The 57671-nt window shown below is 55.6% G+C and carries 52 protein-coding genes, 2 tRNA genes and 1 pseudogene (1 of these 55 running past the window's edge); 37 read left to right on the top strand and 18 right to left on the bottom strand.

Annotated features, from left to right (window positions below; translation table 11 throughout):
* Positions 1–697 precede the first annotated feature (697 nt).
* From GOW40_RS10710 to GOW40_RS10655, 12 genes are all read left to right on the top strand, one after another.
* Positions 698–1231: an extensin family protein gene (locus GOW40_RS10710; RefSeq protein WP_171130312.1), complete on the top strand. Its 534-nt coding sequence runs from the start codon at positions 698–700 to the stop codon at positions 1229–1231.
* Positions 1232–1315: 84 nt separating this feature from the next.
* Positions 1316–1756: an Arm DNA-binding domain-containing protein gene (locus GOW40_RS10705; RefSeq protein WP_371731836.1), complete on the top strand. Its 441-nt coding sequence runs from the start codon at positions 1316–1318 to the stop codon at positions 1754–1756.
* A gap of 31 nt (positions 1757–1787) precedes the next feature.
* Positions 1788–2081, top strand: coding sequence for a hypothetical protein (locus tag GOW40_RS10700; protein ID WP_171230959.1), 294 nt, complete (start codon positions 1788–1790; stop codon positions 2079–2081).
* Positions 2078–2437, top strand: a complete 360-nt coding sequence (locus tag GOW40_RS10695) for a hypothetical protein (RefSeq protein ID WP_171130307.1) — start codon at positions 2078–2080, stop codon at positions 2435–2437. Before GOW40_RS10700 ends, GOW40_RS10695 begins: the two co-directional genes overlap by 4 nt.
* Complete coding sequence (locus GOW40_RS10690) at positions 2427–2873, top strand: DUF5681 domain-containing protein (protein ID WP_171136411.1); 447 nt, start codon at positions 2427–2429, stop codon at positions 2871–2873. The genes GOW40_RS10695 and GOW40_RS10690 overlap by 11 nt, the downstream gene beginning before the upstream one ends.
* Positions 2870–3184, top strand: a complete 315-nt coding sequence (locus tag GOW40_RS10685) for a hypothetical protein (protein WP_171130303.1) — start codon at positions 2870–2872, stop codon at positions 3182–3184. The genes GOW40_RS10690 and GOW40_RS10685 overlap by 4 nt, the downstream gene beginning before the upstream one ends.
* A 289-nt stretch (positions 3185–3473) precedes the next feature.
* Complete coding sequence (locus GOW40_RS10680) at positions 3474–4820, top strand: substrate-binding protein (protein ID WP_171130301.1); 1347 nt, start codon at positions 3474–3476, stop codon at positions 4818–4820.
* Between the two features lie 106 nt (positions 4821–4926).
* Entirely contained in the window at positions 4927–5958 is a 1032-nt protein-coding gene (locus tag GOW40_RS10675; protein WP_171130299.1) for a branched-chain amino acid ABC transporter permease, read from the top strand.
* Positions 5959–5961: 3 nt separating this feature from the next.
* The gene (locus GOW40_RS10670; protein WP_171130297.1) at positions 5962–7167 is read left to right on the top strand and encodes a branched-chain amino acid ABC transporter permease; all 1206 of its coding nucleotides are present in this window, start codon (positions 5962–5964) and stop codon (positions 7165–7167) included.
* Between the two features lie 10 nt (positions 7168–7177).
* The gene (locus tag GOW40_RS10665; RefSeq protein WP_171130295.1) at positions 7178–7933 is read left to right on the top strand and encodes an ABC transporter ATP-binding protein; all 756 of its coding nucleotides are present in this window, start codon (positions 7178–7180) and stop codon (positions 7931–7933) included.
* 9 nt (positions 7934–7942) lie between these two features.
* Positions 7943–8698, top strand: coding sequence for an ABC transporter ATP-binding protein (locus GOW40_RS10660; protein WP_171130293.1), 756 nt, complete (start codon positions 7943–7945; stop codon positions 8696–8698).
* 107 nt (positions 8699–8805) lie between these two features.
* A complete protein-coding gene (locus tag GOW40_RS10655) occupies positions 8806–9198 on the top strand; it encodes an adenylate/guanylate cyclase domain-containing protein (RefSeq protein WP_171136412.1) in 393 nt (130 codons plus the stop codon).
* Between the two features lie 319 nt (positions 9199–9517).
* Here the strand turns inward: GOW40_RS10655 and GOW40_RS10650 are convergent.
* Positions 9518–10272, bottom strand: a protein-coding gene (locus GOW40_RS10650) for an IS5 family transposase (RefSeq protein ID WP_254444394.1) whose coding sequence is annotated in 2 segments (ribosomal slippage) — positions 9518–9954 and positions 9954–10272 — 756 coding nt in all. Because the reading frame shifts where the segments join, the coding sequence is not laid out codon by codon here.
* A gap of 714 nt (positions 10273–10986) precedes the next feature.
* Here GOW40_RS10650 and GOW40_RS10645 point away from each other — a divergent pair.
* Positions 10987–13059, top strand: a complete 2073-nt coding sequence (locus GOW40_RS10645; RefSeq protein WP_171136413.1) for an acyltransferase family protein — start codon at positions 10987–10989, stop codon at positions 13057–13059.
* 264 nt (positions 13060–13323) lie between these two features.
* Here GOW40_RS10645 and GOW40_RS10640 read toward each other — a convergent pair whose 3' ends face one another.
* The gene (locus GOW40_RS10640) at positions 13324–15306 is read right to left on the bottom strand and encodes a S9 family peptidase (RefSeq protein WP_171230957.1); all 1983 of its coding nucleotides are present in this window, start codon (positions 15304–15306) and stop codon (positions 13324–13326) included.
* A 351-nt stretch (positions 15307–15657) separates the two neighbouring features.
* Between GOW40_RS10640 and GOW40_RS22180 the strand changes: the two are divergent.
* The 8 genes and pseudogenes from GOW40_RS22180 (at position 15658) to GOW40_RS10595 (ending at position 26481) form a co-directional block, all read left to right on the top strand.
* Positions 15658–16131: pseudogene (locus GOW40_RS22180) on the top strand (DUF3291 domain-containing protein).
* A 255-nt stretch (positions 16132–16386) separates the two neighbouring features.
* Positions 16387–17592, top strand: a complete 1206-nt coding sequence (locus tag GOW40_RS10625; RefSeq protein ID WP_171130283.1) for an MFS transporter — start codon at positions 16387–16389, stop codon at positions 17590–17592.
* A 668-nt stretch (positions 17593–18260) separates the two neighbouring features.
* The gene (locus GOW40_RS10620; protein ID WP_171130281.1) at positions 18261–19739 is read left to right on the top strand and encodes a hypothetical protein; all 1479 of its coding nucleotides are present in this window, start codon (positions 18261–18263) and stop codon (positions 19737–19739) included.
* A gap of 259 nt (positions 19740–19998) precedes the next feature.
* Complete coding sequence (locus GOW40_RS10615; RefSeq protein ID WP_171130279.1) at positions 19999–20829, top strand: phosphatase PAP2 family protein; 831 nt, start codon at positions 19999–20001, stop codon at positions 20827–20829.
* A complete protein-coding gene (locus GOW40_RS10610) occupies positions 20823–22763 on the top strand; it encodes a hypothetical protein (RefSeq protein ID WP_171130277.1) in 1941 nt (646 codons plus the stop codon). The genes GOW40_RS10615 and GOW40_RS10610 overlap by 7 nt, the downstream gene beginning before the upstream one ends.
* A gap of 193 nt (positions 22764–22956) precedes the next feature.
* Complete coding sequence (locus GOW40_RS10605) at positions 22957–23841, top strand: LnmK family bifunctional acyltransferase/decarboxylase (protein ID WP_371731834.1); 885 nt, start codon at positions 22957–22959, stop codon at positions 23839–23841.
* A 136-nt stretch (positions 23842–23977) separates the two neighbouring features.
* Positions 23978–25255 (top strand): DMT family transporter, encoded by a 1278-nt coding sequence (locus GOW40_RS10600; RefSeq protein ID WP_171130273.1) that lies wholly within the window; start codon positions 23978–23980, stop codon positions 25253–25255.
* A 227-nt stretch (positions 25256–25482) separates the two neighbouring features.
* The gene (locus GOW40_RS10595; RefSeq protein ID WP_171130271.1) at positions 25483–26481 is read left to right on the top strand and encodes an aldo/keto reductase; all 999 of its coding nucleotides are present in this window, start codon (positions 25483–25485) and stop codon (positions 26479–26481) included.
* Positions 26482–26857: 376 nt separating this feature from the next.
* Here GOW40_RS10595 and GOW40_RS10590 read toward each other — a convergent pair whose 3' ends face one another.
* The 10 genes from GOW40_RS10590 to GOW40_RS10545 form a co-directional block, all read right to left on the bottom strand.
* Positions 26858–27592 (bottom strand): peptidoglycan-binding protein, encoded by a 735-nt coding sequence (locus tag GOW40_RS10590; RefSeq protein ID WP_171230956.1) that lies wholly within the window; start codon positions 27590–27592, stop codon positions 26858–26860.
* Between the two features lie 46 nt (positions 27593–27638).
* Positions 27639–28787 carry a caspase family protein gene (locus GOW40_RS10585; RefSeq protein WP_171230955.1) on the bottom strand — a complete coding sequence of 383 codons (1149 nt, stop codon included), beginning with the start codon at positions 28785–28787 and terminating at the stop codon, positions 27639–27641.
* A gap of 1092 nt (positions 28788–29879) precedes the next feature.
* On the bottom strand, positions 29880–30116 hold the full coding sequence (locus GOW40_RS10580) for a hypothetical protein (protein WP_171130267.1): 237 nt from the start codon (positions 30114–30116) through the stop codon (positions 29880–29882).
* A gap of 26 nt (positions 30117–30142) precedes the next feature.
* The gene (locus GOW40_RS10575; protein WP_171130505.1) at positions 30143–30421 is read right to left on the bottom strand and encodes a helix-turn-helix transcriptional regulator; all 279 of its coding nucleotides are present in this window, start codon (positions 30419–30421) and stop codon (positions 30143–30145) included.
* Between the two features lie 334 nt (positions 30422–30755).
* Positions 30756–30830 (bottom strand) — tRNA-Glu (locus GOW40_RS10570).
* Positions 30831–30886: 56 nt separating this feature from the next.
* Positions 30887–30961: transfer RNA gene (locus tag GOW40_RS10565), tRNA-Glu, on the bottom strand.
* 110 nt (positions 30962–31071) lie between these two features.
* Positions 31072–32814: a single-stranded-DNA-specific exonuclease RecJ gene (gene recJ / locus GOW40_RS10560; RefSeq protein ID WP_171136415.1), complete on the bottom strand. Its 1743-nt coding sequence runs from the start codon at positions 32812–32814 to the stop codon at positions 31072–31074.
* Between the two features lie 92 nt (positions 32815–32906).
* The gene (gene glpX / locus GOW40_RS10555) at positions 32907–33890 is read right to left on the bottom strand and encodes a class II fructose-bisphosphatase (protein ID WP_171130262.1); all 984 of its coding nucleotides are present in this window, start codon (positions 33888–33890) and stop codon (positions 32907–32909) included.
* Between the two features lie 71 nt (positions 33891–33961).
* Positions 33962–35248, bottom strand: a complete 1287-nt coding sequence (locus tag GOW40_RS10550; protein ID WP_171130260.1) for a homoserine dehydrogenase — start codon at positions 35246–35248, stop codon at positions 33962–33964.
* A 125-nt stretch (positions 35249–35373) separates the two neighbouring features.
* Positions 35374–35622, bottom strand: a complete 249-nt coding sequence (locus GOW40_RS10545) for a hypothetical protein (RefSeq protein WP_171099969.1) — start codon at positions 35620–35622, stop codon at positions 35374–35376.
* A gap of 100 nt (positions 35623–35722) precedes the next feature.
* Here GOW40_RS10545 and GOW40_RS10540 point away from each other — a divergent pair, with 100 nt between their 5' ends.
* Complete coding sequence (locus GOW40_RS10540) at positions 35723–36310, top strand: TetR/AcrR family transcriptional regulator (protein ID WP_171130258.1); 588 nt, start codon at positions 35723–35725, stop codon at positions 36308–36310.
* A gap of 9 nt (positions 36311–36319) precedes the next feature.
* On the opposite strand, the gene GOW40_RS10535 is transcribed toward GOW40_RS10540, so the two are convergent.
* Positions 36320–37231, bottom strand: a complete 912-nt coding sequence (locus GOW40_RS10535; RefSeq protein WP_171130256.1) for a pirin family protein — start codon at positions 37229–37231, stop codon at positions 36320–36322.
* A 148-nt stretch (positions 37232–37379) separates the two neighbouring features.
* Between GOW40_RS10535 and GOW40_RS10530 the strand changes: the two genes are divergently transcribed.
* The gene (locus GOW40_RS10530; RefSeq protein WP_171130255.1) at positions 37380–37850 is read left to right on the top strand and encodes a hypothetical protein; all 471 of its coding nucleotides are present in this window, start codon (positions 37380–37382) and stop codon (positions 37848–37850) included.
* A gap of 18 nt (positions 37851–37868) precedes the next feature.
* On the opposite strand, the gene GOW40_RS10525 is transcribed toward GOW40_RS10530, so the two are convergent.
* From GOW40_RS10525 to GOW40_RS10515, 3 genes are all read right to left on the bottom strand, one after another.
* Complete coding sequence (locus GOW40_RS10525) at positions 37869–38483, bottom strand: TadE/TadG family type IV pilus assembly protein (RefSeq protein WP_171099961.1); 615 nt, start codon at positions 38481–38483, stop codon at positions 37869–37871.
* Positions 38470–38967 (bottom strand): TadE/TadG family type IV pilus assembly protein, encoded by a 498-nt coding sequence (locus tag GOW40_RS10520; RefSeq protein ID WP_254430663.1) that lies wholly within the window; start codon positions 38965–38967, stop codon positions 38470–38472. The genes GOW40_RS10525 and GOW40_RS10520 overlap by 14 nt, the downstream gene beginning before the upstream one ends.
* Positions 38968–39035: 68 nt before the next feature.
* On the bottom strand, positions 39036–40859 hold the full coding sequence (locus GOW40_RS10515) for a pilus assembly protein TadG-related protein (RefSeq protein ID WP_171130253.1): 1824 nt from the start codon (positions 40857–40859) through the stop codon (positions 39036–39038).
* Positions 40860–41196: 337 nt separating this feature from the next.
* On the opposite strand from GOW40_RS10515, the gene GOW40_RS10510 reads away from it, so the two are divergent.
* From GOW40_RS10510 to rpoD, 8 genes are all read left to right on the top strand, one after another.
* Entirely contained in the window at positions 41197–42627 is a 1431-nt protein-coding gene (locus GOW40_RS10510; RefSeq protein WP_171230954.1) for a Glu/Leu/Phe/Val dehydrogenase, read from the top strand.
* Positions 42628–42883: 256 nt separating this feature from the next.
* Positions 42884–44137, top strand: a complete 1254-nt coding sequence (locus GOW40_RS10505) for a sarcosine oxidase subunit beta family protein (protein ID WP_171130251.1) — start codon at positions 42884–42886, stop codon at positions 44135–44137.
* Between the two features lie 55 nt (positions 44138–44192).
* Positions 44193–44456, top strand: a complete 264-nt coding sequence (locus tag GOW40_RS10500) for a sarcosine oxidase subunit delta (RefSeq protein ID WP_171130249.1) — start codon at positions 44193–44195, stop codon at positions 44454–44456.
* Positions 44453–47386, top strand: a complete 2934-nt coding sequence (locus GOW40_RS10495; protein WP_171130247.1) for a sarcosine oxidase subunit alpha family protein — start codon at positions 44453–44455, stop codon at positions 47384–47386. The genes GOW40_RS10500 and GOW40_RS10495 overlap by 4 nt, the downstream gene beginning before the upstream one ends.
* Complete coding sequence (locus GOW40_RS10490; RefSeq protein WP_171130245.1) at positions 47379–47924, top strand: sarcosine oxidase subunit gamma; 546 nt, start codon at positions 47379–47381, stop codon at positions 47922–47924. The genes GOW40_RS10495 and GOW40_RS10490 overlap by 8 nt, the downstream gene beginning before the upstream one ends.
* Before the next feature lie 35 nt (positions 47925–47959).
* The gene (locus GOW40_RS10485; protein ID WP_171099944.1) at positions 47960–48256 is read left to right on the top strand and encodes a hypothetical protein; all 297 of its coding nucleotides are present in this window, start codon (positions 47960–47962) and stop codon (positions 48254–48256) included.
* An 80-nt stretch (positions 48257–48336) separates the two neighbouring features.
* On the top strand, positions 48337–50283 hold the full coding sequence (gene dnaG / locus GOW40_RS10480) for a DNA primase (RefSeq protein ID WP_171130243.1): 1947 nt from the start codon (positions 48337–48339) through the stop codon (positions 50281–50283).
* A gap of 114 nt (positions 50284–50397) precedes the next feature.
* Positions 50398–52386, top strand: coding sequence for an RNA polymerase sigma factor RpoD (rpoD, locus tag GOW40_RS10475; protein ID WP_171130241.1), 1989 nt, complete (start codon positions 50398–50400; stop codon positions 52384–52386).
* A 195-nt stretch (positions 52387–52581) separates the two neighbouring features.
* Here the strand turns inward: rpoD and GOW40_RS10470 are convergent, their stop codons facing one another.
* A complete protein-coding gene (locus tag GOW40_RS10470; protein WP_171130238.1) occupies positions 52582–53604 on the bottom strand; it encodes an AraC family transcriptional regulator in 1023 nt (340 codons plus the stop codon).
* A gap of 336 nt (positions 53605–53940) precedes the next feature.
* On the opposite strand from GOW40_RS10470, the gene GOW40_RS10465 reads away from it, so the two are divergent.
* The 6 genes from GOW40_RS10465 (at position 53941) to ribD (ending at position 57526) form a co-directional block, all read left to right on the top strand.
* Entirely contained in the window at positions 53941–54378 is a 438-nt protein-coding gene (locus GOW40_RS10465; protein WP_171130236.1) for a thiol-disulfide oxidoreductase DCC family protein, read from the top strand.
* Positions 54368–54928, top strand: a complete 561-nt coding sequence (locus GOW40_RS10460; RefSeq protein ID WP_171130234.1) for a DUF4166 domain-containing protein — start codon at positions 54368–54370, stop codon at positions 54926–54928. Before GOW40_RS10465 ends, GOW40_RS10460 begins: the two co-directional genes overlap by 11 nt.
* Before the next feature lie 79 nt (positions 54929–55007).
* Complete coding sequence (locus GOW40_RS10455) at positions 55008–55406, top strand: hypothetical protein (protein ID WP_171130232.1); 399 nt, start codon at positions 55008–55010, stop codon at positions 55404–55406.
* Positions 55407–55423: 17 nt separating this feature from the next.
* The gene (locus GOW40_RS10450) at positions 55424–55837 is read left to right on the top strand and encodes a secondary thiamine-phosphate synthase enzyme YjbQ (RefSeq protein ID WP_171099931.1); all 414 of its coding nucleotides are present in this window, start codon (positions 55424–55426) and stop codon (positions 55835–55837) included.
* Positions 55838–55958: 121 nt separating this feature from the next.
* Positions 55959–56429, top strand: a complete 471-nt coding sequence (gene nrdR / locus GOW40_RS10445; RefSeq protein WP_171099929.1) for a transcriptional regulator NrdR — start codon at positions 55959–55961, stop codon at positions 56427–56429.
* The gene (gene ribD, locus GOW40_RS10440) at positions 56426–57526 is read left to right on the top strand and encodes a bifunctional diaminohydroxyphosphoribosylaminopyrimidine deaminase/5-amino-6-(5-phosphoribosylamino)uracil reductase RibD (RefSeq protein ID WP_371731833.1); all 1101 of its coding nucleotides are present in this window, start codon (positions 56426–56428) and stop codon (positions 57524–57526) included. Before nrdR ends, ribD begins: the two co-directional genes overlap by 4 nt.
* 3 nt (positions 57527–57529) lie before the next feature.
* Here the strand turns inward: ribD and GOW40_RS10435 are convergent, their stop codons facing one another.
* A protein-coding gene (locus tag GOW40_RS10435) for a capsular polysaccharide biosynthesis protein (RefSeq protein ID WP_171130230.1) crosses the window boundary here: on the bottom strand, positions 57530–57671 show its 3' portion. 1865 nt of this gene lie beyond the right edge of the window; 142 of the gene's 2007 nt are visible here — the last part of the coding sequence; its start codon lies off the right edge, out of view — the gene reads right to left on this strand; it ends in the stop codon at positions 57530–57532.

Below are 57671 nucleotides of genomic sequence, written 5' to 3'. Positions count from 1 at the left end.
TTACTGCCGGAATCCTTTTCGCCGCGACTAGCATCAATGACCCGTTTCGTTGCCGCGCAGCAGGGCACTCACCGCGATCAACCGACGTGAATACTGGCACTTTTCCAAGCAGAATGAGTCCCTGGCTGGTCCGTTCCGGGTGTTACTTGGCGGCACTCGTTTTGTCAGATTGCCGGTGCAGGGAAATGTCTAAAAAAGTAACAATCGGTGAGCTTCTTGGTGTTTTCGTTTGTGTATGGAAAAACCGATAGTGAGAAAAAACGCGCCCTTTGTTGCGAGGGGATAAACAATTGTCGCACCGGTGGGGGAAAATACTCGGCAGCGTGCCGAGCCGTGGTATGTTCGGGGGGCGGTGGACGCAGGGGAAGGCTTTGATCAATCCGGTGGCGCATGGATCCGCGATAGATTTGTGATTTGAATAGCCTGAGGGCGAGGTGCCCGCTTTGTCCGAGAACGGAGAGAATGGTTGACGCGTTTATTGGTTCTTTTGTTTGTTCTCTGCGCCAACACGGCAAACGCAACCCCAGGATGTGAAGAAGACGTCTTGAGCCAGGCACGCACTCCCTTTGAATTGCCAGCAGATCTTGGGGAAATCCCAGAAGAAGAAGTGGTTGCCCCAAGGAAAGAGCTCACAACCTCTCCAAGGCCACGGCTACGTCCGTGCAGATTTCGTAAATTTGAGGTCGAAATCGAAAGGATGAATGATCGTGGTGCGATCTGCGGAGATTGGACCATAATTGGCGAAACCCGAAAGCCGTTTAAAGGCAGATACCCAGGCTGCGGCATCGTTGAACCTGTGCGTATCCGCGCGGTATCTGGGATACTACTCAGCCAGTTTGCGACATTGGATTGCCCGACCGCGATCACGCTCAAGGCATGGCTTGAGAACACCGCCAAACCGGCCTTTGCAGATCAAGGCGGTGGCCTGAAGGGGCTGCGGCTGGCTGGTCACTATGCGTGCAAGACACAGAACAACCAGCCACGCGCGCGGCTTTCAGCCCATGCGCAGGGTCGGGCCATCGATATCTCATCCTTCATCTTGATGGATGGCACTATCATTACGGTTCAGGACGGATGGGCGGATGAGGACACCAAGGACGTGATGAAAGAGCTGCACGCAGGCGCCTGCGGTGTGTTCGGCACGGTGCTTGGCCCTGATGCCGACCGGTTTCATGCCGGTCATTTTCATTTCGACACAACGCGCCGCAGAAATGGATCTTACTGTCGATAGGGTGCGGAAATGGTAGCCCGTAGGGCTGCCATCCCTGATTGACTTGCGTTGCCACCTGTTGAAATTCTCTTTTTAAATACAGGCATGTTTGTGTTGTGCGTTGCCATGCGTGGACGTACAATGACAAAAAGAATGTTGGGTATAATGGTAGGCAAGCGAAAGGGTCAGCATCCCCAGAACGCATTGAAGGCTCCGTTTGTTCGGTCAGCCAAGGGGCCTGCGCTTTATGCTGATGGTAACGGCTTGTACCTCAAAGTTGACGCAAGCGGTGCACGGCGCTGGATTCAACGTCTGATGATCCGGGGTAAGCGGCGCGAGATTGCAATAGGATCAGTATCCCTTGTTTCTCTATCCAGTGCGCGCGAGGCGGCGCTAGATAACAGGCGTACCGCTAGGGCAGGGGGCGACCCAACGGCTGAGAAAAGACGCGCCGAAGAAATCCCGACTTTCGAGAAAGCCGCAAGGGAAGCGCACGAGGCCAACAAGAAGTCATGGCGCAACGCCACCCTATCCCTCAGAGATTGACGAAACCCATGTGGGCCGCGCCTGTCACTTTGTGGGGGAATATCTTCGCCACCATGCCTATCGTGCCTATGGCGCTGCCAAGATTCCTCCCGAAGTCGAAGGTGCTCAGTCGATTGCAAGTTTGATCCGCTCAGAGGGCCTTAAAACCTTAAAGGCGCGCGATATCTATAATCGCCGCCGCTCCGGTCTGACTAAATCTCAGCAAGTAAAGGCCGCTCTATCAGTTCTGATTGAAGCTGATTGGTTGCGCGAAATCCGCGCCGCGACTGGTGGCAGCCCGAGTGTTGATTACGCCGTTAATCCAAAGCTGGAGGTTGGTAAATGAGCAGGTGGTTAGACATAGTCCGCAAGGCCCGGGAATACCCCGACCACCATACCGGCACCCAGCAAGAACCATTAAAAAGGGGTGGAAAGAAAAGGGATCAGGGCTTTTTGCTGGTTTCTAATGGGTGCCGGGTAGAGAGCGAAGAAAAAGACAGAGCGCCACATCCCCCACAACAGCCCCCAAATCAAGGGCCGGTGCCCAACAAGGCCGGCGTCGGTGGCAGGCCCGTCACGTGGACCGGCAAAGTCGTGAATCTGGACGAATGGCGGAACATGACCGACTGGGAACGGTACGGCCCCAGAGGCAAGCATTGGAATGGCAAAACTCAGAAATGGGAGAAAGCAAATGAGCAGTGATGAGAACCGTAACAGCGGTGAAAATACGGATGACAGAAACCCGGACGGCACTTTTGCTGCGGGCAACCCAGGCAAGCCGAAAGGGTCGCGCAACAAGGCCACGCAGGCGGTTGAAAAAATGCTGCACGGCCAACTTGAGGCCCTGACCGAAAGCGCAATCAACAGAGCGCTGGAGGGTGACACCACCGCACTGCGTCTCTGTCTTGAGCGGATAGCCCCTGCCAGAAAGGATGCACCGGTCAGTTTTGACCTGCCATCCATCAAATCTGCAGAGGACGCCTCTGAGGCCGCACAGGCGGTGCTGCAGGCCGTCTCAGATGGTGAGATTACACCACTGGAGGGTGCGACCGTCATGGGGCTCGTTGAGCAGTACAGGCGGGTACTGGAAACAACCGAACTTGAACGCCGGATCACGGCATTGGAGGCGAAGAAATGAATGTAAAACGCAGAGTAAAAAGCTTGGAACAGAAGGCAGGGAAGCAAATTGTTGTCGCGGTCATTAAAGGTGAATACTTCGACGCAGAGGGGAAACAGATACCCACTGAAAAAGGCCCGCCGAAGAACTTCAGTGAAATCCTGGACAGCGCAAACATTGGTAGCTCGGTGTCAGATGAACGCGTCCCTATGAAGCGAGAAAAGGATGAAGATTATTTTGACTTTCAGGCTCGCATGGAGGCAACGGGGCGTGAGGTTGGGCGACGGGCAGGCGCGGATATAACGCTGATGTTTGGTATCGATTGGCTATGAAAACCAAGGAGCTAATAGAGGGCAAAGCATGCACGACGATTCACAGCAGAAGCGTGACGAACAGACTTTTCATTTAACTGATTAAAACAAAGACATTTTTTATCCTCAAGTGTAATTTTTTTACAGTATTTGTCGCAATCGGTAAATAGCTTTACAAGATTATGTTGTAAATCCAGTAATTTGTTGCGTAATTTTCTAACAGCCTTCCATTGTTGGTTTGCACGCCTGTGCACTTTCGTCTGCTGGAAGAGGAGCCAGTAGACGTAAGATAGGGAAATGGGAGGAATTAATGACCAATAAATCTATCACACGCCGCGGCGTATTGAAGTCTGGTGCCGTTACAGGTGCTGGTCTTTTCTTGCCTACGATCTTCACGGCTTCGTCGGCTGCTGCTTACACCAACGAACCAACCGGCGGTTCCGTAACGCTGGGTTTCAATGTTCCCCAGACAGGGCCGTATGCAGAAGAGGGTAACGACGAGCTTCTGGCGCAACAACTTGCGGTCGAACATCTCAACGGTGAAGGAGATGGTGGTTGCCTGAACACTTTCACTTCGAAGGTGCTTAAGGGCAACGGTATCCTTGGCAAAAAGGTTGAATTCGTCACCGGCGACACACAGACCAAATCAGACGCCGCACGTGCATCTGCAAAGTCGATGATCGAAAAAGACGGCGCGATCATGATCAACGGCGGTTCGTCATCGGGTGTGGCCGTTGCGGTGCAGGGCCTGTGTCAAGAAGCAGGCGTTATATTCATGGCGGGTCTAACCCACGCCAACGATACGACCGGTAAGGACAAGAAAGCAAACGGGTTCCGTCATTTCTTTAACGCGTATATGTCCGGCGCTGCACTCGCACCCGTGCTTGCGGCTGAAATGGGCAACGAACGCCGGGCTTATCATCTGACTGCGGACTACAACTGGGGTTGGACCCAGGAAGAGTCGATTGTTGCCTCGACCGAAGCTTTGGGATGGGAGACGGTCAATACTGTAAAAACACCACTTGCGTCGACGGACTTCTCCTCCTACATCACGCCGGTTCTGAACTCGGGCGCAGATGTGTTGGTTTTGAACCATTACGGCGGCAACATGGTTAACTCGCTGACTAACGCGATCCAGTTCGGCCTGCTCGATAAAGTCGCTAATGGCAAGGACTTCAAGATCGTCGTACCGTTGTACTCCGAACTGATGGCAGCTGGTGCTGGCGAGAACATCAAAGGCGTGCTGGGTTCGATGAACTGGAACTGGCAGCTTCAGGATGAGGGCACAAAGGCCTTTGTGAAGTCCTTTGGTGAAAAGTACGGCAAGCCGCCGTCCAACTCAGCACAGACTTGCTATGCACAAGTCCTGCTTTATGCGGATGCCTGTGAGCGTGCTGGTACATTCAATCCGTGCGGAGTTGTTGAAGCTCTGGAAGACTTCGAGTTCGACGGTTTGGGCAACGGTCCGACTTGGTATCGTGGCGCAGACCATCAGTGCTTCAAAGACGTGTTGGTTGTTCGTGGCAACGAGAATCCGACAAATGCTTATGACACTCTGGAAATCGTCGAGATCACGCCACGTGCTCAGGTCGAATACGACCCTGAGCATCCGATGTTCAAAGGTGGTTCGCTGGGTGAGTGTAATCCAGGCGCATGAGTCCTTTTGCCTATGTCTGGCCGCTGAAACGGCGGCCAGACATAGGCAACTGGTTTGATCCCGTTACACAACCAAATTCACTCTGACCAACCCTGAGGTGGGGCCAATGGACGCCATCCTATTGCAAATTTTGAACGGTCTGGACAAAGGGTCGGCTTATGCGTTGATTGCGCTGGGACTGACGCTTATTTTTGGGACGTTGGGTGTTGTGAACTTTGCCCACGGGGCACTGTTCATGATCGGTGCATTTTGTGCCGTTACCCTGCAAAAGCTCATGAACCTAAGCTTTGAGACCATCGACGAGAGCCAAACCGACTTTCTGGGCAACCCACTGAAGGTTGAAACACCTTACGTCGAAGCTTGGTTCGGCCCAGAGACTGGGGCGACGATCATCGATTGGTCTGTTCCGCTGGCTATCTTGTTTGCGATCCCGATCATGTTAGCAGTGGGCTATGTGATGGAAAGGGGCTTGATTAAGCACTTTTACAAGCGCCCTCACGCTGACCAGATCCTTGTAACCTTTGGTCTTGCGATCGTGTTACAGGAAATCGTGAAATATTTCTTCGGCGCCAATCCAATCCAAACTCCGGCGCCTGACGCGTTGAGCGGATCGATTGACCTTGGCACAATGATTGGGTTTGATCCCAATGCCATAATCTACCCAATTTGGCGTCTGGTTTACTTCGGATTTGCTGTCGCCATTATAGGTGCTGTCTTCTCATTCTTGCAATTTACCACATTTGGCATGGTAGTGCGCGCAGGAATGGCGGACCGCGAGACCGTAGGTTTGCTGGGTATCAATATCGACCGGCGCTTTACGATCATGTTCGGCATTGCCGCCGCAGTGGCCGGATTGGCCGGTGTAATGTATGGGCCGCTAAACCCGCCAAATTATCACATGGGGATGGACTTTCTGGTCCTTAGTTTCGTCGTTGTTGTTGTTGGCGGCATGGGCTCGCTACCTGGAGCCGTGCTGGCTGGTTTTCTGCTCGGTATTCTGGAGAGCTTTGCCTCAACGACCTGGGCCACCACGACCATCCCAGGGATCAACCAAATCATCATCTACCTTGTTGCCATCATTGTGCTTCTGACACGCCCCCGCGGGTTGATGGGACGCAAAGGCGTGATGGAGGAATAATCGATGTTTGGACTGAATAAAAAAGACACGAGCCTGCTGATCATCGTCGGCCTTCTCACTCTGTTGGCCCCGTTCATCCTGAACCCGTTCCCAGAAGGCAGCGCCATGGCGCAGTTCAACGCGGGTTATCCGGATTTGATGCAACGGTTCGTGATCTTTGGCATCTTTGCCATCGGGTTTAACATCCTGTTCGGCCTAACCGGGTACCTGTCCTTCGGTCACGCAGCCTTTTTGGGTGTCGGATCATATTCAGCCGTTTGGATGTTTAAATTGCTGAGTTACAACATTATTCCGGCTATCGCACTCAGCGTTGTGGTCGCTGGGGTATTCTCGCTGCTGATTGGGTATGTCAGTCTGCGCCGGTCCGGGATCTACTTTTCGATCCTGACCCTGGCCTTTGCGCAGATGAGTTTTGCACTGGCCTACTCTGTCTTGTCGAACCCTAAGTTCAACCTAACCAACGGGGAAACCGGACTGCAGGTTTACGCAGACGATCCGCAAATCCTGCAGGGTGCCAACTCACCGGATCTGCCACATCTATTCGGGCTGCCGATGCGCGCTACTTATACGATGGATGTTGGAGCTTGGAGCTTTGATTTTAACGCGGGATATTATTTTTGTGCGATAGTCATGATGGTAGTGTTCTACTTGTCTATCCGCATCTTCCGCTCGCCTTTCGGCATGATGCTACGGGCTGTCAAATCTAACCAGCAGCGAATGAACTACACCGGCCTGAATTCAAAGCCTTACACACTGGCGGCGTTTGTTATCTCTGGTATGTATGCCGGTCTGGCTGGTGGTCTTATGGCTGCAATGGACCCATTGGCAGGCGCAGAGCGTATGCAGTGGACCGCGTCAGGCGAGGTCGTTCTGATGACTATCCTTGGCGGTACCGGAACATTGATAGGCCCAGTTCTGGGCGCAGGCTTCATCAAATACTTCGAGAATATCTTCTCTAAGATCAACGACAGTGTGTTGCACAGTTGGTTTGCTTTCCTGCCTGATGGGTTGGAGGACGCGGTTGTTTTCGTGATCCATCCGTTCATTGGAAAAGGTTGGCATCTAACGCTTGGCATACTTTTCATGCTTGTCGTTATCTACCTGCCGGGGGGGCTGGTCGAAGGTGGCCAGCGTTTGCTCAACCGGATCAAACGCAAGAAACCAAAAACCGATGATGCAACGTCTGGCAAAACAGAACCGGCGGAATAAGGGGCGAGCCATGGCAATTCTAAAAGTCAAAGACGTGAGCAAGCGTTTCGGCGGCCTCAAGGCGCTGACGAACGTAAACCTAGATGTAGAAGAAAACTCGGTTCATGCGATCATTGGGCCCAATGGTGCTGGTAAGTCGACCCTGCTGAATTGTCTGGTGGGCAAGCTTATGCCGGACACAGGAGCCGTATTATTCGACAACGCCTCGGTTTTGGGACTCGAACCTTTTCAGATTAATCAGATGGGCATTAGCCGTGTTTTCCAGACACCAGAGATTTTTGGTGAACTGACGGTGATTGAGAACATGTTGATCCCTATTTTTGCAATGAGGGATGGAGTTTTCCGGATGCATGCGTATGAGACCATCGCCAACGAAAAAGCGATTGTTGAACAGGCTGAAGCGATGCTGGAAGAGATGAACATGGCTGACAAGCGCGAAATGCATGCAGCCTCGCTTTCACGTGGCGATAAGCGCCGACTCGAGATTGGCATGTGCCTAAGTCAGAATCCGCGGCTACTGCTGTTAGACGAACCTACCGCGGGTATGGCGAGGGCGGATACAAACAACACAATCGACTTACTGAAACAGATTAAGGATGAGCGCGACATCACCATCGCAATCATCGAGCATGATATGCACGTCGTATTCAGCCTTGCCGAACGCATCACCGTTCTGGCGCAGGGAACACCCCTGGTTGAAGATACTCCTGAAAACATCCGCGGAAACCCTAAGGTTCGCGAGGCCTATCTAGGCGAGGCTGCGTAAGGAAAACCTATGAACGAGAAACCTGATTTTTCGAAAAATGCCAATATGGCCAGCACTGCACCTGCGTTTCTCTCCGTTTGGGATATGCACTCGTACTACGGCGAAAGCTATATTGTTCAAGGCATCAGTTTCAACGTGCACGAAGGCGAAATTCTTGCGCTTCTTGGGCGTAATGGTGCGGGAAAAACCTCAACACTTCGTTCGATCGCGAGAGTTGGAGAGCCTGAAGTAAGACATGGCGAAATCTGGCTGGACCATAAGCCACTACACAAAATGACTAGCTACGAGGCGGCGGCAGCTGGTCTTGGTCTGGTACCAGAAGACAGGCGAATAATTCCAGGCCTGACAGTCGAAGAAAACCTGCAGCTTGCTCAGATTGCACCCCCAATCGGATGGTCACTAGAACGGCTTTACGAGTTGTTTCCGCGTTTGGGAGAGCGAAGAAAACAAGAGGGAATTACACTGTCAGGAGGCGAACAACAAATGTTGTCAATCGCCAGAGCCCTGGCGAGGGACATCAAGGTCTTGCTCTTGGATGAACCATATGAGGGATTGGCCCCCGTCATTGTCGATGAGATCGAAAAAACCCTTTCTCACGTTAAGCAACAAGGTATGACAACGATAATTGTCGAACAGAATGCCGTACGTGCCTTAGAGTTGGCGGACCGTGCGATCATACTGGATACCGGAACCATTGTTTTTGATGGTACAGCGAAAGAGGTGCTTGAAGACACCAAGCTTCGTGAGGAATATCTGGCGATCTAGCTCGGATATTCCGCGCTGATCAGACTAGTAGAGAGGGTTTAATGCTTGTCCACAGCGGTGGTTTGCTTCGGCTGTAAGTCTGCTGAACAACATGAAACGACAAACTAATGCGCAGCGCCGCAGTGGCGTTGAACGCAGCGTTCCCGGATCAGCCAGACTACAGGCTACGCATCGCGTTAAACAGTGGCGACGCCTTCGGAGGAACGCTGGGAGCCCGCGGCTCGATGAAGTACAACGTAATAGGAGACACCATTAACGTCGCCGCCCGCTTGGAAAGTTACAATAAATCCCTAACACCGGATGCCGATGGTTTCCCGGGGATCTGCATGACGCTGGAAGCGGCATGCCTTATCGACCCAGAACGTGATTGGCTGGTTTTAACCGAATACCTGCACGACAATGGACGGACAAATATTGATGTCATCGAGGTGCCGTTTTCAGGAATAAATAGCGGCAATGCAGCGTCGTTGGAGTCGGGCAGCCAGCCGGTCGAGCCGTAGGTCAGATTTCGCAAACTTTGCTTTCTACTCGTCACTGACATTGGATCAAAGGCTGGTAGATCGAATGTGCATGAGACTTCTTGAATGCCTGCTTTTTTCGAGATCGACACTGTAACATCGCGGATGCAGAGAAGGTCTGCTTTCCGTCCAGATTGATGGATGATGCGCAGAGAACCAGCGTCCAGTTTAGCCGGGATAGAATGCGCGATTGCAATGTGTAAAACGGTCCTCGATTTGAGTAGGCGTAGTCGCAAACAAAGATGTTCTCTCAAGCAGCTAATTTGAATTTGAGCGTATCGAACCAGCCTAGGGTCAGGACTCATAACCAGAAGATGACGGTAGCAGCGATGCAGATTGCCGACAGGAACAGCTCACCGCATCGATCATAGCGGGTCGCGATACGACGCCAGTCTTTCAACCGTGCGAACAGGTTCTCAACGCGGTGCCGTTTGCGATACATGCAAGGGTCATGGCTGGCAGGGTCCCTTCGTCCTCGACGCGCTGGAATGCACGCAGCGATGCCGCGTTCGGCCAGTGCCTCTCGGAACCAGTCTGCGTCATACCCTTTGTCCCCCAACAGAATCTTGGCGGGTGGCAAGCTGCCGAGCAAGGCCAGCGCACCTTTGGCATCGCTCATTTGTCCAGCTGAGAGAAAGAACGTCAGAGGTCGCCCGCGCCCGTCGCAGACCGTGTGCAGCTTGCTGTTCAAACCACCTTTGGTTCGACCGATGGCTCGTGTTCGAGCCCCCCTTTTGAAAGGCTTGCCGCTGTTCGGTGCGCTTTCAGGTGGGTGCTGTCGATCATGATGGTTTTGCCGTCCGGTCCCGGTTGCGCCAGTTCCCGGAAGATACGAGCGAATACACCAAGGCGGGACCACCTGACAAACCGATTGTATAGTGTCTTGTGCGGCCCATACTCAGCCGGTGCATCCCGCCATCGCAGCCCATTGCGGATGACATGAATGATACCACTGAGAACCTTGCGGTCGTCGGAACGCGCTACCCCGCGCGGTTTGGGGAACAGGTGCTGGATGCGTTTCAGGTGCTGTAGGTCGAGCCAGAACAAGTGCGACATGGACAATCCTCCTATCGCCCTTGAATCATGATGGCGTCACCGATGGAACCGGCTCATACAATGTCCGCTCAGAACAGCGAACCGGTCATCCGACAAAAAGCCTCAGATGACGGCTCCGAGCCCAAAGCTGGCCTTTATTGCGTTAGCTTTCGCAGCCGGTTTGCGCCAATAGCTGAATTTGCATGGGGGCCCAAAATTATCGGTGGTCAGACTGCTCAAAAGCTTATCAGGCGCTGACGTTCATAATTTGCAGTCTAGTAATCCGATTACTCTTGCGAAAAGCAGTTTGCCGTTGTGATCTAGTGTTTTACCTTTCCGGTCCCATGCAATCCACTAGTAAGGCACTCACTTTTCTGGCTCGTCGGTGGCGAGTGACGCCGAGCCAGCTTAGTCTTCTCGGCTTCAGTCGCTCTCTGAGTGGGGCCTCTCGCGCGCTAAACTATCCTCATTTCGGCCTTGCGAGGTTTCAGACACCACTTGAGGGTTCCCGATGGAATATTGCATCGGCGATTCAACCAAGTCTGTCGAACGTTTGTTTCGAACAAAAAACGAACAGTGCGATTGGTTCGCCTCTACACCCGAAAACATCTCAATGTGACAGTGGTTGAGGTGGCTTTGACTCATGTGATAAGCGACACGACACAGTCAAAGCAAACACTACAGCGCCTTTCGGTAGGCTTGCAGTTCAATCAACCTCTCTCGAAGGATTGACTAATGCGTGTATCGGCTAGCGCGAACGGTTTTCGACCCGAAATTCAGGGACTTCGAGCAATTGCAATGCTATTTGTCGTCGGGTTTCACGTTTGGCCTTCCGCAATCCCCGGAGGCTATGTTGGCGTCGATGTTTTTTTTGTAATTTCGGGGTTCCTGATTACTGGACTGTTACTTAGAGAGTATCAAGAGACTGCCAGGATCGATCTGCGTACGTTCTGGGTTCGCCGCATTAGGCGTCTTCTACCCGCAGCGTTACTCGTGCTTTTTACCTGTGTTGCCCTAACCTTTCTTATTCTGCCAAAGGGACTGTGGAAACAGACTTTGACAGAAGCTGCTGCAAGCGGGCTTTATGTTCAGAATTGGTTGCTTGCCTGGGAATCCGCTAGCTACTTCGCGGTCGAATACGACCCAACTATGGTCCAACATTTCTGGTCCCTCTCCGTCGAAGAACAGTTTTATATAATATGGCCTCTGGCTCTGGTTTTTGCCTTAGTGAAATCCAGCCGGAATACTCGAGAGCACGGTGACGGGCGTGCTGGGTCCTCAACAAAAAGAGTATTCCTGACCCTTGTGCTTTCCTTATTCTTCATTTCGCTCTTCTATTCGGCCTATGTGACGTCGACATCGCCCGGTATAGCATACTTCTCAACCGCAACCCGGGCGTGGGAGTTTGCGCTTGGTGCTCTCCTACATGCTTTACCTAGATCGCCCCGAAATGTTTTTCGGGCAGAGTGGCTGTTTGCTGGCGTAGCGTGGATTGGTGTTGCTGGGATCGTCGTCGCGGCAGTGACATTCTCAGACACCACCGCTTTTCCTGGCGTTGCGGCTCTTCTGCCGACGATTGGTACTGCAATTGTGATTTGGGCTGGTAGACAGGATGAGGTCTATTCTTGGTCTCGGTTGAGCGAGGTACGAGTTGTTAGGCTGCTCGGTGATTTGTCTTATTCAGGGTATTTATGGCACTGGCCACTAATAATCGCTTTCCCATTGGTGTTTGGCCGCGATCATACAGGATGGGATGGCATCCTGCTTGTAATCGCTACGTTACTTTTGGCATGGCTGACGAAAAAGTATGTTGAAGATCCGATCCGCTACAAAACACCGAAATCCGGCAGCATCCGGACGGTTTTCGGGTTTGCGGTCTCCGGGATGGTCGTGCTCACAGTCGCGAGCGCTGTAGGGCACCAGATCGTTCAAAGGGATCACGAATTACGTTTTGATGGGGGTTTTTCATATTTGTCTGTAGCAGATATCAAAGCTGAGTTGAGGACCACGCTCGAGTCTAAAAGCTGGCCGGAGGGAAATCAGCCTCCCGGAAAAGAAGCCCTCCCTAAAGAGTGGATGGTAGACAAATGCCTTAGCATCAGTCGGAGTGGAGAGCAGTTTTGTCGATACGGAACACCCGACGCATCGCGAAAACTAGTACTCCTAGGCGATTCTTGGGCCATTCACTTGTTGCCCGGCGTACGTCAGGCGTTTGGTGAGGATTGGGATATTCACGTCGTAACCGTAGGCCAGTGCCCGATAGCAGACGTGGCAGTTCACAAATGGAGTGATAGCTATGAATACTCAGCTTGTGCGCGACATAGAAGTTCTATTCCCACGATCCTTGAACAGATTAGTCCGGATCTAGTTATCGCATCGGATTCGACGATAAGTGCGCTTGACCGGTTGAATTCCAGCGCGACTGGTGATGCCGCCTTCGACGAAGTAGTCACCGGGGTTCAGAAGTCTTATCGGGTCCTCAGTCGAGGTAAATGGCCCATCGTTATTGTGGAATCCCCACCCAGGGCAAACTGCCTTGTGACGGGGCCTACTGGTCCGGCGGACTGTGTGACGTCGAAAGCTACCCTTTTCGAGCATCGGCTGGCAAAAAAGAAGGCGGTTGTGGCAGCTGATGCGGGTTTACCGTTCCTAGACTTAACGTTTTGGGTCTGCAGTTCTGATTTGATCTGCCCTCAGCAGATAGGAGGTTTCTTAGTTAAAGCAGACACTGGACACTTCTCTGAGACGTTTTCCCGAAAACTCGGATCCCTATTGCGCAATCAAATTGAAGCAATAGTGGATATGTAGGCAGATTTGGTCGCTGTCGGTTGTTTTTCCGGGTTTTCAATTCCTGCGACGTATATGCTTGGACAGTCCTCGCCTATGAACTCATACAGCGTGATTGGTGTCACACAAACTGAGTGTAGCGACTGAAGTTGCCGATTGGTGGCTTTGTCACGCGAACTTTGAGTTCGGTCTGGTCAAGACGCTGCCCCATCAGCGAATGACTGTAAATCGGGTGTGACGACAGCATTCCGACCGCATATCCAAGGTCTGGAATGAGCCGATGCCTTAGTCCAACACTTCGACCGCAATCTCGATATAGTCAAATCCGCCGGAACGACCACCAAGATGTTCTGTCAGAAACTCTTCAACACGACGGGCATGACGGATTGAATTTTGCCAGCGGTCAATCCCATGGCCCTCGTCTTCGAAAATCAACTCTTCCGGTTCCAAACCTGCTTCGCGGGCTTTGCGCAGAAATTCTTCAGATTGTTCAAATCCGACGATCCGGTCTCGTTTGCCTGCGACGATCATCACCGGAATTTGTAAGCCATCGATGCGGTTAGACGGTGAAAAAGCACGCATGTCTTCAACATCGTCAGGGTTATTCAAGCTACCGAAGTAACGCTCAAGGTAGGACGTGTTCAGGCCCCAAGCGAAGGGATTATTTCGCATCTGGTATTCAACGTCCAAGACTGCGTGTTCGATGATGGCCGCGGCAAATGGGCCGTCAGGATCGGTTGCTGCCATAGCCGAAGCGTAGCCGCCATAGGAACTACCATTAATCGCAACCGCTTCGGGGTCGGCAATGCCATTTTCAACCGCCCATGCGACGGCATCGTAGAGGTCCGTTTGCATCGCGCGACCGAACTGTCCAAATGCGGCGGATTGAAATGCACGGCCATAACCCGTTGAACCGCGGAAATTTACTGAAAGCACGGCATATCCGCGATTCACAAGGAACTGTCGAAAATTGTTGTACTCCCACTCGACATGGCTAGCCGGACCGCCATGCACTTCAAGCACCATTGGTACTGGGTCGTCGACGCCCAATGGCCGAACCAACAATGCTGGGATCTCCAAACCGTCGCGAGCTGGAATGAACACTTCTTCTGTTGGCGCAATCTTGTCGAGGTGATCGCGCCGGAAAATATAGTCGCCCAAATCTGAGGTTTGTTCCGCTTCAAGATCGATAAGAATGTTCTGATAGTTCTTAGCTTCCGGCGACAAGAAGGCCAAAAGGTGCGGGCTGCCGCCCGAATTTACGATGCCGTCAATCATCACTTCGTTGCCAAATAAATCAAGAATGCGGCGCAGGGTCTTTCCTCGTTCCGAAAGTGGAATAGGGGGCATGCCCTTTCTGTGAGGCAACGCCAAGTCCAGCTGACCATCGTGATTGGACAGGTTCACGACGCGGAAGATATCGGTCCGCTCGTCTGCTGCCAACACCTCTTCTGCACCGGTCTGCAAGTCGACTTTCACCACAGCGGATTTGTCCCGACCGCGCGACGAATTGGCGAAGGCAAACAGGCGATCTACGGTAACCTCATGCACCCAGAACGTTTCAAATGCATCAAGGGTGAATAACTCGCGCCAGACTTCGGTCGCGGGATCGTCAAATACGAGAACCTTGGTCTTATTCTTCTCGGCGCGATCAAACCGCATTACAGGCTTGTGGTCCTGACCAATGGCCCAACCTAACGTCTGTCCTTCGTTTTCGATAAACAGCTCTTTCCCGCCGCCATCCAAGCGCGTTTTGTAGAGATCCGCAAAAGCAGGATTGCGATCTCTCGACGAGACAATCCACGGGTCTTCGGATGTTTCTGGTTGGTTCACAATGAACCAGCTCTGAAAGCCGCGAGGGGTCACGTCCATCCAGTTTTCTCTATCGGCATTCGAGGGGTTCACACGCCACAAACGATCGTCGATGCTGACGTGCAGTTCTTCCACAACGTTCGACCAAAAGTAATAATCCACATTCTCGATGACAGCGAACTCGTTTTTTAGAGCCGCGTCACTTAGGATCACCACCTCTTTCGTTAGCCGTACCGCCCTTCGGGCGACGTAGGTTCCTATAATAGAGACCCGGTGTTCCCATTCAGCGCCTGTATTGGCGAAGAAATCGCGAATCGGAATGATGGGAGGCAGATCGGCCGACTTAAGCGAAGCGTGGGTCGGCGCTGTATCGCGACTAAGCCACGCGATTGTGCCACCACCGACAGTACCAAGGAGAACGACGAGAGCCAAAAGCCATTTGAAAAAACGTTTCATGATCAAATCCACCTGCCTTCAACGCGGAAAATCATGCCATTGTTTCGCGGTTCAGTCTAGCAAGCGCCACGGTCGTTGATGAATGAAAAGGACACTTCGTACGGCAGACAATAAATTCAATCTTGGTCTTGTTTCGCTGGTGCCGCGAATGGCAGTTATTCCGACTGCGGGCGCAACATAAAGACAGAAGGCCAAATGTCCGGACAGGACCGTTCTACGCGATCAACTAACTGCGGGGCAAGGAACTTGCTGTAACAGCACCAAGGTCCGGAATGAGCTCATCGACGCCCGTGTTCCAAATGCCTCGAAGATCAATTGTAGAGTCCGTGGCTCGCGTGCATAGGCTCGGGAATGACAACACCGATCCGCCACCTCGCTCATTTCAGCTGGGGCATGTTACGTGCCTCTGTGGACGACCCGCAAATCACTACCTTTGCCGAGGCCGTTCCGCGCGTCAACGCGAGAGCCGAGGACAGTCCCGGCTTTGTCTGGCGTTTCGGCGACGAGCGACCACCAGCGGAGGCGGCAGGCTGGCCGCTCTTCGATGATGATCGCATCATCGCGTCCTTTTCCGTTTGGGAACCGCCCGAGGCGCTTAAGGCCTTGGTGTACCGTGGCTCGCACGGCGCCTTCTAAAATCGGCGCGCCGAGTGGTTCGATCAGGATTCCCCGCGCGGTTACGCTCTGTGGTGGGTCGCGCCGGGTCACAGACCCGACATCACCGAAGCCTGGAGCAAGGTCGACCAAATGGCCGCCGAGGGGCCGTCAGACGCCGTCTTCGCCTTTTCGCATCTCACGCTTGCAGCCGGCCCAGCTAGATCGTAATCGAGACCCATCGGTGCCTTCAAGCTTTGGAAAGGCCAAGCTTTCCCACGACAGATTTATTTGGTCCGCATCGATGAAGTGACGAACGGCAGGTTTGTCCGCACAGCAGACATCGGGCTGAAATCACTGAACGACCGCTTCGAACCCAAAGCAACCGCGAACTCCTTTGTGATGTTTTTTGTTTGGTGGGATCCACACCTCACATAGAAAACTCTTTTGGCTTGCTTTGCCGGTGTTCCCGTTCGATAGGGCGGTATGTTCAAGAACCGAGCTATTGTCTTCATCTTACTAACACTGCTAATCGACGCTATCGGCATCGGTATCGTGTTCCCGATTATGCCGGATTTGATGAACCGGGTCGGAGCGGGTGATACTGGGCAAGGAGCGTTCTGGGGTGGTTTACTGATGGCTGCCTACGCAGGGGCGTTGTTCCTGTGTGGCCCCATTGTCGGAAGCATTTCAGATGCCGTTGGACGCAGGCCAATATTGATCACGGCACTTGTCATGCTGGCACTGGATTATGTGATCATGGCCATGGCGGACAGTTTTTGGCTTCTTCTTCTCGGGCGGACCCTCGCTGGCCTTGCAGGGGCGACCTATATCACTGCGACAGCTTATATCGCCGACATATCTTCTCCTCAGGAAAAGGCGGCGAATTTTGGCCTTATTGGCGCAGCGTTCGGGATCGGCTTTGTACTGGGACCAGCTGTGGGTGGCATTGCTGCAGAAATCAGCATTGCGGCACCGTTTTGGATTGCGGCGGTTCTATCGGCAAGCAACGCCTTGTTTGGTTACTTCGCGCTACCAGAAAGCCTGGCGTCGGACAAACGCCGTGCTTTTGGAAAACGCGACCTCAACCCATTCAAGTCGATTTTAGATGCTTTCCGCCTACCGGGCCTAGCGGTGCCCCTGCTTTGCATTTTTATCTTTGAGTTTGCCAATATGGTCTACCCAACGCTTTGGGCGTTCTGGACGCGCGAAGTATTCGACTGGCCGACACTTTATATCGGACTGTCGCTTGCGGCCTACGGCGTGCTGTTAGCTTTGGTTCAGGGGGGGTTAATGCCCATCTTTATCAGGTGGATCGGAGATTTCCGCACGCTGATGTTGGGCATGATTTCGGCACTGATTGGGATGATCGGTTTTGGCTTCACCGGTTCGGTTGTGGCCCTGATCATCTTCCTTGTTCTTGCGGCGTTGTCTGACCTCGTACCAGCGTTTACTACAGCGATGGCATCAAACCAAGTAAATGAAGATCGGCAGGGTGTCGTGCAGGGCGTTATTGCGTCGCTGTCATCCGTTGCCGCAGTATTATCTCCCTTGGTGATGACTGGATTGTTTCAGAATTCCGTTGATGCGACAGGTTTTTACTTCCCGGGTGCACCGTTCCTTTTCGCGGCCGTACTGGTTCTGCTGATGATGCCGCTGGTGATCCGATTGCGGGGGTATGCCTCCGTTTGAAGGTCAATCATTTCAGAACAATTTTGCTTCAGCGGGTCATGGCAGCTTTGTCCGCATAGCGGTCCCTCAGACAGATCGTAGCGAAAGACCGCACCGAGCCCAAAAGCGACCAGTGCAGCGACATGTACTAATATCTGTTTCCAGTTCCAGAAATTATTACAACGGAATTTAGCTAGTCAGCCTTTGAACTAATTGAGACAACGGAGAAAAGATGCTCTACCGCGAACGATTACTAACTTTCATCGCATTGGTTGTCTTTTTGGGATGAGCTAGCCCGCCATAGATGCCTTAGAGGCGCATGCCGTCGCTGGGTACACCCCGTTAGAAGACTGTAACTGATGGCGAACCCAATTGCGTTAGGCGATGCACCGCCACGTCTTCTTTGATATCGACCTCCTGCAGCGACCTGCATTTGGCTCAACCACAAGCGCTCGAAACATCGAGATTTTTGTTTATTTCGAATGAATTGGTGACTACGCTCAGCTCAGGGAGGCTGTGAAGGAGTGAAACTTAAGATTACACTATATGGACCGGTTACTCTGGCCTGGTCCGACGAAGGGCGAATTATTGGTCTGGGTGCGAAGCATCTGGCAATAATCGCCATTCTGGCGGCTTCCCCGAACATGGTCCGAACGCGGGCCTGGATTGTCGACAAATTCTGGAGCCGTGTGGACCAGCGTCTCGGGCGTAGCAGTCTAAGGCAGGCGCTTACAACCATTCGACAAAAGCTTGGCGAACGGTTCGATGATGTCTTTTTCGTTGAAGCGGACAGGATCGGACTGAAACTAGAAAACATTCAACTTGAAGGTGACCCCTCGCAAGGCGATTTCCTCGAAGGACTGGATATTTCCGAGGAAGGCTTTGAAGATTGGTTGCGAGACCAGCGGCTTTCGGAGGCGCCAGTCTTTCCAGGCCAGGAGAAGCACGACGATCCCGTTCCGGTTGTGGAAGTTCGCCCGATCGTAGCTGTTCTTCCATTCGTGCTTTACGGCGAGTCGTCTCAATGGGACGGTTTGGGCGATTTCTTTGCCCAAGAAGTTACACGCATGCTTTCGAAGTCGCAGCTGATGAACCTCATCTCGCACCTTTCGAGTCGCAAGATCGACGCGCGAGTGGTGGACTTGGCGGATATCCGAAGTAAGCTTGATGCCGATTTCGTTGTGGCCGGATCAATCAGAAATCTTGGCGGGCGCCTTATGCTGCATGTCGATTGTCTCGACAGTGATACTGGCGAACAGATCTGGACAGAGCGGTTCCTTGTTCCCGTCGAAGCGGTTTTCGACCAGGATTGCGGTCTTGTTTCGGAAGTCGCTGCCGAGATTGTCCGAGTCTTGCTGGTCAACGCCTCGGATTTCACAGCTACACGACCGCTCCCGGATTTGCCGGCCCACCGCCTTTTAATGTCTGCGATTTCGCTCATGTATCGGATCTCCGAAAAACAGTTTTTTGCTGCAGAGGACAGACTGGCAGAACTGATGGTGCGAGCGCCAAATCACTCGGTGCCCCTCGCTTGGTCAGCCCAATGGCACCTTCTTCGCATTTATCAAGGCTGGAGCGATGATCCCAATCAGGACAGGATCATCGCAAACGATCGATTGAGCCGAGGGCTTGATCTCAATCCCTCCTGTCCGCTGAGCCTTGCCATGGACGGCAATGTGAAAACAGTTCTCGAAGCTGATTTTTCATCCGCCAGAGATCGGTTTGCGTCGGCGATGGCGGTCAATGGCAACAGCGCGTTAACCTGTACTTTCAAAGGCGTTTTGCACACGTTTCAGGGTGAGTCAAAGGATGCCATCGCGATGGCAGAACGCAGTATGCTCCTGTCGCCTTTGGACCCGCGCAAACATTTCTTCGATGCACTTCACGCCAGCGCCTACCTCGTAGGCGGAGAGTATGAGCGGGCGGTTACCCTTGCTGACGCCTCGTTGCAACTCTCCCCCGGACATCTTTCGGCGCACCGATCAAAGGTGGTGGGGTTGAGCCTAGGAGGCCGGTCTCAGGAGGCGCGGAAGGCTGCGTTGGAATTGCTGCGGCTTGCTCCGGACATGACCCTCTCACAATACCGCAAGACGCATCCCGCCAAAGGTACAGGAATTGCCGACTTCTTCGCGGATGCGATGCTTGAAGCAGGAATTCCAGAATACTGAGGAGGATGTAATGCCAATTTCACAAGCGACGCAGGCCACACAGGCGACGCAAGCAACACAGGCAACGCAAGCAACACAGGCCACCCAAGCGACACAAGCGACGCAAGCGACCGGTGGCACAGGTGATGTTGGAAGCCCCTTGGGATTGATGACCGCGCGAGACGGAATTGTTGGACCTTGGGAGGGCTCGCATTCTCCATCGGAACTCACCGCACATTCGCACGACAATTTACGCATGTGGCCCGATTGGTCTCGGCAGATGGCAGCCGTCGCCGATATTGTTGGGCGCATCACCTACCTGGAGGACACGTCTAACGCCGGGATCACCGTTGTCCTTGCCGCTGCGAATGACCAGCACAAGGTCGGGACCTTGTTCCGGCCAACTCTCCAAGATTTCGAAGCCCAGACAGCCATTGTCTATGACTATGCCGATCTCCGGGGCGATCGGATGCAGGAAATCATGGATCAGATCGGTGGGACGACCGCTTACTTTGCGACGCTGCTGCCGATGACGGCCGGCCGAATGGCAAAAACCTTGGAGCTCTTGTCGCTTGTCCAAACCGTCGCCGCACTTGTCGCCCAACGCTGCAAGCACAGCCTCGCCTGCCGCCGGCCCGATGCGTTTTCAGCGCAGATCCAACCCGCCATCGCCATGCCCGGCCACGGCGCCCTGCCAAGCGGACACGCCACCGAGGCATTCGCGATCGCCGAGACGCTCCGCCGTCTCATCCCCACAGGTGTGAAAACGCCATCGCTCGATGACATGTTGTTTCATCAAGCCGCGCGTATTGCGGTGAACCGGACGGTTGCCGGCCTCCATTATCCGGCCGACAGCTTCGCGGGCGCTGCGTTGGGATTTCTTGTGGCGGACATCCTTGCTGGTATGGCCGGAGTGGGCAACAGAGTCGTCGTGACCGCAAATTTCGACGGGCGCGGCATCGACACCAGTGATTTCTTTGCCTCACGCGTTTGGAACAACAATCAACGCCAATCGTTTGGGAATGTTGTTCGGTTTTCTGCTGGGTCCGTTGCGGCCGACGAGAGTCCGATCGTGAACTGGTTCTGGCAAGAGGCGGAAAACGAATGGTGAGGCACTATGAATGGGAGCCAAGCACTGTCGTAGATCTTCGCATCGATCCGATGGCCTATTGGCTGGTTGGTCACGGCCGGGAATTTTTTGTCCGTCAGGTGCAGGGGCCGGCTGACGAAAAGTGGGATTTCGGCGTTCTTGGTGCAATCGATATCGCGAATCCGGTCGAGCCACTGGCAGGTGACGAACATCTGCTTTCGGTCCAGAAACCGCAGTCCGATGCATGGTGGCAGGACATGCAGGAATTCACTGACGCTGTGGGCATGCAGGACCCGCGGGTCTTTCCGATGCCGGTGCCGCGCGCCCTGCAAAACGGCGACCAATTGGACAAACTCTCTGATCTGGATGGGCCGCCCGTGTTCACCGATCACGCAAAGGCTGTCGTGGGCATTATCGACCACGCCATCTGCCTTCCGCACTATCGGTTCCGAAATGCACAAGGAGGCACGCGGATTCTCCGGGCGTGGCACCAGTCCGGCGTTTATCAGAGCGACGCCCGCGTTCCGTTTGGACGAGAATATTCCGCAGCCGAGATTGACGCCGCCATCCGGGCAGCAGACGGCAATGAAAACGACGCTTTACGCGAACTCGGACTGGTCGGGTTCGGCAATGGCGGAGAGACGCATCTGGCCCGTGGCGCAAGCCATGGAACCCATGTGCTCGACCTTGCCGCCGGAGCAGAGCCCGGCACAATGGAAGCCCCTCCACCGATAATCGCGGTCAATCTGCCGCCGATCGTGGCGCGAGAGACGACGGGCGCGTTTCTGGGCATGTATTTTGTGTTTGGCGTGGAATTCATCCTCAGGCGGGCGCGCCAACTTGCTCCAGGCCTTCCCGTCATCATCAATTTCAGTTTTGCGCTTTCGGGAGGTCCACGCGGAGGGGTGCATCCGCTCACCAGATGTTTGCGACAACTGATCCGCGCTCATAAAGCGCAGCCCGAGGGCGGGCAGGTGACACTCGTGACGGCCGCGGGCAATCGGAATCTTGCGCAATCCCACGGCTGGCAAAGGCTCAAGGACACAGGCGAAGACGGCGCGCCGGAAAGGTTTTCGTGGAAGCTACAGCCTGGCGACACGACCGCAAACATGTTGGACATCTGGTTCTCGTCCGAAGAAGAACCGGACGCGGGTCTTGAGTTTGAGCCAGAGATTCTCCTCAAGCTTGTTGCGCCCGGCGGGCAACAGATTGACGATGCCAGTTTCGCAGAACCGGGTCTGCGGCACCTGAAGCTGGATGGAAAGGTGATTGGCCAGGCACTGCTGCGCCGGGAAGGGGAGAAGCGATTGAGCCTGTCGCTCATACTCGCTCCAACGGATCCCGGCAGATCAGGTCGCGAACCGGCTCCACCGGGCGAATGGCAGGTCATGGCAAAAGTTGTCACCAGTGGGGAAGACCCGGTGATCATGGAGGCCTGGGTCATGCGCGATGACGTGATCCCGGGCTTTCCGGATACGGGGCGTCAAAGCTACCTGATCGATCGGAGCAAAAGTCTGTGGACCGAAGATGGCTGGCCAACTGAATGGGACGCGCCGGATGCTACCTCGGGATTACGCCATGGTGGAAGCCTCAATGTCTTGTCTCTTGGCGACATGAGCATTTGCGTTGGAGCAGCTATGCAAGAGCGCGGCGTTCGCGATCGGGAAACAGGTCCGTCGCCTTACTCCGGAGGCCCGCTTCCGCGAAAAAGTCCGATGTACGACGGCGAGCAGGTCGATGTCAGCGCCATTGCCGATCGGTCCAAATTGCGTCCGGGCGTTCGTGCCGCAGGAACGCAGGGCGGAGCGCGCGTCGCAATGAACGGTTCCAGCGTCGCTGCGCCTCAAGTTGTTCGTGCCCACCTGGATGCCGTCAGCGGTTCAGCGCCACCATCGACAGAACCCAGAATGGGCAGAACGGTCTTGGAAGCTCCACCAGAACTTCCTGTCCGCTGAGACAACCACGCTATTTTTTGGCCCGGAACGTGCGAGTTTTTCGGGCCAAACATCAGATTTTCCCACCCTTCGTGCATTTTTTTGCGTGCTTTGACACGCCTTTGACTCCGCGTTGACACCCGGCTTTCCAAAACAGTTCCACGGCGTGCCCACAAGAGCGTCGGAAGCACCAAAGTCATGACGCCGCTGCTTCATGACGCCTGGTTCTCTAAATGGAGTTAAAGACATGGAAATGACGATGGAACGGATTGAACAGACAAACATTCGGCCTTTCACGAAGCCAGCTTTTCGGCTCGGGATGCCGCATATGGATTTCAGCGGCGTGTCACGCGAATGGTTGCTGCGGGAGGCTTGCCATCTCCACTGGGAGAGCATCGCGGGCGACTTCGGCGCGCACCCCAAGGAATTCCGCGATAAGTCAGGCGCTCGTGTTTTGCCCTCGGTCGTGGCCTGCACATTGAACGGGGACGCCGAACTGTTCAAGGAAGGCGATCTTTGCCAGTTCTTTCAGGTCGAAAAACCCAAAGCTGAAAATGGATGGCGCAGCCAGGTCGATCTTTTCGGCAACGCTGTGACGCTGAGAGCCGAGATCATTACGTCTTTTGCGCGCAGAAACGGACCGGCAAACCGCGACCTTGTTCGCGCGGACATGGAAGAGGGATTGCAACCCTTCCGTGAGGGCGAGCAGGCCAAGCGGGCAAATACAATTCGGCTTCTCGGAAAATCCGAACGAACCAAGGCGGAGATGGAAACAGCGCCTCCACACCTGACTTTCGCGATCGATCGCTATCAGCATCTGAACGGTGTCGGCCTCGTGTACTTTGCCGAGATCCACAAGATGATCACAATGGCGGAGCGCAACGCCGCACCTGATCTTGTTGTGTCCTGGCCTATGCGCAACCGACGGGTCCATTACTTCTGCAATCTCGATGTTGGAGATCGTCTGGAGCTGACAACCGAAACCAGCTTGCAGGCGTTTTCGCCAACCGCGTCGGTGGTTGTGCGCACATTCGCCAAGCGCAGCTCTGACGGCGCGGTCGTGGCATGCGCTGAAGCGATCTACGGCGCCGCAATCTAGTCCGATCCACCCGCTCGATTTTGGAAACGAGGCGTCAAAAGCCTAATGGGGGCTTCTGATTCACGCCTCTACCGGAGAGCCCACGAGGTCAGCGTAGGCCTCCAGGCCTCGCCTTTTTGCATAAGTTGGAAAAACAATGATCAATCATCCTTCGCATTCACATAGCTCGCTGATTGGCTGGCTCTTGCAATACCGTTTCCGCTGGTGCTTGCTTGTCATCGCCCCGGTTTTCTGGGGCGGAAACTTTGTTTTCGGCCGATACGTGAGCCCCGACGTACCGGCGGATGTGCTGAATCTGTTGCGGTGGGGCGTTGCGGCGCTGGTGCTCTTGCCAATAGGGGCAGGCCGGCTTGTTCACGAGCGACGCCAAGTGTTCGGCGACCGCTACAAACTTGCAGTCCTCTCGCTGTTAGGCGTCGTCGGCTTCAACACAACCCTATATTTGGCCCTGCAAGAATTCACCGCCTCTCAGGTGGCAATCGGGTTCTCGCTGACGCCCGTTCTAATCTTAGTCATCGCAGCAGCAATAGACCGGAGAGTGCCAAGACCGAGGATACTTATCGCAACAGGTATCTCTTTCCTCGGTGTCTACTTGGCTTTCCAGCAATCGCTCGTCGGACTGTCGGTGCCTGAAAGTCTCGCTTTGGCCCAGCGCATGTCTCCACCGGTTATTATCTGGAGCCTCTATTGCATCGCTCTCAAGCGGTTTGCGCTAAATGTATCGCCGCTAACAGGATTTCTGGTCCAAATCCTGATTGGAATGATCGTGCTGTCGGTGTTTGTCGGCTTCAGGTCGAAGCCAATGGACGTGGTTCCGGAACTCTCGTTCGAATTAATACTCGCAGTCCTCTACCTGGGCATTTTTGCCGCTGCCGTCGCATTCCTCTGTTGGCAACTCGCCTTGAGGCACGCATCCGCCGGTGAAGCGGGGGTCGCCATGAATCTCGCGCCTTTGACGAGTTTGCTCCTGGCTTGGGTCTTTCTTGGCGAGGCGTTGAGTGGACGCGAAGCGCTTGGAACGGCGTTAATTTTCACCGGCCTTGTCGTTGCCGGCATGTTTGAGGCTCTGCGCCTAAAACCAACGCTTGCGAGCGCCGAAGTCAATTTGAACATCGACGAAAGAGTGGCATTGCTTGAAGCGCAGACACAGGAGCACGCCGCTCAGATCGACGGCCTTGTACGGGTCAACTCCGAACTTGTGGCTTCCCAGCAGAGCATCGACAAGCAAAACGCCCTTACTGAGAGGCTTCGTCATTTCGCGGATCGTCATCACGATCGGGCGCGAGCATCTCAGGACCCTAATCAAAAGTCGTATTTGGAAGCCAAAGGTGAACTCCTTTCGACAATCTCGGGAGAAGCTACCAACCTCGGGCAACAAATGCGTGCCGATGATCTCCATCAAGCCAAAAAATGACGTTGAAGCAGAGTGACGCCATGTGATGTCTATTTTCACCAGGACCGGACGTTCAGCAAAATCGGGTCTATGTCCGAGTTGCGGACTAGGCGGCCGGAAGCCTACGTAGCATATTAACAAACTTCGGTGTTAGTTTATTAACTAAAAACTAGAGTACCAGCGCGTTGCTATTCTGATCGCCGGTTGGTTCATGGTCAGCTACCGTTGTGGCTTGTCGAAGGAAGAAAATGAAAACACGTAAACTAGGCGCAATCGGACCAGAAATCGGTGCCATTGGTTATGGCGCAATGTCGTTCTCAGACATGTATGGACCAACAAATGAGAAAGCTAGCCACGCGATCCTAAACGCTTGTCGTGACCTCGGCGTCACACATCTGGATACGGCCAACGTCTACGGTATGGGTAAATCAGAAAATGCTATCGGGTCCTATCTGAAGGCCAATCCAAGCGCCCGTGAAGAGTTTGTAATTGCGACCAAAGCAACGATTACACGCGACGCCGACGGCAATCGCGTATTCGACAACTCGGCGGAGCATCTGGAGGCCGAGCTGGACAAATCGCTGCAGCGTCTTGGGCTGGACTGCGTGGATCTGTTCTATGCGCACCGCCGCGATCCTCGCCTTACGCCAGAAGAGACTGCGGCCAATCTTGGCCGACTGGTCGAGAAGGGAAAAACCAAAGCAATCGGCCTTTCCGAAGTCGCGCCTACGACGCTGCGCCGCGCGATGCAAACCTTTCCAATCACCGCCATCCAATCCGAATATTCATTGTCGACCCGGTTTCCCGATCTTGGACTGGTACAGACCTGCGCCGAACTGGGTGTCGCTATGGTTGCGTTTTCGCCTGTCGGGCGGTCGCTGCTGACAGATAACCCGATCCCGCGTGAGCGCATCACAAGCCTGCCATTCTTAGCTGGCAACCCGCGCTTTATGGAACCCAACCTGTCTGAAAATCTCCGCATCACAGATGGGTTCAGAAAACTTGCGGCAGAAATGGGCACGTCAGCTGCAAGTTTGGCGAATGCTTGGCTCCTGAGCCGCGGACCTCACGTCATACCGATCCCAGGAACGCGGTCTGTAGATCACTTCCAAGAGTGCATCGCAGGTGCAGAGTTGGACCTCACGAGCGCCGACCTCGAACGAATAGAAGAAGTTTTGCCCGTTGGCTGGACGCACGGGGACCGATATTCGGTAGAGCAGTGGATTGGACCAGAGAGATACTGTTAAACGGGTAGTCTGATCAGTCTTATTTATCGACGATACGATGATACGTACTCAAAAAATGCAGCGAGCCGGCATTCGAGGCAATAAATTCGAAACACCGGCTAAACGTCTGCGTCGTCCGCAACCCGGTCATAGCCGTGTTTTCTAACTGTGTCTGCTCTAGATCAAAGCAGCCGTTGACGCTCCGACCTGTTAATAGGTCCAGAGCCTGGTGTGTTGCACTGCGATTCAACGTAGAGCCTATCCTTATAGATTTCTGTATTTCAAAAGCTTGCGATTAAGATATTTTTCATCAGGTCGTTCCTAAAGAGTTATTGCTACTCGATTTCTAGAATTATGGTTGGAGGTAAGCTTGATGTTGTAGCCCAGCCTATCCTTTCTACTCTGGTTTTTTTTCTCCCGCCTTTTCCAATGGAACCAAACGACCATAGCTTTCGTCCAAAGGTGATGATTCCCGTAGTTTTTGGGGATGGCCTGGCGCCCAATTTTCGAACTCCAATTTTCGACCTGACCGCCAAAACCATCTTCCCTGCAATTGCCGCAAACCTATCGCAGGTCCTTGGTTATTACGGATCGAAGTGGCTCCCCATAATTTTTGGTCAAATCTAACCAACTCTCGAATGAAATCTTCTTCTTCTTGACTATCAATTTCTACGAGAACCCCGTTGGTCTTTTCTTCCAAGACTCGCAGTTCAGAAAGTCCTATTGTTGTTCCAAGACTAGTAGCCACGTAAAGTCTGTTTTCGAAATACCCATAAATTATCTCCTGGCCAAGAAACACAGAAAGAACTTGGTCCAAACGGGGGTCTTCCTCTAACAATGCAACAGCTTGGGGATCCAAAATGCGTGCCAAAGGTCCGGACGTTGGGTAGATCGAGGCATCGTATTCAAGGCGCCCACTTGATCCCCACCCACCGGTTTGATTAAGCGCAAAGAGGGTTGCTCGGGTAGGTAGCCCTGTTGTTGGAAGCGATCTGTTTTCTTGAAATTTTTCGATCCCTTTCCTCGTTTTCGGTCCGAATTTTCCGTCAATCCCAACAAAACCTATCCTTCCGTACGCCAACGCATTTTGTATTTGCGTAATTTGCCTTTCATCCAATTTGATCATCGCCATCGCTGTTTGACGCATTTCACTTGTAATGGACGTTCCGACGTTTGAGCTACGATAGCGCCCCCAAACTCGATCTCGCAGGGCGTTTAAAAAAACTTAAATTCTCCTGCAATCGCGCGCTCTTAGCCATTTTTCCAACAGGGTAATGCTCAAAGAAAAGTGCCCATGCACGCGGAGAGTCCAAACTTTCGGCTGCTGAAAAAAGCGCCAGTTCATCCGATTTCGGTGATTCGGGGACGGCCATCTGTTTTTCGTTGTGATGAAGTAACGCAGTTCTTCGAGACAAACCAAGTTCGTAAAGCGGATGAGCAGCTTCGTTTGCGAAATGTTCCAGAAAAGTGTTCCAGCCTTGGAGAGATCCCTCACCATCTGCCTTTGCGAATGCCTGTGCTAGGGAATCGAAGATTTGTTTTGAGGCGACTGCAGGAACAAGAAAAATATCTTCGCTGGGCAATGAACCATAAGTAAAAGGTTCTTGGTAGCCGGATGTTGTTTCAAAAACTGTATCCCGAACCTTTCGAAATAGTTTCCCAAGCTCGAGTCCTGGTTCTTCAATGTGTTGAAGTAGGGCCTCAGCGTACGGGCTATTTCTACCACTTCCATCTAAAGCAAGTGTCCCGCCTTTCGCGGCGTAGCTAACAACTACTCCACTTGGATCAATGCGACTTAGTCCGCGGCCGATTGAGCGAGTTTTGTTTGTTCTATTCATTGTATTCAAAAATGGATTGTTTCGACACGCGTCTACTAGAACGATTTTCAGCCCTTCGGAAGAAGACAGCGAGGCGACGACAGTATCCAAGCGAATAGCTTCGAAACTAACATCGACGTCGCTTTGGAGTTCTGCATTGACTGGAATTAGATAATTGACGTTGTCTATCTCCAATCCGTGGCCGGCAAAATAGAGTAATACTACCTCAGCTTTTTCTGCCCTTTTTGCAAAATCTCGAAGAGCAACTCTCATTCCGCGGAAGTCTAGATCTAGGTTGTATTCTACGTCGAAACCGATCCTAGAAAGCGCAGAAGCGAGGTCTTGTGCATCGTTCAATGAATTGGGTAGGTCGGTGACGTGATTATAGCGTCCATTACCGATTACTAGCGCGACGCGATCAGTCTCTGATCTTCCGGAAGCCGCAGTCGTAATCCAATACGTAATTGCTGCAACAAGCAATACAACATGGCGATATCTGATCAAGCTCATTTCGAATCACCACCCACAAATAAAAATACTTTTCGTGGGCTAAGATAGCACACCTAACTTGAAATTTTCGGATAGGTTAGTCGTCAGATACGTTATGGTTGGCCCGTTTTGACTGGTCCGAATTGATTGTTAGTGCATGATTGGCCTCTCGTCCATCGGGACAATGGTCTCTGGTGCCGGTGTGATGGCAGTTGTGCTCCGGGCAAGGCTGCTCCTCCTCGGCGCCCTCTTGCTCCTTGGAACACAATTTGTCGTTACCTGTGGATACCTTCCGACTGAGCCGGTCTGGCTGATTCCGGCCGCCGGAGCTTTTATTCTCGTTGATTTGCTTCAGAGGGCGTCGGTTAACGGGCAAAATCAAAACACCGGAAGGGATGGCCAACCCTCCTTTGCAGACGATACAGCGGAGAAAATAGGCCAGAGTGCTCGAAAGGCTGTTAGGGTTTGGTGAGGTTCAAGTGGTCTTGTGTTGGGGCCGTTGCCGGGCCTGGTAGTCGCAATCGGTCATCTAAGCTGCACCCACTCAATTGTTGCAAATTCATATGCAGTTGGTCGTTACTTCGATACTGTTGCCGGATTGCACTTCAATCGGGGGCAAATAGTGCCCTTACAACCGCTTTTGCTTTAGATTTCAGCGCAAGGTGCTACTGCCAGTATCAAGTACTGTTTAAGAGTTCTTTGTTTCGAGTAACTCAATTCGGAGTTCGACGTTGTGAGAGTGAAGACGTGGGTTTGTTTGACAGTGGCCTACGTCTGAAAGTCGAAATCTCCGCCGATAACCCCATGCCGATCCGTTCCCCACTTTCGGCGTGGGGTTACTTTTTTGTACTTGACCCATTGGGAACCAAAGCAAGAACGTGGCGTGTGCGAAAGTGGCCACGCAGAAACCCATTTTACCTCAGGTGCAAGCTAAAAGCGCTGCATGGGTATCGCAGTTCAGCTCGCCTCCCCGACTGGTTGGGTGTGGTGTTCGAGTGGTTTGACGTTGCGAATGATGCATCGTTCCGGCCTAATCGGCGCGCGCAAATTGAATTTCCAAGCATGGATTACACTCTGGATACTCCCGACACAGCCCCTTTTTGTTGTCGTTGTCTAGTCCCAGATGACGGCGTTTTCGTATTCCCGAAGAGCCAAGACGCCATCCTCTGTAATTCGGTATGTTGTCTCTTCACCTGAACTGGGCGCATCGCGCGTGGCAAGACCTTCGGCGACCAGTCTATCAAGACAAGCAATCGCACTAATCTCAACCTTGTCTGGCTTGAGCGGGAACGAGTGCTTTTCAACCACATCTAGCATTTTGAGTGCTAGTATTTCATCAAACGGTCGCAATCGTTGCCTCCCTATTGCGTACTTTCTTAGTTTCGCAAAATATCTTGGAGCGCAACAATGAGTCTGCGGACTCGATAGTCGGAAATACTGTAATAGATTTCCTTGCCGTCCCGTCGTGTAGAAACCAGGCCCTCAAGACGAAGCCGTATGAGTAGTTGGGAGCAGCCCGCCTGATGCATCGATAAGTCTCTGCAGAGGTCAGAAACGTTTTTCTCACCTTCCATTAGTCTTAAGAGTATCTGCAGCCGCCCTAGGTGCGCCAGAGCCTTTACAAAGCTAGCGACCTCTTGGGCATGTTCTTTCATCTGCTCTTGCAAGGCGCATCTCCTATTGGCTGTTTGCTGGCTCCAGCCAAACCTTTGACACTTCCCCACCTACCAGCGTTCATTCCGCCGCTGATGTCTTAGGTTGTTTACTCTGTCCAATGCTACAACTTTCACACCGGAGCGCATGTCCTGCCGCGAACCGTTCCAATTGTGAGCATTTTGCAAGCGGGATGCGGGAATCAGGGAATCGGGCTGATGGTTGATTCTGCCGCCTACGGTCGGTCATCAGAAATCAATTGTATGGAAAAATGTTGGGTATCTCCGCCCTGATTTTGGGAAAGTTCTTATTTTTAAGGGGTTTGGAGAGTACAAGTGGTAGCCCGTAGGGGAATCGAACCCCTCTTTCCAGGTTGAAAACCTGGCGTCCTAACCGATAGACGAACGGGCCATTTTGGCGGATGCGCAGCCAAAAGTTGTCTCACTGGCGCAAAAGCAAAAACAAGGTGGTAGCCCGTAGGGGAATCGAACCCCTCTTTCCAGGTTGAAAACCTGGCGTCCTAACCGATAGACGAACGGGCCACGCGGCCTTGTGGAGGGCCTTTTACGGATTAGCCGCCCCCCCCGCAAGCCGAAAAGTGCCAGATGGAACAACTTTTTTGGGCCTTTCGAGGCGTCGTTGCACAGTGGGTTTATTGCGCTGGTGCCGCGTCTTCCAACCGCAGCTGAACGTTCTGGCGTCCACCCCAGCTGTTGATCTCAAGCCTGCCGGCAAAATGAAAGCGCGCACCGCCATGATTGCTCAGCTTTTCGCCCATTGGTCCGTCAAACGCGCCAAAGGCGATGGCGTCCAGACCTGCACCCAGCCCATCGGATAAAGACAGTTTCAGATGTGTCTCACCCACCCGTTTGGCAAAGCGCACTTGCAGGTCGGGCAGGGCATAGCGCGGGGCAGGGGCTCCGGCACCAAAGGGGCCTGCCTGCTCGATCTGCTCGATCAGATCAACCGTCGCGGCCCCGGGCATCAGAGCACCATCCAGTTTCAGATCTGCGGGGCCGGCCTGGCCCGCGCCTTGTTTTGCCAAAAGCTCGGACAGACGCGCCATGGCTGGTTCCAATTTGTCTCGCATCACGGTCAGGCCCGCGGCCATCTTGTGGCCGCCGCCTTTGACCAGCAGGCCCTCGGCGGCAAGCTTTTGGATCGACGCGCCCAGATCGACGCCAGACACCGACCGGCCCGAGCCCTTGCCTTCGTCGCCGTCAAATCCGATGACGATAGCCGGGCGATTGGCTGTTTCTTTCAGGCGAGAGGCCACGATCCCCACAACACCAGGATGCCAACCCTCCCCGGCGGCCCAGACCAGCGGTGCCTCCAGCCCGCGCGCCTCGGCTTGTTCCAGTGCTGCTGCGCGGACTGCGTTTTCGATCTCGCGGCGTTCAGTATTCAGCGCATCCAGCCGTTCGGACAAGGCCTGCGCCTCGTGCAGCGAATCCGTGCTGAGCAAGCGCGCGCCCAGATCGGCCTGTCCGATGCGGCCACCGGCGTTGACGCGCGGGCCCAGCAGGAACCCCAGGTGGTAAGAACTTGGGGCGGTGTCCATGCGTGCAATGTCCGACAGGGCAACCAGACCCGGCCTTTGCCTTTGGGCCATCACCTTCAGGCCCTGCCGTACAAGCGCCCGGTTGGCCTCGATCAACGGGGCCACATCGGCCACCGTGGCCAGCGCCACCAGATCCAGCAGGGTCATCAGATCCGGCCCTTTGGCACCTTCAGCCCGCAATTGCCGACCGGCTTCGACCAGCATCAAAAACACGACCCCGGCAGCGCAGAGGTATCCCAGATCACCGCTTTCATCCTGCCGATTGGGGTTCACCACCGCAACGCAATCGGGCAGTGTCTCGCCCCCCAAATGATGGTCGAGCACAATGACATCCGCGCCTTTGGCGGCTGCAATCGGTTCATGGCTAAGCGTCCCGCAGTCAACGCAGATGATCAGGTCATGTGTCCCGGCCAGTTCCTGCATCGCGGGGACATTGGGGCCATATCCCTCATCAATGCGGTCAGGTACATAGAGCGTGGCCTGCATCCCCATCTGCCGCAACCACACCAGCAGCAACGCGGCCGAGCTGCCGCCATCCACGTCGTAATCCGCAAAAACCGCGATCCGTTGGCGCTGCTTCACGGCCTCAAGGAACCGCGCGGCCGCTGCCTCCATTTCTTTCATCTCACGTGGGTCTGGCAGCAGCTCTTTGAGCTTGGGGTCCAGAAATCCACGCGCCTCGGCCACCGGGACGCCACGACGCGCCAGCACCTGACAGACGGCGCGGGGCAGGTCGGTCTGCTGCGCCATCATCTCAGCTGTGCGCTCGACCTCGGCCCCCGGACCGACCCAGCTGCGGCCTGTCAAGGATTGCTCAACCCCAAGAAAACTCATCGCGTCCCCTCATGCGGCACAGCCGGACCTTTTCAGGCCCGGCCGCTTCATCTTTTCAAAAATACGCGCGCCAAAGGCAACGGCGCAAGCCGTTATGCTTCTTCGTGCGACCACATCGGTGTGCGGTAAGACATGCGGCGTACCGAACCGGTCTTCGAGCGCATCAGAAGTGTTGTGGTCTCGACCCAGCCGGGCTCGCGTTTGATACGCGGCAGCAGTGAGCCTCCGGTCACGCCGGTTGCGGCAAAGATTACATCCGCGGTCACCATTTCATCGCGGGAATAGATCCGGTCCAGATCGGTGATCCCGGCCTTGTTGGCACGGCCCCGTTCGTCATCATTGCGGAAGAGCAAGCGACCAAAGATCTGCCCGCCCATGCATTTTAGCGCAGCTGCGGCCAGTACGCCTTCGGGCGCGCCGCCTTGGCCCATATACATGTCAATGCCTGTTACTTCGCTTTCGGCGCAATGCATGACGCCAGCGACGTCCCCGTCGGTGATCAGGCGGATCGACGCGCCGGTTTCGCGCACCTCTGCTATCATCGCCTCGTGCCGGGGGCGTTCGAGGATACAGACGGTGATATCTGCAGGCTGGCAACCCTTTGCTTTGGCAAGAGCTTCCACCCGTTCGCTCGGGCTCATGTCCAGCGTTACGACGCCATCGTCAAACCCCGGGCCAATGGCCAGCTTGTCCATATAGACATCGGGGGCGTGCAGCATTGACCCGCGCGGGCCCATGGCGATGACGGTCAGCGCGTTGGGCATGTCTTTGGCGGTCAGGGTGGTGCCTTCCAGCGGGTCCAGAGCGATATCCACGCCCGGGCCATTCCCGGTGCCGACCTCTTCGCCAATGTAAAGCATAGGCGCCTCGTCGCGCTCACCTTCACCGATGACAACCACACCGGCGATGTCCAAAAGGTTCAACTGCTCGCGCATGGCGTTCACCGCGGCCTGATCGGCCGCTTTCTCATCCCCACGGCCCACCAGCGAGGCCGAGGCCAGCGCAGCTTGTTCGGCCACCCGAGCCAGTCCCAGAGACAATAGGCGGTCGTTGAAATCGATCTTGGCAGCGCTCATGTTGCGTAATCCTTTGGGCAGTGAAAGCGTTCTATTGGGCATAGCCTGCCGTCACGGCAGGCCGCAAGGGGTTAGACCTGCTCGATGCGCAGTGCGACCGGGGTGCCAGCGACCACATCGGTGCCGCTCAGCCCGCTCAGGGCGTGATCCAGCGTGGCGCGCGTTGTTTTGTGGGTCACGATCAGTACCGGCGCGGTGCTTTCGGTATGCGCATATTGGCGCATTCGGTCGATCGAGACACCAGCATCGCCCAAAATCGCGGCCACTTTGGCCAAAGCGCCGGGTTTGTCCAGCAATCCAAGCCGCAGGTAATACGGGGCGGGCAGACCGGTCACCGCCGGGCTTGCGGCCTCAAGCGACGTTGCCGGGCGTCCAAAGGTCGAGATCTTCAGGCCACGTGCCAGGTCACAGACATCACCCATCACGGCGCTGGCTGTGGGGCCTTCTCCCGCGCCGGGACCGCGCAGCACAACCTGTTCGATGGCGTCACCTTCGATCACGACCATGTTCGTGCCGCCCTCCAGCTGCCCCAAAGGTGAGTCGCTGGGCACCAGACACGGCTGCATCCGCTGCTCTAGCCCGCGCGCGGTACGTTGCGCGACACCCAGCAGCTTGATGCGATAACCCATATCTTCGGCCTGATCGATGTCGTCCAGGCTGATCTGCTGAATGCCTTCGATCTGGATCCCATCGAAATTTGGCTTCGTGCCAAACGCAATTGAAGACAGCAGAGCCAGCTTGTGCGCCGCATCGATGCCGCCCACATCCAGGTTCGGGTCAGCTTCCAGATAGCCAAGCTCGGCACATTCATCAAACAGTGCGTTATAGCCCTGCCGCTGTGACTGCATACGCGTCAGGATATAGTTGCAGGTGCCGTTCATCACGCCCATGACGCGCGTGATTTCGTTGCCAGCCAACCCCTCGGTCAGCGATTTGATCACCGGGATGCCCCCGGCAACTGCCGCCTCGAACCGGATCACCCGCCCCGCGGCTTCGGCCTTTTCAGCCAGTTCTTGCCCGTGGATCGCCAGTAGTGCCTTGTTGGCTGTGACCACATCCTTGCCACTGGCCAGAGCGGCCTCGACCGAGGTTTTGGCAGGGCCGTTCTCGCCCCCCATCAACTCGACATAGACATCGACATCGTCGCGCTGGGCCAGCGCAACCGGGTCGGTTTCCCAGGCAAAGTCCCGCAAGCTGACGCCCCGGTCCTTGTTGGGATCGCGCGCGCAGACGGCTGTGATTTCAATCGGTCGGCCCGTGCGCGCGGTCAGCAAGTCGGCGTGACGGCGGATGATCTTGACCACGCCAATGCCCACGGTTCCCAATCCGGCTATGCCCAGCCGTAGCGCCTGTGTCATTCGCAAGGGTCCTTTCCGCTCGAACACGCCCGATGGGGCGCAAAACCTGTTGTCGGCTGCCTTAGCGGGTTCAGGGAAAGGGTGCAATCCGTCATGGCGAGCACCGCGCCGAAAGGCGCGTTGGCCTAGTTGATTTCTGCGTTTTGCAAAGCGTCTGCCCGTTCCGTCAGCGCTTCTGCCCGCGCGTTCAGGTCTTCTTCAACCTCGGCGGCTTCACTGACGGGATCTGCTGGCGGGCCAAGCGCTTCTGACAATGGGATCAGCTTCGGGTAGGGCGCTTTGCGCAGAGCAGGCCCTTCACTGCCTTCAAGCTCTGGAATATCAGCGCAGGCGGCACAGATCAAAAGACCCAAGATCAACGGTAGCGGTTTCATAAACGATCCAAAGCTCGCATCATCACAAATGTGATGCACCTTTTGCTGCGTCTGATCAAGCGGGCTTCTATCTGAACATCTGTTCAGATATGCTTGCGCCATGGCACGTACTCAGGGCTCTCATTCCGGCATCACCGGCCCGCGCGTTCGCGAAGCGGCGGTATCACTGTTCGCGCAACACGGCTATGCCGCTGTTTCCATGCGCCAAATCGCGGGTGAGGTCGGCGTGCAGGCCGGGGCGCTGTATAACTATACCCCAGACAAGCAAAGCCTGCTCTTTGGTCTGATGCGGGATCATATGCAGGATGTGCTGGCCGCCTATGAACAGCTTGAACCTGCTAAAGATGCGCAAGAGGCGTTACGCCAATTTGTCGGGTTTCACATCCGCTATCACCTGCAGAGGCCGGATGAGGTCTTTATTGCCTATATGGAACTGCGCAACCTGACCCCAGAAAACTTTGCCGAGATCGAAACCCTGAGGCGTCGGTATGAAGACGCGCTCGAAGCCATTTTGTGCCGGGGTCAGGACAGCGGGCAGTTTTCGGTGGCGGATACCAAGATCGCAACACTCGCCGTCATCGCCATGCTGAACGGTGTGATGACGTGGTACCGGGCAGGGGGGCGGCTTTCCTTGGATGAAGTCGAGCTTGTCTACTGGGACATGATCCGGAAATCCGTCGCCGCCTGATGTGCCCTGTCAGTGTGCGGGCCGGATGAACGTGCCGTTGCGCAGCTCGCGAAAGGCTTGTTCAAGCTCGGCCCGGCTGTTCATCACGATCGGGCCGTGCCAGGCCACCGGTTCATCAATCGGCGCGCCTGATATCAGCAGAAACCGCACACCGTCGGGTCCAGCCTGAACCGTGACTTCATCCCCGGTCCCAAACCGAACCAAGGTGCGATCCCCAGACATGTCGCGAATGTTGACTTCTTGCCCGGCAACTTCTTTCTCCAGCAAGACCCCGGTGGGCTGCGACGCGTCGGCAAAGGCCGCTTGACCCTGAAAAATATAGGCGAAGGCCCGCCGATAAGTATCTATACGGAAAGTCTTTTTCACACCTGCCGGGATCGAGATATCGAGGTATTGTGGATCAGCCGCGATGCCATCAACCGGGCCCATCTTGCCCCAGAATTCGCCCACGATCACGCGCACAATCGTGCCGTCATCATCAATGACTTCGGGAATGTCCTTGCTTTCCACATCCTGATAGCGCGGGGCTGTCATCTTTTGGCTTGAGGGCAGATTGCCCCAAAGCTGAAACCCGTGCATCTGACCGGCGGCGTTTCCTTTGGGCATTTCCTGATGCAAGATACCCGACCCGGCGGTCATCCACTGGACGTCGCCAGCCCCCAGACTGCCGTGATTGCCCAGCGAGTCGCTGTGATCCACCGTCCCGGACAGGACATAGGTGATGGTCTCGATCCCGCGATGGGGGTGCCACGGAAACCCGGCCTGATAATCTTCGGGCCGTTCGTTGCGAAAATCGTCGAACAGTAGGAACGGGTCCAGCTCGGACGGGTCCTGAAATCCGAAGGCCCGGTGCAGCTTGACGCCTGCGCCTTCCATGGTTGGCATCGCCTTACGTGTTTCAAGTGTTGGTCTAAGGGACATGACGGCCTCCTGTCAGATTGCACACATATCTATCTCTTGTTCGAAGCCAATCAATCCGCAGGAACACACTGGTTCTGTGCGCGAATGATCAAGCCTGTCCTTTGCGGTGCAAAGCGGATATGGAAAGCCGCGAAGTCAGGAGAAATTCATGCAAGAAGAAGTGCTGGCCACGGTCGACGCCTCGGCCCCGCGACGTTGGATCGGGGTTGTGATGCTGGTCGTCATATCGGTTTTGGTGATCTACGTCGCGCTGGCGACGCCGCCTGAGCTGGCGTGGCAGGTCTTTTTGCTTGTCATAGGCGGGGCAACACTTTGGTTGGCTCAGCGTATGTGGTCGGCAACGGCAGATGGTCTTGAGTTGACTGCTACAGAATTGCGAACACGCTCGGGCCGCGTGATCTGCAGGATCGAAGATGTGGTGTCGGTGGATCGCGGAGTGTTCGCCTTCAAACCCTCGAACGGATTTCTGATCCGCGTTGCGACTTCAGAGGGCAACGCCTGGGCGCCCGGCCTGTGGTGGCGGCTGGGCAACCGCGTTGGCGTAGGGGGCGTGACCGCGGCTTCGAAGACCAAGTTCATGTCGGAACTGCTGACCGCGATGCTTTCGGAAAATGAATAGCACTGGCAACTAATTGTCTTAGCCAAGCTCAATATTACAGTTGCTCGCGAGAGGATCGACAACGATTTGGTCGAAGACCCGCGGATGCGTAAAGACGATGTTATCCATTTGAAAGAAATCTGCCCCAAACCCCAATTTGAACGGGCGAATGTAGGTGTTTGTGGTTTCCACAACGATCATCCGTCCCTTGTCCGGCATAACAGGCAACGACGCTTTCATGCCCTGGATGTTTGCCTGACTCCATTCCTTGCCCTGGTAGACGGCTCCCCTGACACATGACCATTCCAAATCAAGCTGGTCACCTGTCTGTTGATAGATCAAATATGTGATTCGTATGGAAGAATCCGTACGCTGCGACACCATGTTTTCAAACACCGCGTGCAGGTTTGTAAAATATGCGGTATTGACCTCTGACCGCTCACGGGACACGACGTCCGCCAGAGCATAGGCGGCCTTCAGATTGCGTCCGCTTTGGCGATAGCCGTCAAAGAATGTGAAAGACGCGAACATCGACCAGAACAGAAGCGGCACCATAAGCACAGCTTCGATGGTAATACCGCCGTCTTCACAACGACGAAATCGTTTGAAGAACCGCTTGAGTGATGCGCGGGGATACTGGTTACGCAGGCTCATGAACAAATACCGTGGTTGCGTGAAGTTCGTATGTTCCTGACGCCCGAGTGGCGGTCAGCTGCCCCAACATCGAGTTCAACCAAACCGGGTTGGCCTCGACACAGGCCCGAATAATCATCAACTCATTCGATGCTCCGGGGACGAAAACCTGATCTTCGGGTTTCCGGATGTCTTCTGCGGTATTGACGCAAAACGGGGTCGGATCCAGGTTTTGACCGACAAACGGATCAATGGACCGCATTTCCAGTTTCAGGTTCGTTTCGCAGTTTTTGATGTATCGCGCCTTGTCGCAAATGATGTCTTTGAGCATGTCATGCTCCCAGGTGGCACCTGGTGAGGTATCGTATTTGTCGATGTTGTTCAGGCGGACATCGCGGATCACTTCGTCCAGAGCTCGTTCAAGATTGGCGTGATTGAAGGCCATCAAGCCCATATCTACACCTGAATAGGTGACAGCCATGTAGAACGGCAACCAAAATACCATTTCAATGGCCTGGCTTGACCCGTCTTCTTCGCGCCGGAATCGACGTAAATAGTTGCAGACGCGCCGGATCATTGGGTCAGCCTCAGGTTCTGGATGCTCGAGCCAATAGATGCGAATACGTCAATAATCTGGGTGCCATCAGCCTCGTAATAGGCGCCGTCGGCGGTCGCGCAATCCTGCAGCAGCGGCTTGACCCCGTCTGGTGCTTCGAAGGCAATCGAGAAGATAACGATCCGCTCCTGTTCCGCGTCCGCGCACAGCGACCGAACACGCGGGTCTTTGTCTGATTGTCTCAGTTCATCAGAGGACGCGTTGAACCATGTGTTGGCAAAAGTGCGACCGTATGCATTGTCCAAAAGGTCGTACATATAGTTCTTTGTTGTACGCTCCCACATTGAGGGCCAGTCGACTGAAACGACTGGTACCGCCGCGTCGAAGTTCGGAACCGGTTTGTCGCGCTGGTAAGAATAGTTGTAGCTGGTACAGCCATTGCTATCCCCGGCAGAGCATCGGATTTGACGATAGGTTGGTGCGGCACCATAGGCATCTGGCTGCACACGCTCGCGCGCCCAATAGAAGCCACGTGTGCTATCATATTCGTACAGATCAACTGTAGGCCACAGGAAATCCGGGTCCGAAGGATCAGTAATCGGAAGATTCGGCAGCGAATAGGTGGACGTGGTCGAGCTATAATAGAAACCCGAAGCGTTTTCGTGATAAGGTGGCAGAACCATGTGCTGGCGGGTGTTTTCACCATCCGTCATCAACACGACAACCTTCAAAGTATCCGCTGTTCCATTCGGTGCAGGGCGGTCCGAGAATTCATTCGGGATCGCACCAGTCGCAGTGATGTTGCTAATCAACGGCTGCATGGTCTCATCAAGCAGTGCAAGCCCCCATTTCAGGCCAACGTCAATTGATGTCCATCCGTAGGCTTCCATATCGTTGATCCGCTGTTTGAGCACAGTCGCGTCTTTTTGCAGGATGGTCATTTCGCGCTGACCGGAATTGTTGCCATTCCCGATATTGTGGTTGTTAGACAGGCAGATGCGCTGGTCGTTCACAATACCACCGCTGGGACGTCGGTCATAGTTGCCCGAGTCGGTGAAGTACAATGTCTGCGGGATCGAGGGGCCGCCTGAATGGTAGTTGAAGGCGGTGGTCGAGAAGTCTGATGCAGCAAAGTCGATGCAGTTTGCATAGTCGTTGCGACCAGTCGTATTGAGGCGGCTCATCAGGATATCGGGAACCGATACCTGTTCCGAATAAGGAATAATCGAGATCGAAAGTTTGCCGTCTTCGGATTTTGTGGTCATTTCGTCCACAAAATCGGTGGCCGCTTTCTGCAAATTCGCCAGCTTGGTGCCCGCCATCGACCCAGATACGTCGAGAACAAGTGAGATTTCCACGTCACCGATGGATTCTTCGGCCACGCTTGCTGCGGCACTGGCGATGGTGTCGACACCTCTCCATTTCATGAAATGCATTTCAACGTCGATATTGGCCTGAGCCTCTACACGACGATATCCTTGCAGAACAACAGCTTGCGAACCGCAAACATCAGGTGTCACTATGGGATCGCCGACCAAGTATTGATCCAGACCTTCTTTGCTTAGGTAGTCGACGACCACATCTTTGGGGCAGAGGTCTTGATCAAGGTCGGCTGCCGCAAGAACGGCGCGGTCCAAAGCGTATTGCAGTCGGGCCCGTTCACGATCAAAACGCATCACGTCCACCGCGAACCCGGCGGCTGTGAAGATCACCAAGATCAGGAAAATTGTCAAAATGGTCATCGAACCGCTGTCCGATTTTCCGAACGACCTCAGGCGGTGCAACGCGCTGAAGTTCTGGGTCATACCATTTCGTTTCGACTTCCAAACAAACTTATTCATAACGAATTCCTCTGCCGGCCGGGCACAATGCTGCCAGTGGTTGGCAACTCAACCAAAATATTCCGGGAACGTGGCGAGATTTGGGCGCTATGGCAGCTGAAACCTCAAATTTGGTCTATTTATGTGGGTATTACACGAGTAATCACAGGCTTTGTTTCGTGCCCTGAGACAATGGCGAGGTCGAGGTTAAAGAAGTCTTAACAAAACGACTCAGCTCGACCGGGCGTAATACTCGCTTCACCATTTGATGAAAAAAAGTGCACTTGGTGATTGCTGTATCCGTAAAGCGGTGCGACAAAACGCCATGACCAACTGACCTGCCGGCACGGAGGATTTGATGACCAGTGTTCAGGAACCCAGTTTTCGGGAAAGCGTTGATTTGATGTTTAACAGGGCGGCCTCATTGATGGACCTGCCGCCGGGGTTGGAAGAAAAGATCCGGGTCTGCAATGCGACCTATACCGTGCGGTTTGGTGTGCGCCTTCGGGGAGAGATACATACTTTCACCGGATACCGCTCGGTCCATTCCGAACATATGGAGCCGGTTAAGGGCGGTATTCGCTATGCCTTGGCGGTTAATCAGGATGAGGTTGAGGCGCTGGCGGCGTTGATGACCTATAAATGCGCGCTGGTTGAGGCACCGTTTGGCGGCTCGAAGGGGGGGCTGTGTATCGACCCCCGCAAATATGAAGAGCATGAGTTGGAACAGATCACGCGACGCTTTGCCTATGAGTTGGCCAAGCGCGACCTGATCAATCCCTCGCAAAACGTCCCAGCGCCGGACATGGGCACCGGCGAGCGGGAAATGGCCTGGATGGCCGATCAATATGCGCGGATGAACACAACCGATATCAACGCGCGTGCCTGCGTCACCGGCAAGCCTTTGAATGCCGGTGGTATCGCCGGGCGAGTCGAGGCGACCGGGCGCGGCATCCAATACGCGCTGCGCGAGTTTTTCCGCAATCCGGAGGATGTGAAAAAGGCGGGCATGTCCGGTAGTCTGGATGGCAAGCGCGTGATCGTGCAGGGCTTGGGCAATGTGGGTTACCACGCCGCCAAATTCCTGAGCGAAGAGGACGGGTCTCTGATCACCGGTGTCATCGAATGGGACGGCGCGTTGTACAACCCCGATGGCATAGATGTTGAGGCGGTGCGGCAATGGATCGTCAAACACGGCGGGGTAAAGAACTATCCCGATGCCACGCATACGGCTGAAGGTGGCGCTGTTTTGGAGGAAGAATGTGACATCCTTATCCCGGCGGCACTGGAAGGGGTGATCAACCTGTCCAATGCTGACCGGATCAAGGCACCGCTGATTATCGAGGCTGCAAACGGCCCGGTGACGGCCGGTGCGGACGAGGTTCTGCGCAAGAAAGGCACCGTAATCATTCCCGACATGTACGCAAATGCGGGCGGTGTGACCGTATCCTATTTCGAATGGGTCAAGAACCTCAGCCATATCCGCTTTGGTCGCATGCAGCGTCGACAGGAAGAGGCGCGGCACGAGTTGATTGTCAGCGAACTGGAACGCCTGGACCGTTATCTTGGCGGGGCATGGTCGATGTCTCCGGACTTCAAGGCCAAATACCTGAAGGGTGCGGACGAGCTGGAACTGGTGCGCTCGGGCCTCGATGACACCATGCGGATCGCTTATCAGGCGATGAGCGAGGTTTGGCATTCTCGTACTGACGTCGATGATCTGCGCACAGCTGCCTATATCGTCGCCATTGATCGGGTTTCGAAAAGCTATCGGGCGAAGGGCCTGTAACCGGGTTTTCAAATCACGTCTGGGCCGGAAAATGCGGCCCGGGCGCGGGCCGTTTTTGCCGTGCAGAGTTGCACTTGGCAAAGGGCATTCCGTGAGCGTGCAGCATTTGGGCCGCTCAATACGCATTCTTAAGTTTCCATCAAAATCAGTCGCGCATAGACCAGTCCGGGTCGAAAACAGAGGCGGATTGAGATTCGTCGCTTGCTAGTGCTGGCCCAAGTTGGTTTTCTGCCGACTGAGCTGCACGGAGGTTTGAATGCGGTTTTCCGGCTTGCGCGTCCTCAAAGAAGGTTTGACCGGCAACAAGGGGTGGACGCCGCATTGGCGCGATCCCGAGCCGAAAAGCGAATACGACATCCTTATCATCGGTGGCGGCGGTCACGGGCTCAGCACAGCTTATTATCTGGCCAAGGAACATGGTTTGACCAATGTCGCCGTTCTGGAAAAGGGCTATATCGGCGGTGGCAATGTTGGCCGGAACACGACGATTGTGAGGGCCAATTACTTTCTGCAAGGCAATTCCGAGTTCTACTCGCATTCGCTGAAACTCTGGGAAGGGCTTGAGGAAGACCTGAACTACAACGTCATGCATTCGCAACGCGGCATCATCAATCTGTTCCACTCGGACGGGCAGCGCGATGCAGCGGCGCGGCGAGGGAACATGATGATCAGCCAGGGGGATGATGCGATCCTGCTGAACCGTGATCAGCTGCGCGAGATGCTGCCCTATCTGAACTATGACGATCTGCGGTTTCCGCTCTATGGCGGGCTGTATCATCCACGCGGCGGTACAGCACGGCACGACGCGGTGGCCTGGGGTTACGCCCGGGGTGCGGATCAGCGCGGAGTGGACCTGATCCAGAATTGTGAAGTGACCGGTATCGATATCGAAAACGGCGCGGTGCGCGGCGTGCAAACCACACGTGGACCGATCCGGGCCAAGAAAGTGGCGATGGTTGCGGCGGGTCGGTCGGGGCAGGTGGCGGCGATGGCCGGGATGCGCCTGCCGATTGAAAGCCATGTGTTGCAGGCCTTTGTGACCGAAGGGCTCAAACCCTGCATCGATCATGTGGTGACCTTTGGTATGGGGCATTTCTATATCAGCCAGTCGGACAAGGGCGGGTTGGTGTTTGGTGGCGATCTGGATTTCTATGCCTCCTACGCAGCGCGTGGCAATCTGCCCACGGTCGAAAGCGTGATGGAGGCCGGAGTGGCGCTGATGCCGATGATCGGTAAGGCACGGGTGCTGCGATCCTGGGGCGGGATCATGGATATGTCACCGGACGGCTCTCCGATCATCGACCGGACGGGGATCGAGGGGCTTTATCTGAACTGCGGCTGGAACTATGGCGGGTTCAAAGCGGTTCCGGGGTCCGGAAACGTGTTTGCCCATCTGATCGCGACGGATCGGTATCATGAGAACGCAACCGGGTTCCAACTGGATCGCTTTCGCACCGGGCGCGGGATCATCGATGAAGAGGGCAAAGGCTCTCAACACAATCTGCATTGAGGGCGGTGATGTCGGATATCCGTATTTTTGACAAGAAGAAGCAAGGGGCGCGGCTATGAGGATCACCTGTCCGCTTTGCGGAGAACGGGATCGGCGCGAGTTTTACTATCGCGGCGCGGCTGTGGATCTGGCGCGTCCTGAACCGGATGCGGGCGAGGCGGCCTGGGACGAATTTGTCTATCTGCGCGACAACCCGGCGGGCATGACACGCGAGCTTTGGTACCATGAGGGCGGCTGCGGTGCCTGGATCGTGGTCACGCGCGATACGGTCACGCATGAGATTTCAGGCACGGAACTGGCCTCAGGGGTGAGCGCATGAGGATTGCGGGCAAAGGGCTGGTTGATCGCAGTCAAACGGTGCCGTTTGTCTTTGACGGTGTGCGCTATGAGGGTTTTGAGGGCGATACGCTGGCCTCGGCCTTGTTGGCCAACGGCATCAAGCTGATGGGGCGGTCGTTCAAATATCATCGCCCGCGTGGCGTTTTGACGGCGGGAAGTGAAGAGCCTAACGCGCTGGTCACCGTTGGTGCAGGCGCGGCTCAGGAGCCAAACGTCCGGGCGACGATGCAGGAGATTTACCCGGGCCTTGAAGCGCGCAGCCAGAACCGGTGGCCGAGCCTGGGGTTCGACATGATGGCCGTCAACGATCTGGCGGCGCCGTTTCTGGGGGCGGGGTTTTATTACAAGACTTTCATGTGGCCCAAGAGCTTTTGGGAAAAGCTCTATGAGCCGATAATCCGGCGCGCTGCCGGGCTTGGGGCTTTGTCCGGTGAGGACAATGCGGACAAATACGAAAGCGCTTATGCCTTCTGTGATGTTTTGGTCATTGGTGCCGGGCCTGCCGGACTGATGGCCGCTCTGACGGCTGCACGAGCGGGGGCGGATGTGATCCTGGCGGATGAGAACGCGCGGATGGGGGGGCGTTTGCTGGCCGAGACCTATGAGGTGGATGGCAAGCCGGGTCCTGTTTGGGCGGATGAGGTTCTGGCAGAGCTGCATAGTATGGGCAATGTGCGCTTGATGACGCGCACGACTGTCGCCGGGGCTTATGATCAGGGCACCTTTGCCGCGCTGGAGCGGGTGTTGCATCATACTGATCACCGCCCGCGCGGGGCGCCGCTGGAAACCTATTGGCGGATCGTGGCAAAACGCTCGGTACTGGCGGCTGGGGCTTTGGAACGTCCCATAGCCTTTCGCGACAATGACCGACCGGGGATCATGACCGCAGGGGCTGTGCGCGCCTATTTGAACCGCTGGGGCGTCAGCCCGGGCCGGAACGTCACCATCTTTGGCAATACGGACGACATTCACCGAACCGCGCGTGATTTGCTGGAGGCCGGGGTCCATGTGGCTGCGGTCATCGACAGTCGCCATGATGCGCCGGGCTCGGATGACTATGAGGTGCTGCGCGGTGCGCAGGTCTGTAGCAGCGCCGGTCGCAAGGGACTGGAGTCCATCACCGTACGGCGGGCCAGCGGTGAGGATCGTATTCACACCGATTGTCTGGCCATGACCGGTGGCTGGAACCCTTCGGTCCATCTGACCTGTCATATGAATGGCCGTCCGACCTGGCGGCGCGAGATCGAAGCCTTTGTGCCGACACCGGGTGCGGTGCCGGGGATGGTGACGGCAGGCGCGTGCAACGGATCCTTCTCAACCGCGGCCTGCCTAGAGGAAGGGATTACCGCAGCGGAGTCGGTGCTGGGCGATCTGGGCATGACAGCGCCAAAAATCACCGTGCCGCAGGCCGAGGATACGCCCTATGAGATCGCGCCGCTCTGGGCTGTGCCCGGCAAAGGGCGGGCCTGGCTGGATTTCCAGAATGACGTCACGGTGAAAGACGTCAAACAGGCTGCGACTGAAAACTTTCGGTCGGTCGAGCATATGAAACGCTATACCACCCAAGGCATGGCGACGGACCAGGGCAAGAACTCGAACGTGGCGGCGCTGGCAATTCTGGCCGATGCCACCGGGCGCGGAATACCCGAGACCGGGACCACCACGTTCCGTCCGCCCTATTCTCCGATCGCGATTGCAGCTTTGGGCGCCGGGGCCGAAGGCAAGGGGTTCAAGCCGCAGCGCTTTACCACGTCGCATAAGGCGAGTGTGGCGCGTCAGGCGCCGATGGTTGAGGCGGGGCTTTGGTACCGGCCCAGCTATTTCCCCAAAGAGGGTGAGAGCAACTGGCGGCAGTCCTGCGACCGCGAGGTCAACATGGTGCGCCAGACGGTTGGGGTCTGTGATGTCTCGACCCTGGGCAAGATCGACATTCAGGGCCCGGACGCGGGCGCATTTCTGGATTTCGTCTATACCAACATGTTTTCGACCCTGAAGGTGGGGCGCACCCGTTATGGCTTGATGCTGCGCGAGGATGGGCATGTCATGGATGATGGTACCACCGCGCGGCTCGGTGAAACGCATTATCTGATGACCACCACCACCGCCGCTGCGGGTGACGTGATGAAGCATCTGGAGTTCGTGCATCAGGGCCTGCGCCCGGATTGGGATGTCAGTTTCACATCGGTCACCGAACACTGGGCGCAATTTGCGGTCGCAGGGCCGAAATCACGCGAGCTGTTGAACGGGATTCTGGACATGCCGCTGGATGACGACAGTTGGCCCTTCATGGCGTGCGGCCCGGTATCGGTTCTGGGTGTTCAGGGGCGGCTGTTCCGCATCTCATTCTCGGGCGAGCATGCCTATGAGGTCGCAGTGCCTGCGCGATATGGCGCAAGCCTGTTCGACATCCTGACCAAACGCGCCGAGGCATTGGGTGGCGGGCTCTATGGGATGGAAGCGTTGAACGTTCTGCGCATCGAAAAGGGCTTTATCACCCATGCCGAAATCCACGGGCGCACCACTGCCTATGACATCGGAATGGGGCGGATGGTGTCGCAGAAGAAAGACAGCATCGGCAAAACTATGTCGCAACGTGCAGGCCTGGAAGAACCCGGGCGCGAGCGGTTGGTTGGGCTGAAGCCTGTTGGTGAAAGCAAGCAACTGTTGGCCGGTGCGCATCTCTACAAAGAAGAGGCCGAACCGGTGCGCAGCAATGATCAGGGCTACCTGACCTCGGTCTGTTACTCGCCGACGCTGGGCTCGATGCTGGGGCTGGGCTTTCTGGCGGATGGGCCCGAACGATACGGTGAGGTTGTCAAATTGGTTGACCATCTGCGCGGTGTGACCACGCTGTGCGAAGTGGTGAACCCTGTGTTCTTTGACCCCGAAGGAGGGCGCGTGCGTGGATAAGCTGAGTGCCAAAACGCCCTGCGATGGGCTGCTGCCACTGACTGTTGGCTCCGTGACGCTCAGCGAGGTCGACGCCGGGTCAATCCATTCGATTTCGGCTTTCAATGGAAAGCAGAAGCAGGTGTCCGATGCGCTGAAGGCGGCGCATGGGATGGCATACCCGGCGGCCAACCGGGCAACGGGCAAGGCTGGTGCTCGAGCGATCTGGTTTGGCCCTGCGCACGCGATGCTGATGGGGCCCGTGCCTGATGATGCACTGGCCGAAAACGCGGCTGTCGTGGATCAATCAGATGCTTGGGCGGTTGTGCGGATCGAAGGCGACGGTGTCGAAGACATATTGGCACGTGTCACCCCTGTCGATCTGCGCAGCACGCGGTTCAAGCGTGGCCATACCGCACGGACATTGTTGTTTCATATGACGGCCTCGATCACGCGCGTCGGTGACACCGCGTTTCAGATCATGGTCTTCCGGTCCATGGCCGAGACGCTGGTTCACGATTTGAAAAGGGCGATGGAAGGCGTTGCCGCGCGCGGCTAAACTGCCCTGAACGAAACGAATCTTCGGAGACCCCTATGTTGCGTATCGCCTGTGTTGCGGCCCTGTTGGCCACACCCGTGGTTGCGGAAGAAACCAAGGAACAAAGCTGCAAGTTTCAGGCGGATGTTGTAGCCGCGATTCAACAGGCGCGGTTAGACCGGGTGAAGGAACGGGATGTGCCGCAGGCGGTGGCAGACAGCGGCCCCACGTGGCCCGAGAATTACAATGCCGCGATCCCGCTGATCACGCCTTGGGTCTATGAACAAAAGATGCGCGACGTGCGTAAGAAAGACCTGGGCGCAGCCTGGCTTGAGCTGTGTCTGCAGCAATAATCCACAGGCGCTGCATTTCGCTGTGGACAACCCTGCGCGCGCCCCTTGGCGCGCGTTTGCATTTCTGGCAGGTTTGATCCATGTCACTGCCCCCCGGTTTTCTGGATGAATTGCGCACTCGCCTCAGCCTGTCTCAGGTTGTGGGGCGCAAGGTCATGTGGGACCAGCGCAAATCCAATCAGGGCAAGGGCGACATGTGGGCGCCGTGCCCGTTTCACCATGAAAAGACGGCTTCGTTCCACGTCGATGACCAAAAGGGGTTCTACTACTGCTTTGGCTGCCATGCCAAAGGTGATGCAATCAGCTTTGTGAAAGAGACCGAGAATGTCTCATTCATCGAGGCGGTTGAGATTCTGGCGCGCGAAGCCGGGATGCCGATGCCTGCGCTTGATCCCAAGGCGCAGCAGAAACAGGACCGACGCGCGCAACTGGCCGAGGTCATGGAGCAGGCGGTGCAGTTTTTCCGTCTGCAGCTGAAAACCGGGGCAGGGGCGGGTGCGCGCGATTATCTGAACCGTCGGGGGCTGGACGGCGACGCCTTGGATCGGTGGGAGATCGGGTTTGCCCCGGATGGCTGGCAAGCACTGTGGGATCATCTGCGCGGCAAGAATGTCGAAGAAGACCTGATCCTTGGGGCCGGACTGGCCAAACCCTCGAACAAGGGCAAAAAGCCTTATGACACCTTCCGCAACCGGATCATGTACCCGATCCGCGACCCGCGTGGGCGCTGCATTGCCTTTGGTGGTCGCGCGATGGACCCCAATGACAATGCCAAATACCTGAACTCGCCCGAGACCGATCTGTTCGACAAGGGCCGCAGCCTCTATAACCACGGCCCCGCGCGGCAGGCGGCGGGCAAGGGGCAGCCTCTGATCGTGGCCGAGGGCTATATGGACGTGATCGCCTTGGCTGAGGCAGGGTTCGGGGCCTCGGTCGCACCGCTGGGCACGGCGATTACCGAACATCAGTTGCAGTTGCTTTGGCGCATTTCAGATGAGCCGATCATTGCTCTGGACGGTGACACGGCGGGCCTGCGCGCGGCAATGCGGGCCGTTGATCTGGCTTTGCCATTGCTAGAGGCTGGCAAGTCGCTGCGCTTTGCGTTGATGCCCGAAGGCAAGGACCCTGATGACCTGCTTCGCGCTGATGGGTCCGCAGCGGTGCAGACGGTGTTGGATGCTGCGATCCCCATGGTCAAACTGCTCTGGCAGCGCGAGACCGAAGGCAAGGTTTTTGACAGCCCCGAGCGCAAGGCGGCATTGGACAAGGTCTTGCGCGACAAGATCAAGCTGATCCGAGATCCTTCAATCCGGTCCCACTACGGGCAGGAAATCAAAGACCTGCGCTGGCAATTGTTTCGTCCGCAGAGACAATCGCCCAATCGGCCCTGGCAACCGCGCGGCAAGTGGCAACCCAAGCCAAACGCGACTCCTGGTGCGCGGGCGTCTTTCCTGGCCTCGTCGGAAAGCGCAGATATCCAACTGCGTGAAGCCGCCATTCTGGCCATTGCCATCCTGAATCCCGAGGTCGTGGTCCAGTTTGAGGTCGAACTGGAAGAGGTGGAGTGCCAAAACCCCGATCACGCCGCGCTGCGCGCGGCAATTTTGCGCCATGCGATCGACGACCCTCAGAACCTTCAAGACCACATCGTGGAAACTTTGGGGGCCGCGCCCCTTGAAAACCTGTTGGCCCTTCGCCATGTCGCTGTGATCCCCTGTGTGTACAAGCCAGGCGATGTTGAAAAGGCTCAGATGACGCTGGCCGAAGAACTCGCAAAGATCAAAGCGCTCCGGGGGTTGGATGCTGAGATTGCCGAAGCGGCAGAAGAATTGTCTGATCTGACGGATGAGGCGTTGACCTATCGGCTGGCGCAGGCCGCCGAGGAGCGCAATCGCGCGAGCCGCAGTCAGAATGAAGACAAGGCCGTGTTCGACATCGCCGACAATGGGGCGCGAATCAACCGCGACGAGAAAGACGCGTTTGAAGCCATCATGTCGGGTATCAATTTCGAAAGGAAACGCCGGTAAAGTGGTGTTTTCGTAAGGCACTGGAAAAGAAAAACAGGTAAACGGGTGGCCGAATCAGATTCACGCGCTAATGATTCGGCTCTAACGAATCACCCATCCCTGCAGGAGCATTGAATGGCCGCCAAGGATACGAACGAAGACCGCAAATCCGACGAGCAGGAACAGGAAATCTCGCTGGACATGAGCCAGGCCCAGGTCAAGAAGATGATCGCCGAGGCCCGCGAGAAAGGCTACATCACATATGACCAGCTGAATCAGGTGCTGCCACCTGATCAGGTCAGTTCGGAACAGATCGAAGACGTGATGTCGATGCTGTCCGAAATGGGCATCAACATCATCGAAGATGAAGAGGCCGAAGAAGAAGAGAACAAAGGCTCGACCGAACTGGTCGCCGCCGAGGGCCCGCGCGAGGTTGCGCTGGCCGGGGCGCAGACCGAAAAGCTGGATCGCACCGATGACCCCGTCCGCATGTATCTGCGTGAGATGGGCAGCGTCGAACTGCTGAGCCGCGAGGGCGAGATCGCCATTGCCAAGCGGATCGAGGCCGGTCGCAATACGATGATCGCCGGTCTTTGTGAAAGCCCGCTGACCTTCCAGGCGATTACGATCTGGCATGACGAACTTCTGTCGGAAGACATCCTGTTGCGCGATGTCATCGACCTGGAGGCCACGTTTGGCAACCAGTTGGACGAAGACGGTGACGTCGAAGAACCGGTTGTCGATACGTCGAAGGTTCAGGCGGCCAAACCTGCCAAGGACGAGGGGCCCGAGCTGGATGCCGATGGCAATCCGCTGAACAATGACGACGACGATGACGACGACGATCAGGCCAACATGTCTTTGGCCGCGATGGAAGCCGCGCTGAAAGATCAGGTTCTGACCACGCTGGAACGGATCTCGACCGATTTCGCGATGCTGAGCGAAATGCAGGACAGCCGGATCTCAGCCACCCTGAATGAAGACGGCACCTTTAGCGACAAAGACGAGGCGACCTATCAGAAGCTGCGTTCTGAGATCGTTGAACTGGTGAACGGGCTTCACCTGCACAACAACCGGATCGAAGCGCTGATCGACCAGCTTTACGGCATCAACCGTCGGGTCATGTCGCTGGACAGCTCAATGGTGAAACTTGCCGACCAGGCCCGCATCAACCGTCGCGAGTTCATCGACGCCTATCGCGGGCGCGAACTGGACCCGAACTGGCTGGCCGAAATGGCAGAAAAGCCGGGCCGTGGCTGGCAGATGTTCATCGAACGCTCGACCGCCAAGGTCGAAGAGCTGCGCGCAGATATGGCGCAGGTCGGTCAATATGTTGGTCTGGATATCCCTGAATTCCGCCGCATCGTTCAGCAGGTTCAGAAGGGCGAAAAAGAGGCGCGGCAGGCCAAGAAGGAAATGGTCGAAGCCAACCTGCGCCTGGTGATCTCGATTGCCAAAAAGTACACGAACCGTGGTCTGCAATTCCTTGATCTTATTCAGGAAGGTAACATCGGCCTGATGAAGGCGGTGGACAAGTTCGAATACCGTCGCGGCTATAAGTTCTCGACCTACGCGACCTGGTGGATCCGTCAGGCGATCACCCGCTCGATCGCGGATCAGGCGCGCACGATCCGTATTCCGGTCCACATGATCGAAACGATCAACAAGCTGGTGCGCACCGGTCGCCAGATGCTGCATGAAATCGGACGTGAGCCGACGCCGGAAGAACTGGCCGAAAAGCTGCAGATGCCGCTTGAGAAGGTCCGCAAGGTGATGAAAATCGCCAAAGAGCCGATCAGCCTTGAGACCCCCATCGGGGACGAGGAAGACAGCCAACTGGGTGATTTCATCGAGGACAAGAATGCTGTGCTGCCGCTGGACAGCGCCATTCAGGAAAACCTCAAGGAAACCACCACCCGGGTTCTGGCCTCACTCACGCCGCGCGAGGAACGGGTTCTGCGGATGCGCTTTGGCATCGGCATGAACACCGACCACACGCTGGAAGAGGTTGGACAACAGTTTAGCGTGACCCGCGAACGGATCCGTCAGATCGAAGCAAAAGCGTTGCGCAAGCTGAAACATCCCAGCCGGTCGCGCAAGCTGCGGTCGTTCCTGGATCAATAAGGCAAAAGGCGCTGCGGCGCCTTTTTCTTTGCCTGGAAACGGGTAACGGGCTGCGCTTGATCTCACGCTGGCTGAACCACGCATCAAATTGGCGAGAACTCACAAGACCTGCACCGTCGCGATTTCTATATCGCGGCTGTCCACTCATGGGACGGGCCGGGGCGAGGTAGTTTTGCCGACGACCCCCGGCCGCAGTCAATCCGTGTTCAGCGGGTGCTCGACCCGTTTGCGAAAGGCGGTTGGGGCCTGACCCGTCCAGCGCTTGAAGGCGGTCGAAAACGCGGCCTGATCGGAATAACCCAGCGAAAACGCGATTTCGGAGAGCGCCATTCCGTTCTTGATAAACGTCTGCGCCAGATCACATCGAAGGTCTTCGACAATCTCGCGATAGGTTGTGTCTTCTTCAGCCAGCCGCCGCGCCAACGTCCGAGGGCTCAGGCCCAATTGCGCGGCCGCGTCATCGGCGTGAATGATGGTTCCGGGCATCGATTGGGTTATCAATCCTTCTACCTTCGCCCGCATCTGTTGTTGGGGCGAACGCCGCTCGGCCAGTAAACGCTCGCCATATTCCAGCAGATGCGCCCGCAGGCTGGGCTCGTAGGTTGGGATCGGCGTGTCCAGAGACGGCAGGGACAGGATGATCTCCATCCGCTCGGCACCAAAGGTTACGGGGAAACCGCCGATCTTTTCATAGGCCTGCGCCTGTTGCCCCACTTCGTGCTCGAACCGGATCTCAAGGGGATGCAAGTCCGTCTGCGTCAGGTTGCGCATCCGGGCGATGGCCGCAAACATCAAAAATTCGGTCCTTCTGTGGTACCGGCGAAAGCTTGGGTCCTTCCAATCCACTTCGAACACCGCAGCGTTTCCGGTAGAGCGCAGGGCAAAGCTGAGTGCAGGATCGATCATCCAATGAAAATAACACGTGTTTTCAAGAGCTTGCCGGAGGTCGCGTGAGTATTTGCTGATATAAGCCGTCACACTTGAAGAGACATCGAACCCAAGACCTGCTTGCGCCGCAAATGTGATATTTTGCAACGCGTCGCAGGCATGGCGCACGAACAGTGCCTCTTGATGCGCGCTATAGCTGGTTGCTGGCGCTGAAATCTGAATACGGGACAGGCCGCTTTTCTGTAGCACTTGATCCGTTGTGTCAGGCATGCCGGATACCTGATCTAGAATACGGGTCAGTAACTGAATTCTGGAAATATCGACGTCCATATCCACGCAATCTGATTTTTGAAATCAATTTCGACATTAGCGAGTAGTAGCTGCAGTGGGCCAGCTTTTTGAATCGCGTAGCGGTCCCGGGCAATTAATTGGCTGGAAAACACAAGATTTTGACTGATTGGCGCATGAACGTACTGTCAGGGACGCATAGATACGGGCTGCTGTCGGGTCAGTGCCTTATGGGGATGAGGCCAGAGCCCAAACAAGCGGCCCACCGAGCCAGCTTTCCGGGTTCCCCGACACGCCCTTACCCTATCTGTCGCATTGTCGGTCCGGGTGTTTCATGACAGCTTGAAACGGTAGGAATGCGTAGTCGCGGGCCATTTTATGACGAAGACGCTGGAAGACTATTGCGCTGAAAAGGCAAATCTAATCGTCTTTGATGGCGAATGCGTCCTGTGCTCAGGATTTTTCCGGTTCATGTTGATCCATGATCGCCACCACCGGTTTTCTTTTGCAACAGCGCAATCAGCTTTGGGGCAACGCCTCTATACGCAGTTGAACCTGCCAACAGGCGATTTTCAAACGAACCTCGTTTTTGTCGACGGGCAGGTCTATCAAAACCTCGACGCGTTTGCTGCTGCGATGCGGGCCTTGCCGGGCGGGTGGCAGATCTTGTCTTGGTGTCGGTTTTTGCCGGGCTTCATAAAGACGCCGCTTTACCGTTTGATCGCCAGCAACCGGTATTGGTTCTTCGGGCGGTCGAAGGTCTGCTTAATGCCCGATACCGCGATCCGGGCCAGGTTCGCCACGGATGGATTTTGAAACTTTGAAAGACCCGTTCTTGCAAGTGCTTGGCGAGTTTCACGCTTTACCTGATGCGCTTGCGGTGCTGCACAGCCGGTCTGGTCGCTTTTCGGGCCGCTGCGAGGTCGTGCGAGGCAAGGGGTGGGTCGTGGGTGCACTGCTCGGATTAGGTCGCTTTCCCAAATCGTCTCCGGACCAACCCGTGTCCCTGACTATCGAGCGTACAAGCTCTGAATGGGTGTGGTCGCGCGATTTCGGCGGCCACAAGACGGTTTCTCATATCCGGTTGGACGCGCATACCGGCTGGGTCAAAGAGGAAATCGGCAATATTCGCATCTGGCTCAAACCTCGTTTTGAAGCCGGGATGTTGCATATCGATATCAAGGCGCTTTCGGTGTTTGGGCTTCCATGTCCGTCTTTCCTGTTGCCCCGGTCCGCCTCGATTGAATTTACGGATGAGGAGGGTCGTTTCGCATTCGACATCTCAGCGCGCGTGCCTGGTCTGGGCCTTTTGATCCGATACAAGGGGTGGCTGACACCCGATCACTTTTTCCATGCGGAGTGCTGAAAGGATTGTGATGTCGGTCGCGGTCTAAAATCGGGCACTATATTTGCGGCAGGATTGGTTAACAAAGGACACAAGTACGATGAAAAATTTGGTTCTTTTCACATGCGCAGCGGTGCTTTCCTTCAGCGCCAACGCATCGTTTGCAGTGGGAGCGTTCGGGTTCGATGCGAACGCGATCAGCGACACAGAATTCGAAGTTATTCCACGAACAAGAAAAGATATCGATGGGTATTGGTGCGAAGCATCCGATTTTGCACGTCGGATATTGGGGGCCAGTTGGCAACAACAGATCTATGTTTTGCGCGGTTACGGTCCCAGTGTTACAACAAATCGTCGCACTGCCGTTCAGTTTTCATTGACCAAACCGACAAACACCGCTCAAGAAGGCAGCGGCGTTTTTTCGGGTTTTCGTCCCGGAGACAGTATGTCGGTGCAACGGGCAAACACGCGCTGTACCCGTATTCGCATCAATTCCTGAACGGGTAGCAAAAGCAGGTGCAAACCGAGTTTACAATTCAGACACGCGGCGCTGGGCTATATGAGTTCACGACCCAAGTGCGTGCTTGGGTCAATCATCAGCCCAGCGACGGGTTGCTGACGCTGTTTGTGCGACACACCTCATGCTCGTTGTTGATCCAGGAAAACGCAGATCCCGAAGTTCAGACGGACCTGCAGGCATTTTTCGAGCGGCTTGTTCCACCGACCGATGACCCCTCAATGTCGTATCTGCGGCACACTTACGAAGGGCCGGATGATATGCCGGCCCATATCAAGGCGGCAATGATGCCGGTCAGCCTGTCGATCCCAGTGGCATCGGGTGTGCCTGTGTTGGGAACGTGGCAGGGCATTTACCTGTTCGAGCATCGCAGCGCGCCTCATCACCGTCGCGTTGCAGCTCATTTCGCGTGACCCCTTTATGTAGCGGTGAACATTTCCGACTACCCAAATCCTAGCGGCTGCCCTATAGTTGTGGATAAGTAGGCCGCAGCGCTTACAACAAAAGGCGGAACTAGGGACGAGGAGACGGCGGATGCGCTGCCCGTTTTGCGGAAATATCGACACTCAGGTCAAGGATTCACGCCCGGCAGAGGATCACGTCGCGATCCGCAGGCGCCGGTTTTGCCCCGCATGTGGTGGCCGGTTCACGACCTATGAACGGGTGCAGCTGCGCGATCTAGTGGTCATAAAGACCAATGGCAAACGCGAAGACTTTGACCGCGATAAGCTTGAGCGTTCGATCCGCATCTCGATGCAAAAACGTCCGATCGAGCCGGACCGCATCGATCAGATGATCTCGGGCATCGTACGCCGCTTGGAAAGCATGGGTGATACCGACATCCCGTCCAACAAGATTGGTGAGATCGTTATGGAAGCTCTGGCCCGGATCGACACGGTGGCTTATGTTCGGTTTGCAAGCGTCTACAAGAATTTCCAGGCGGCCGACGACTTTGAAGAGTTTGTGCACGAGTTGCGACCGCCGCAGCCAACCTCGGACGAGTGACCGCAGAAGATAACCGATACATGGCGTTGGCCCTGTCACTGGGGCGGCGAGGCCAGGGGACGTGTTGGCCTAACCCCGCTGTGGGTTGTGTCATTGTGCGCGACGACCGGATCGTTGGCCGCGGCTGGACACAGCCCGGTGGGCGCCCGCATGCAGAAACCCTGGCGCTTGCGCATGCGGGCACCAAGGCTCGTGGGGCCACAGCCTATGTTTCGCTGGAACCTTGTTCCCATCACGGCAAAACGCCGCCCTGCGCACAAGCATTGATCGACGCAGGGGTCGCGCGTGTTGTTTCCGCCATCGAAGACAGTGATCCACGCGTTGCGGGCCAGGGTTTTGAGATGTTGCGCGCCGCTGGGATCGAGGTTGAAACCGGTGTTTTGGCCAAAGAGGCGGCGCAAGATCACGCCGGGTTTTTTCTGAAGACCGAACAAGGCCGCCCGTTTTTGACGCTGAAACTGGCAAGCAGCTTTGACGGACGTATCGCTACAGGCTCAGGCCACAGCCAGTGGATCACGGGCCCAGCTGCGCGCCGCGCTGTCCACGCCATGCGCGCGCGCCACGATGCGGTGATGGTGGGGGCAGGGACGGCGCGCGCGGATGACCCCGCGCTGACAGTGCGTGATTTGGGGATCGCGCATCAGCCAGTGCGCGTTGTCGTCTCGCGCCATCTGGATCTGCCGCTGATGGGTAATCTGGCACGTACGGCCAAAGAGCATCCGGTTTGGATCTGCCACGGTCCGCATCCCGATCCCGACCGCATTCGCGCGTGGGAAGGGTTGGGGGCAAAGCTGATCCCGTGTGCGCTGGAGGACCATCACCTTGATCCCAGCGACCTGCTGCAACAGCTTGGCAATGCAGGGTTGACCCGCGTGTTTTGCGAGGGTGGGTCGGCTTTGGCGGCCTCACTGCTGGCCCGTGATCTGGTGGATGAATTGGTGGGGTTCACCGCAGGTCTTACCATCGGTGCCGAAGGTCTTCCTGCCATCGGGGCGCTGGGATTGGACAGTTTGGACAACGCCGCGCGGTTCCAATTGATCGAGACGCAGACGGTAGGCCCAGACATCCTGCATCGCTGGCGCCGCGCGAACGACTAGACCTCAGCGCCAAAGATTTGCATGGGTCGCGAATGTACCCTGTAATTTCGACAATAACCTGTTCAAAAGACCGATAGACGGATCGGGCTCGTTGGCCAGCCGTTCAACGACAACCTCGACCGGGCAGGGCATGCCTGTCACCGGA

Origin of the sequence: Ruegeria sp. HKCCA6707 (assembly GCF_013033515.1) — a bacterium.
Lineage (GTDB): Bacteria > Pseudomonadota > Alphaproteobacteria > Rhodobacterales > Rhodobacteraceae > Ruegeria.
This window is presented reverse-complemented; position numbering and strand designations above follow the sequence as displayed.

Coding starts and splice junctions, on each gene's coding strand:
- GOW40_RS10525 (WP_171099961.1), bottom strand. CDS start 38,483: ATGAGCCTGCGTAACCAGTATCCCCGCGCATCACTCAAGCGGTTCTTC.
- GOW40_RS10705 (WP_371731836.1), top strand. CDS start 1,316: ATGTTTGTGTTGTGCGTTGCCATGCGTGGACGTACAATGACAAAAAGA.
- GOW40_RS10550 (WP_171130260.1), bottom strand. CDS start 35,248: ATGACACAGGCGCTACGGCTGGGCATAGCCGGATTGGGAACCGTGGGC.
- GOW40_RS10605 (WP_371731834.1), top strand. CDS start 22,957: ATGACGCCTGGTTCTCTAAATGGAGTTAAAGACATGGAAATGACGATG.
- GOW40_RS10670 (WP_171130297.1), top strand. CDS start 5,962: ATGTTTGGACTGAATAAAAAAGACACGAGCCTGCTGATCATCGTCGGC.
- GOW40_RS10680 (WP_171130301.1), top strand. CDS start 3,474: ATGACCAATAAATCTATCACACGCCGCGGCGTATTGAAGTCTGGTGCC.
- dnaG (WP_171130243.1), top strand. CDS start 48,337: ATGTCACTGCCCCCCGGTTTTCTGGATGAATTGCGCACTCGCCTCAGC.
- GOW40_RS10660 (WP_171130293.1), top strand. CDS start 7,943: ATGAACGAGAAACCTGATTTTTCGAAAAATGCCAATATGGCCAGCACT.
- nrdR (WP_171099929.1), top strand. CDS start 55,959: ATGCGCTGCCCGTTTTGCGGAAATATCGACACTCAGGTCAAGGATTCA.
- GOW40_RS10505 (WP_171130251.1), top strand. CDS start 42,884: ATGCGGTTTTCCGGCTTGCGCGTCCTCAAAGAAGGTTTGACCGGCAAC.
- GOW40_RS10535 (WP_171130256.1), bottom strand. CDS start 37,231: ATGTCCCTTAGACCAACACTTGAAACACGTAAGGCGATGCCAACCATG.
- GOW40_RS10485 (WP_171099944.1), top strand. CDS start 47,960: ATGTTGCGTATCGCCTGTGTTGCGGCCCTGTTGGCCACACCCGTGGTT.
- GOW40_RS10465 (WP_171130236.1), top strand. CDS start 53,941: ATGACGAAGACGCTGGAAGACTATTGCGCTGAAAAGGCAAATCTAATC.
- GOW40_RS10615 (WP_171130279.1), top strand. CDS start 19,999: ATGGCAGCCGTCGCCGATATTGTTGGGCGCATCACCTACCTGGAGGAC.
- GOW40_RS10695 (WP_171130307.1), top strand. CDS start 2,078: ATGAGCAGGTGGTTAGACATAGTCCGCAAGGCCCGGGAATACCCCGAC.
- GOW40_RS10455 (WP_171130232.1), top strand. CDS start 55,008: ATGAAAAATTTGGTTCTTTTCACATGCGCAGCGGTGCTTTCCTTCAGC.
- GOW40_RS10495 (WP_171130247.1), top strand. CDS start 44,453: ATGAGGATTGCGGGCAAAGGGCTGGTTGATCGCAGTCAAACGGTGCCG.
- GOW40_RS10610 (WP_171130277.1), top strand. CDS start 20,823: ATGGTGAGGCACTATGAATGGGAGCCAAGCACTGTCGTAGATCTTCGC.
- rpoD (WP_171130241.1), top strand. CDS start 50,398: ATGGCCGCCAAGGATACGAACGAAGACCGCAAATCCGACGAGCAGGAA.
- GOW40_RS10665 (WP_171130295.1), top strand. CDS start 7,178: ATGGCAATTCTAAAAGTCAAAGACGTGAGCAAGCGTTTCGGCGGCCTC.
- GOW40_RS10645 (WP_171136413.1), top strand. CDS start 10,987: ATGCGTGTATCGGCTAGCGCGAACGGTTTTCGACCCGAAATTCAGGGA.
- GOW40_RS10640 (WP_171230957.1), bottom strand. CDS start 15,306: ATGAAACGTTTTTTCAAATGGCTTTTGGCTCTCGTCGTTCTCCTTGGT.
- GOW40_RS10685 (WP_171130303.1), top strand. CDS start 2,870: ATGAATGTAAAACGCAGAGTAAAAAGCTTGGAACAGAAGGCAGGGAAG.
- glpX (WP_171130262.1), bottom strand. CDS start 33,890: ATGAGCGCTGCCAAGATCGATTTCAACGACCGCCTATTGTCTCTGGGA.
- GOW40_RS10500 (WP_171130249.1), top strand. CDS start 44,193: ATGAGGATCACCTGTCCGCTTTGCGGAGAACGGGATCGGCGCGAGTTT.
- GOW40_RS10585 (WP_171230955.1), bottom strand. CDS start 28,787: ATGAGCTTGATCAGATATCGCCATGTTGTATTGCTTGTTGCAGCAATT.
- GOW40_RS10600 (WP_171130273.1), top strand. CDS start 23,978: ATGATCAATCATCCTTCGCATTCACATAGCTCGCTGATTGGCTGGCTC.
- GOW40_RS10655 (WP_171136412.1), top strand. CDS start 8,806: ATGCGCAGCGCCGCAGTGGCGTTGAACGCAGCGTTCCCGGATCAGCCA.
- GOW40_RS10520 (WP_254430663.1), bottom strand. CDS start 38,967: ATGGTATTTTGGTTGCCGTTCTACATGGCTGTCACCTATTCAGGTGTA.
- GOW40_RS10595 (WP_171130271.1), top strand. CDS start 25,483: ATGAAAACACGTAAACTAGGCGCAATCGGACCAGAAATCGGTGCCATT.
- GOW40_RS10515 (WP_171130253.1), bottom strand. CDS start 40,859: ATGAATAAGTTTGTTTGGAAGTCGAAACGAAATGGTATGACCCAGAAC.
- GOW40_RS10710 (WP_171130312.1), top strand. CDS start 698: ATGAATGATCGTGGTGCGATCTGCGGAGATTGGACCATAATTGGCGAA.
- GOW40_RS10530 (WP_171130255.1), top strand. CDS start 37,380: ATGCAAGAAGAAGTGCTGGCCACGGTCGACGCCTCGGCCCCGCGACGT.
- GOW40_RS10575 (WP_171130505.1), bottom strand. CDS start 30,421: ATGAAAGAACATGCCCAAGAGGTCGCTAGCTTTGTAAAGGCTCTGGCG.
- GOW40_RS10545 (WP_171099969.1), bottom strand. CDS start 35,622: ATGAAACCGCTACCGTTGATCTTGGGTCTTTTGATCTGTGCCGCCTGC.
- recJ (WP_171136415.1), bottom strand. CDS start 32,814: ATGAGTTTTCTTGGGGTTGAGCAATCCTTGACAGGCCGCAGCTGGGTC.
- GOW40_RS10675 (WP_171130299.1), top strand. CDS start 4,927: ATGGACGCCATCCTATTGCAAATTTTGAACGGTCTGGACAAAGGGTCG.
- GOW40_RS10470 (WP_171130238.1), bottom strand. CDS start 53,604: ATGGACGTCGATATTTCCAGAATTCAGTTACTGACCCGTATTCTAGAT.
- GOW40_RS10690 (WP_171136411.1), top strand. CDS start 2,427: ATGAGCAGTGATGAGAACCGTAACAGCGGTGAAAATACGGATGACAGA.
- GOW40_RS10540 (WP_171130258.1), top strand. CDS start 35,723: ATGGCACGTACTCAGGGCTCTCATTCCGGCATCACCGGCCCGCGCGTT.
- GOW40_RS10510 (WP_171230954.1), top strand. CDS start 41,197: ATGACCAGTGTTCAGGAACCCAGTTTTCGGGAAAGCGTTGATTTGATG.
- GOW40_RS10460 (WP_171130234.1), top strand. CDS start 54,368: ATGGATTTTGAAACTTTGAAAGACCCGTTCTTGCAAGTGCTTGGCGAG.
- GOW40_RS10625 (WP_171130283.1), top strand. CDS start 16,387: ATGTTCAAGAACCGAGCTATTGTCTTCATCTTACTAACACTGCTAATC.
- GOW40_RS10590 (WP_171230956.1), bottom strand. CDS start 27,592: ATGGCGATGATCAAATTGGATGAAAGGCAAATTACGCAAATACAAAAT.